A 57,671-nucleotide genomic window follows, 5' to 3' on the forward strand; every position below is an offset into this window, starting at 1 on the left:
GAGCCGCCGTGGGCGCGGCGGCTCCGGGTCGTCGTCGGAGACGGAGATCCCCACGCCGTGGCCCCCCTCATGAGGGTGGGCAACTCCGCCGGTTACCGGCATCGGTCGGTTTCCGTCTGTCGGTCTCTCTCCCCCCGAGCCAAGTCCCCCAACCACGTAGGTACTGTGCGCACTGCGCGCGCTACGTGCGGCGACTTGTCGCACGCAGCAGCATGCTCGGACGAAGCGTTCCCTACAGGCGCGTCTCGCCTAACGACCTCGTGCGTGGTTGGCGGCCGGGCCTCACGGAGGCATGGTTGGGCCATGGCAAGCATGGCCCGCGTGTACGGCGCCGCCACGGCGGCGAGCCGTCAGAGCGGGGACCCACCACTAGCTGATCTTCGCAGCCCGAGTCTGGTGCAGGTCACACACCGATTCACCCCACAGCAGCCTCATTGCTCCTCCTACTTGCAGCACTCGACCTGCCGCACGCGCTGATCGAGGTCTTTTCCGCCTGCGGTCCGGCGGTTGCCAGGCCGCGCGGCGAGTGTGCGTGGTCAGGCACGCCTGCGGAACCAGCCGCGTCCTCTCTCCGGCTCGTTGTCGTTGTCTGGTGCCGGCGGCGGCGCGGAATCGCGGTGCCCCTGCGCACGAGCCGCATTCACCGCCTTCTTCACCGCCCGCGCCTGGGCATGTTGTCCCACACTGTCGTAGAGGTCGGGAGGGGTGTCGAGCATTTCCAGAGTTGCGGGATCGTCGGGCCGCAGCACCCGGGCACGGACCCTGATCTGGCCTACCGCCCAAGAGACAGACGCCATCCGCGCCCTGGCGCGGGCAGCCCGGGACTGCGGGCCACAGAACGGTTCACCTTCCCGGGTGAGCCTGCATACGGCGCGACAACAGATCCGTCTGTGGCACGGGCGGCAGGTCCAACTCGTCGACACCGCGCACCGGCCGCCACGTCTTCTTGGCCCGCGACGGATGCCCGGCCTCGACGGCCGGGTACTCGGCCTGCGGGCAGGACTGCCGCTGGCCGGCATGGGAGACTCTGGTATCAGCGCATTCATAACTCCACGCTTATCGGATCATGCGGGACTGCTGATTGTTCGATCTCTGAACCCACGGCATTCTGAGATCGCTTTTGACGAACGGGGGCGTTTTGGGCAGGAGCGTGCCCGCCGGCCGTCGCGTCCGGCCCATGCCGGCAGTTCTTCACCGAAGGCGGCGGCGCCTCGGATATCGGGGGGTGAGGCTAAGGAAGCGAGTACCTGCAACGGGGGGGGATGCCTGCAACGACTACAGGTTAGGTACAGGGGACGCCATGAGATCAGTCGTGATCAGTCCTGAGGACAGCAACTGCGGCTCCGGCTCCGACGCCGGTGGCGTCGTTGACCGCGTGTGACGACGGCGAGAGCGCGGACGACAAGGGCACGGACGGCGTCCACCGGATCGAACAGATCCGGAAGGGCGGTCGCGAGGAGGGGACCCCTGCCCTCTTGTCCGCAGTGCGGATGCAGGCGGATGCAGGCAGCCATTTCCGGCGATAGCCGACTGCCGAAGGACTGGCACGGTCGTGGATCCGATGTCCACCAGGGCACGGAGGCGGTGAAGTACCGCGGCCCCGATGCCGAGAGGCGGCCCCGATGCCGAGACGGGGTGCGCTGGGCTGGCGGCCATGGCGATGAGGACGCTGGAGAATCAGACTCGGGAGGAACTGCAGGCGGGCAGTGAGGGCCGGTCCATGTTCATCAAGCTGTATTCCTTCGACTTCTCCGAGAACGCGAAGGCGACGGCCAAAGCCATCGCGACCACCGAGCGGAAAGAAGCAAGCGGCCCAGGCCGATTGAAGGCCACCACTGCCGCACAGTACACAGACGCCTGCTCCGAAGAGCTCGGACTCGACGCGTACAGCACCATGGCGGTCATGCGCACCGGAGCAGTCGTGATCACAGTGTGGGGCATAGATCTCAAGAGCAGCGAAGACATACAGTCCGTTGCCAAGAGCCGGGTTGAGCACGTCCTGAAAATCGCTGCGGGGCACAACCCCGACGCCTGAAAAACCGCGCTCCGCGCCGGGAACCGGACTCCGAACGGCGACTTCAGCACCTCCCAGAGCAGACCGTCGCGACAAGCGAACCATCTGCGCACCACCATGGACACAGCAGACCGAAAGGAACATGCCGTGAGGCGAGTGAACACGGGGATCAGCGCGGCACTCACGGTTCTAGGTTCTGTCCGGCGGATCATGTGACTTTCTGGCCGGTCGCTCGTTGGTTCGGTCATGAGTCGGGGGGATCTGACGCATCGCGAGTGGTCGTTCCTGGAGCCGCATCTGCCTCCCCTGGGTGGCCGGGGCGGCCGGTGGAACGACCACCGCACCGTGATCAACGGGATCCTGTTCCGGATCCGGACCGGTGTCCCGTGGCGTGACGTGCCGGAACGCTACGGCTCATGGAAAACCGTCTACGAACGGCATCGGCGCTGGTCGGCGGACGGCACTTGGGAAGGGATCCTGCAGTCGGTCCAGGCCGATGCAGACCTGGCGGGGCGGATCGACTGGTCGATGGTCGGCGTCGGCTCGACGTCCTGCCGGGCCCATCAGCACGCGGCCGGCGCACGCAAGGCCAGGCCGCGGGTCCCGAAAAAGGTCGACGCCCCGGCACCACCGCCGAGACGAGGGACTTGGACGGTCCCGGGGCGGCCTGACCTGCAAAATTCACCTCGCCGGCGAAGGCGGCTGCCGCCCCACGGCTCTCCTGCTTACGCCGGGCCAGTGGGGCGATGCCCCGCAGATGGTCGAGGTCCTGGACCGGATCCGGGTCCCCCGGCCGCTGGGCGGACGACCCCGAACCCGGCCGGATCACGTCAGCGGCGACAAGGCGTACAGCTCCCGCCGAAACCGCCGCGACCTGCGAAGACGCCACATCCGGCACACGGTCCCGGAGCCGAAGGACCAGCGGGCCAACCGGCGGCGCAGAGGCAGAGAGGGCGGCAGGCCCGCCGGCTTCGACCGCGACCGCTACCGGCGCCGCAACGAGGTCGAGCGGACCATCAACCGGCTCAAGACCCTTCCGGCGAACGCCCTCGTCCACACGTACTGGCGCTGCATCAACAAGTACAACAACATCCGGTATGCGATAGCGGACAACCTCGACACTGGCAGCGGTCACAGGGCGGGGTTCATCTACAGCGGCTACGTGAAGACTTGAGACTGGACTCTCTGACCGATCCGGACGGGACGTCCGGCGACGGCGAGCTGACGTCCCTGTCGCCCTCCCCGCCGCAGACGCGACAGCACTCGCGGGCAACGAGGCCAAGCAGACCGGCAGCATCGAGAACGGCTTCGACGATGGCGCCTGGTACCGCATTCCGAACGGTGCCGAGCACCTTGCCGGAGTGCAGTGGCTGAGTACCGGCGAGAGGGGCTAGCGGTTCCAATACATCGTGCCGGACCTGCCCGCACCGGCCTCCGACAAGGGCTGACCTCCGCACGCGGAGGCGAACCATCATCAGCAGTTTGGGAACGAGGGGAAGTCACTTCATGGCTCGATGCAAGGCATGCCCTGAAAGGAAGGGCCAGTGCCGCCCGTGCAAGGGCACGGGGAAAGTGTATGCATGGTCAGGTCCATGCAAGTGCGACAAATGCGGAGGCGAGGGTGTCTGCTGCGGATGCAACGGCTCGGGCTACACATCCGACTGGTAGGCCGAGCCAGACGGATGTGTCGAGCCTGCCCGGCCAACAGGCACGACCGACCCTCGGTACACGCACCAAGGGCCGCACCCTGTGCGGTACGGCCCCGCCCCGTACGCCTGCCGCAAGCAGCTCCTCGGCAAAAGCGCCTCCTGCGCGCCGACCTCACCCAACTCACCGCACGCTACGCGAAAGCCGCCGAGCAACTCGTCCACGCCAAGGCAGCGGTCCGCCTCGCCCGCGTCGGCCCCATGGTCCGTCTCGCGACGACTGGCAGAGCGTCACGGCGGACGCCCAGTGATCCCAGCAAGGAGTGCACCAGACGCCGTCCCAGTGGTCAGGTTCAGGCTTCGGCGCTCACACGAGGGAAGCATTGATCCTTATCAGCGTCGATCGTTTGGGACGCCCCATTCAGGCGGCGCCTCGCTCAGGAAGCGGATGACATACTCCCCGCTTACTTCGTTCCGGCCACCGGAAGCACGTACTCACCGGCGAGACGCGCCAAGTGCAGCGGGAGAGGCCGGGCAAGCGGCGGGTAGTCGTCGTGGTAACGCAGCTGGTGCGCGAGCGTCGCCCACTCCGCCGGCCGGTCGGGCGAGTCACCCGCACGCCCCGAGTCCGTCAGTGCCTTCTCCGACAGACAGCCGAGCACGGTGATCTCCAGTTGCCCGGGGTTCCAGGCGGTCTTCCCGGGCGCTGTCCGGCCCTGCGCCGTGGGCACCAGCTTCATGAGCCCCTTCGGTAGTTTCGCCACCGTGTGCGGCTTCGAGGCCGTACTCGCGAAGACACGGCTCTCCGTATCCGCCGTCCCCCACACACCCTCGGCGAAGCCGACCCCGTCCTCGGTGTCGTGGGCGTACCACTCCGCCACTTCACCCCGGGCGTTGGCGTCCCGTACGAGCAGCACCCGCAGGTCGTGGCCGTAGAGCGTGTGCCGCTGGGCGGGTTCGGCCCCGAAGCCGAGCGTGTCGCGGTCCAGTGCACCGTTGCGCAGGCCAGGCCAGCACTGGCGCAGATTGCCGGCGTCCGCCAGCAGCAGCGTCGGGCGGTCGCGGAGCTGGAAGAGCAGTGCCCGGATCTGCCGCTCGGTCTCCCGCTGCCTGTCCTGCTCCACGCCCGGGCGCGCAGCGGACCGGGATCCTCCCGGGGCTGCCGAGTCATCAACGAGCTTCCCCGTGTCGATCTCCTTCCCGCCGCCCGCCGCCGGTTCCCGTACCTGGGAGAGCAGCAGCAACAGCTTCGGATACGGCACCCATTCGGCTCGTTCTGCGTCCCACCCCTCGATGACGCCCGGTCCGTCCCCGGGGCGCAGCCGCACCGCCACCAGCCGGTGGACGGGGCATCGCGTGGGCCCCTTCCTGGTGTGGCGTACGAGCCAGAGCGCCGCATATTGAAGGTCGCCCGGAATGCCTGCTCCCACCCGATGGGCGGGCGGGCTGATCGCGCCCAGCTGCCGGAAGGCGTCCAGCCAGGTCCACCTGACCCGGTGTTCCAGAGCGCTGTCGGTGTCGTCGGGCGAGTTCACGAACTGGGTCAGCCGTCCCTGCCGTGCCCAGGCGATGCGCAGCGCGTGCTTGGGGTCGGAGTCCGGGACGGCGGCGAAGCGCTCCTTGCCGGCGATCTCCGTGATCACGACTCCGGCCCCGCCGAGGAGCGGGTCCGCCCGATCCGCCACGAGCCCGCAGCGCCCTTCGACGGCCTCGGCCAGCCGGACGGCCCTGAGGCGCCCGCGGGCTCGGGTGGTCGGCAGGGCGTCGGCCAAAGGTCCCGCGGGCCGGGCCCGGACGCGGATGTCGACCCCCTCGGACTGCCACTGCCAGGTCTCCCCGTCGGCCGAGGGCACTTGCTGCCCGGCGGGAAGACCAATGAGCTTGGGCAGCTCGGCGAGCAGCGCCGCACGGGTTTCCGGGGACTGCCAGAAGACGTCGATCTCCAGGAGGCGGCCGTTCAGTGCGCGTGTCAGCGCCGCCCGCCGTTGCAGAGCCAGCTGGGCGTCGCGGACGCCCGGGACCCGTCCGGCGCCGGAACGGGGCAGCAGGGAGGGTGTGTTGCTCCGGGAGACGCGCGTGAGGTCGGGGACCCGGATCAGCAGGGGGCGCAGCCCTTCCTCGACCCAGGCGTCCAGATCCGCCCGCTCCCGTGGCATCAGCCCGGGTCCGACCTCGTGCGGGCCGATCGACGGGTGGTAGACAATGCCGGCGGCCACGTCCCCGGAACCGTTGATCCAGCGTTCGGGGTCGGAGAAGAGCGCTTCGGGTCGGGGGTAGTTGCGCACGATGTCCAGCTCGGGCACGAGCGGTGCGGGGCTGTGTCGGCGCCAGGCCAGTTCCTTCGACCGCCGGTCGTAGCCCAGCGTGTTCACCATCAGCCGGTGGCCCCGGTCCGGCCCTTCCGGCCAGGGCAGTGGTGCGTCGAGCAGGACGGTCGTACCGCCGAGCTGGTGGGGGCGTACGTCCAGTTGGGTGGCCCACCGGCGTACGTGGGTGGACACATGGACGCGGAAACGCGGGGCGAACGGCACGGTGTGGACGGTGATGGTGAGGCAAGCGGAGTAGTACCAGGTCTGCCCGCGGCGCTCGTAGCGCTGAGGCGGCCAGGAGACGAGTCGCGCGCCGTCACCCGAGCTCTCGACTCGGAAGTGGAGTGTGCTGCCGCCCGTGCGGAACGTCCGGGCGGCCAGCCGGAAGGCGATCCACTCGGGCAGCAGGCTGTAGAGCCGCGCGGCGGGTTCGGCGGTTCCGCCCGCCGAGAGCACGCTCTCGGCAAGGTCGACCGGTTCCGTCTCCCAGTGGGGCAGACGTACCGTCTCGGCCGGATCCTCGGAGCGGAGCCTCTCCTCGAGATCGGCTCCCTCCGAGTCTTCCTCCCGGTGCATGGCCGCCGCCCACGCTCCTACCACCGGGGCCAGCACGTCCGGCGGGACGGCTTCCCGCGCGTAGAGCCACGGCAGACGGCCATCCGTCCCGGCGTTGCGGCCGGTCGCGATGACGCCTGGCGCCATCGCCTGCAGCAGGGAGTTGAGCCTGCGCACGGGGAGCCGGTGGGGGCGCACGGAGTTCTTGTCCGCCTCGGCATGCATCCCGGTGAGCTCGGCGTGCAGGTCCTCGCCGAGCCGCAGCACTTTCATCTCCTCCCGCCAGGGTCCCTGGAGCGGGTCGGGTTCGTAGGCCGCGACGCGAATGTGGTGGTACACGGAATTACCTCCTGGGACAGGGGTTCGGCGCTTACGGGTGGGCGGGTACGGCGGCGAGCAGGCGGGTGAGCATGCCTCGCAGTGGCGCGTACAGGGCGCGGACGATGAACTGCTCCTCCGCGGTCGTCGTGCCGCCGTCGAAATACGGGTCCAGGACGGCGAGGACGCTGTGCAGCAGACTGGATTCGGGGGTGTCGGGCCGCGCCGGTACGGCGCCGCGGTTGGGGGCGAAGGCGGCGTCGACGAAGACCACCCGGGCCGGTACGCCACCGCGTACCAGTCGCCCGATCACCTGCCACAACAGGACCAGCATGTCCCACGTGACCTGTTCCCGTACATCGTCGTCGAGACGGCTCCACGCCATGGAACGGGCGAGTACCTGGTACCAGTACGAACGGGCGAGGCGGCGGAACTCTTCGGCTCCTTCCTCGACGGTGGGTTTTCCCTGTACCAGGGTGGCGAAGTCACCGCCGGTGACGGCGCGGACGACCCAGTCGTTGACGGCGTTGACGGCCAGGTGGAGGTCCTCCGGGTGCGGATGGGGCCGTGCCAGGAAGTAGACCGTGCCGATGGCCGCCTCGTCGTCCTCGTTGAGGATGTTGTGGCCACGTTCCAGCGCGAGCAGGGGTGCCACCAGGATGTCCGCCTCGAGGTCCTTCAGGTGCTCGACGTCGCCCCGGCGCAGTGATCGGGCGTGGTAGGCGGACGGTGCCTCGTCCTCCGCGGTGATCTCCTCGTCGTCCGACACCAGGCACAGCACCTTGTTGCGCCAGCGGACGTTGAGGTTGTGCAGTGTGTCGGCCACCACACGTGCCTCGGTATAGCTGCCGACGAGCAGAAGGATCTGGTCGCGCCCTGGAGGAAGAGAGAGCAACTCCTGCTGGAGCGGACCACCTTCAGTGACCTCGTACTCGTCTCCGCCCTCACCTAGATGGCACGCGATGCGGCGCAACTTCTCCGGGCGGTCGTCCGGATGGGTTCCCGACATGCGCAGTTTCTCGTCACCGTCGTCGATGAACTCGAAGCGCATAGAGCTCTCGTTGGCAATGCGTTCGGTCACCTCGGCAGGCGGTTCGATGACCACACCGACCGGAACGCAGACGTGGTAACGGCTGGACGCGCCCGCCCAGCTGCTGCCCGACATGAGCAGCAAGTGGGCACCGGGCCTACCGTCGACGGAGGTGAGATCGGGGATGGCGCGCAGCAGCTCACGCCCGACGCCGCTGCACCGGAAGAAGGTCAGTTCGCCACTGCGGACTCCGCCCTTGTCCTCACCCGGGACCCGGAACTGGAAGCCGAGCACATTGCCCATCGGGGCCTCGGGCACCATCGGGCCGTAGTCGAGCGGCCGACGGTACATCGTGTTGAAGCCCAGGCTGAGGGCGGCCTCGACGCGGGGCCACATGGCGTTGATCATGGCGAGCCGTGGTTCCAGGGCGCTGAGCAATAGTGTGAACTCGAAGCGCTCCGCGAGTTGCTTCCGCCATTCCTCGGGAGTCTTGGGCGGAGGCTTGGGCTTCCTGCGGCGTCCGCGCTTCTTCTCCTGTTCCTCCTCCTCGCGCCGCCACTCGTCGTACGCCTCTTGGTACTTCCGCTGCCGGGCAGCCATGTACTTCGGGTCGATGGCGAAGGCCTCGTCCATGACCTCGGTGAGGCGGCGCCGGGTGTTCTCCGGGTTTCCGGTGTGGAGCAGTTCGTTGAGGAGGGCGGTCAGTCGGCTGAAGTCCTCCTCCGTCCTGCGGTGACGGTCACCGAAGGGGTTGTCCCGGAACGCGTCGAGCAGTTTCCCGAGAGCCTCGCGGGGGGCGTGATGAGGGTGGTCCGGACCGCTGTCGTCGGGGAGTTCGTAGCGTTCGTCGAGGAGCCCCAACTGGAGCGTCCAGGCGCTGAAGTAGCCCGTCCGCACCCACTTGCGCAGCTCGTACCCGGCGACGAGCATCGCGTACAGCCGGTCGGTGGCCGCGCCCGCGGTGTTGAGGGCGGCGGCGAAGGTCTCGACGTCCCGTTCGGAGAGCTGCGTGCGTCCGCTGGCCGCGAGTTCCCGGATCTTGTGCCGGCTCAGCTGGTCGATGAGGCCCTTGTCCTCGTCGCTGGCGAGGACCACGGCGGGTGCGAAAGTCCGGTCGAGCTGCATCTGGACCCGGTCGGCCTCGTCGATGATCACGAGGTCACTACGACGGCAGGCGAGTTCGAGGAAGCGGATGCGCTCGCCGTTCTGAGGGCGGGGCGGCGAGGAGTCGATCAGCCCGGCCGGCGTGGCCACCCAGATCAGAGCGCCGACCAGGGTCCGAGCTCCGTGGTGACGGGGACAGGCGGACCAGTACGGGCAGCTCGTCACCCTCTTCTGCCACGCGGAGTGCCGTCCGTCGCTCGGGGCACGCCGCAGGGCCGAGGGGGGTCGGAGCCGGGAGCAGGGTGCCTCACCGTAGGCTAGTGGTTCGGTCGTCGACGTGGCGCCCTGCCGTTTGACGTTGAGCAGGCAGGACGTGCCGAGGTAGGCGAAGGCGGGGTCGTCGTGGGCGAGCAGTCGGTGCTCGCCCCGGCCCGCCAGCCGACGGTGCAACCGCTGGGCGTGCCGCTCACGGCCCGAGGAGCCGAGCACGGGTGCGGCGGCGCCGTCGGTGTAGAGGTCGTAGAGCCTGACGAGCTTCAGCACCTCCGCGACATCGGTAACGACGATGGTGGTGCGCTTGCCCAGCTTGGCGAGATGGACGGCGATGATGTCACGCAGTGTGCTCTTGCCGGCGCCGACGATGCCGAGCAGGTGCTGGATGCCGTCGACCGTGAAGGCGAAGTCCTCGTCCTTCCTCGCCTTGTGGAAGGTTCCGTTCTCCTTGATGGACAGGTCGAACGACCGTAGCCGCTCCAGCCACCGTGGTGCCCGGCCCTTGCCGGAGCGAGCGTGCTGGGCGTCCATCTCCGCCGCCGTGCGCTCCAGGCTCTCCCTGGTGAAGCTCAAGGGCTCGCCGCGGCCGACCGGTTCCAGGTCCATGTCGTGGGCGACGAGGGGGATGCCGGGGACCGGCGGCAGGTCGACGACGGCCATGGTGCGACTGACGGGGAAGGCGTGCGGGCCCTGACCCGCGACCGGCAGGCGCCTGCCCGCCAGCGGCGGTGCGGCACGCAGCAGTTGTTCGTAGACGGAGAAGCGGTCGCCGGCGACGGAGAGGTCGCGGCGAGCAACGGGTGTCTCGGTGTCCGGTACGTCGTAGGCGCGCACCCTGGGGTCGAACCTCTGGTAGGTGTCCAGCGCCTCGAGCCAGGTACGGCTCCGGCGCAGCGTCCACAGCGAATACCTGGCGATACGCAGGGTCTTCGCCGCATCGGATGGCAGCGGTGCCCGGTGCGCCTCGGCGAACCCGTACCCGCTGAACAGCACCCAGGCGCTGCCCGCGGGGCTGCCCGGCATCATCTTCTGCTGGAGGTACAGGCCGAGTTCGACCTGGCAGAGGGCTTCCAGCGCGGGCTGGGGCACGGAGGACCCCAGAAAGGCTTTGAGCGCGTTGAACACGTCGGTCAAGGGCGGAGTGATGCTACGCATCGTCCTTCTCCTCTCGCCGGGCCTGTCCCAGGTCGGGCACGAGGTCCATGGGGGTGGTGAGCACCAGCCGGTCTCGCAGGAGCGCGGGAAGGGCGTCGGTGAAGGCCTGCCGGTAGCCGTCCCGTCCGGCGAGCGCGTCGGGGACCACGACGAGGGTGCGGTCCGCGAGGGGTGTGTTGTCGGTGAGATGGGCTGCGAGGAGCGCCGGCTGCAGGCGGTCGTACACCTGGATGTCCACGATGCGGGGGCCGGTATCTCTGAGCCGGTAGGAGGGCAGAAGACCGGGCAGGGTCTCGTACGCGACTCCGGCGCGCTCCAGTGCCTCCCGGGCGGCTTCGTCGGTGCGGTGCGGCAGTACGAGGTACCACCGCAGCGAGCGCTGTAGGATCCACGCCTGGTCCGGCTCACGGATGAGCTGCGGAGGGGCGTCGCGCGGGCAGTCCTCCCCCTCGCACCAGACTTCCGCGCCGGTGCCGGACGGTCCGGGTACGGGCACGGCACCGTCCCGGGGCAGCGCGGGGAGCCTGCACCAGGAGCAGTACAGGAAGCCTCCGTCGACGAGCAGGAACTCGGGCAACGGACCGTAGAGGTTCTTGACCCGGCTCCAGACCGCCCTGTTCCAACCCGGTACGAAGCGGTCCTGCTGGTGGACGACCGGGTGACGCGCCAGGAACGCCCTGCACTGCCGGTAGCGCTCCTCCGTTCCACTCCGCGCGTGCAGGTCTCCGAGGAACTCGCGGGCGTGGCCCGCCACGCCTCCGTCCGGTCCGTGCGAGGCCACCTCGAGACACGACCGGGTCGGCATCCGGCCGACCCGGTGCACCAGCGTGGTGCCCGGCGAGACCAGGGAGGAGGGGACCGCGAAGAGTGGGTCGTCGGACGGCCTGGTCCGGCACCATTCCCACAGTTCCGGAAGACTCCTCGGTGGCGCCTCCCCCGCGTTGAGGCAGCGCAGCACCGTGTGATCCAGCGCCCGCTGGGCGAGGCCGGGATAGGGCAGGGTGAAGGAGCGGAGCCCTTGGACCTCGGAGAGAGCCGCCACCATGCGGGCGAGTTCGCCGAAGAGGTCGCTGCCCACGCCCTCGGGCGCCTCGCCGGCGTCCGGCCGATCTGCGCGGGCGGCCGACCCCGCCCTCATGCCGCGGCCTTGCTGACGGACGACGCCGTGCACCAGCGGGCCACTTCGCAGCGCTCGCAGGAGCGTCCGGGCCGGGCCGCGTACTGGTCGTCCCCGTGCCAGTCGGCCACCATCGCCCGCAGTACCTTCTCGGCGGTAACCCGACTGGCCGGGGCGAAGGGATCGATGATCTCCAGGTCGGCGCCGCCGGGGCGCAGCACCTCCAGCTCGACCCGCGCGCGGAACGGATCACCGCCCAGGTCACCGCGGGCGATCAGCACGACGGCCAGGGCCAACTGCGGATAGCGCTCCAGCAGGGGGCGGTCGGACCGCCGATCGGTGACGGAGGTCTTGGTCTCGCGCCACACCCATGACCCGGCATCCCGGTAGAGCAGGTCGGGCGCGGCCAGGACCACCACGTCGGCGGCTGTGTCGTGCCGCACCACCCGGGGCTCGGTCCGCACATCCGTACCGTCCCCGACGTACCGCAGCGGACAGACCGCGGCGTGCCGCCGCAACAGCAGGGTGCCGAGTGCGCGTTCGTGTGCGGGCAGGTCGAATCCCTCCGGTACCCACTCCTCGGGGACCTCGACCGTGCAGGGCCGAGGCGATCCGTGGGCGTGCCGTTCGGCGAGGTAGGCGTGTAGCGCCCGGCCGCGCTCGGCCGTCACCTCGCGTTCGACGGAATCCGCCGTGGGCAGGTGCAGCCGGCGCATATGGTCACGCGCCGGGCAGGCTCGGTAGGCCCGCCCGTTGGTGACCGACCAGGTGCGGCGGGGCCGGTCGTGCGCCTCGATGCCCAGCAGTCCGGGCGCTGTGCGCAGGGCCGGGCACACCGACAGGTAGGGGCATCCGCCACAGGCGGACCCCGGGCGGTATTCCCGTCCATCCAGTACGCCGGCCAGGGCGGCGGGGCCGTGTTCGCGGTACCGGGCGCGCGCCTCTTCCCGGCTTCCCGCGAAGAGTTCCCGCGTACGGCCGTCGAAGAGCGCGAACTCCACGATCCGTACGTGCTCCGGCGGTGGTCCGGGGGCGCCCTCGGCCAGCACCAGGGCGACGGCCGCGGTGAACCCGTCGGGCGGCAGGTCCCGCAGGCGGTGCACGGGCAGACGAAGCTCGCGGTAGGCACCGTCGGGGGAGGCCAGACAGCGGCCCCACACGGTGAGGCGGTACTCCTGGGCGTCGCGCGGGTCGGGACCGGACGGCCGGTAGCGGTACGTCCACGGCTCGGGCACCTCGTGCAGGGGGCGTTCCGGGTCGAGGGGGAAGGCCGCCTCGTACACCTTCACGCCGTGCTCCGACCAGGTCCGCAGACCGTCGTGCAGGGGACCGTTACGTGTCCGGGGCGGGCGGCCGGCAGGCCCCGAACGGATGTCGCAGGCAGCCATGAAGGGGCCCAGAGCGAAGTGCTCCAAGCGCTCACGGCGGCGCGGTACGGGGTCGGTGGTGTGGTAACCGCGGGTCTTGAGAGCGTCAGCGGCGGGGCATCGGAATTCTCCCCCCTTGAACATTCCGGCGGATACCGTGATGACTTCGGAGGTGCGGGTCACCCCGTCGGGAGGCAGCCATGGCTGCGACATTTCATGCTCCATTTCCGTACGGAGGAAAGGTGGATGGCCATGAGGGAGATCGAGGAGATCGGCGATGTGGAGAAGCGCTACGAAGTGCTGGACATGGTCGGCGACGGCGGCCAGGGCGACCTTTTCCTCGGGCGTGACCGCAGCAGCGGGCAGAAGGTGGCGTTGAAGCTTCAGAAGGCCCGGGACCTCGGACCCGAGAGCGATTTCCACTGGGCCGGCGATGAACTCCTCAAAGAGGGATCACGCATGATGATGCTGACGGGAATCCAGGCGATTCCCGAAGTCATCGCCACGGGAACACACCGGCGACGCCGGTGCCTGGTCATGGAATTTGTCGAAGGGCACCAACTACAGAAGGTCCTGTCGGCGGCCCTGCCCGTCAAGGATCCTGGGACCGTTGCGGCCGTCATCGGCCAGCTGTGCGAAATTCTGGCAGAAGTCCACGACCGGAATCTGGTGCACTGCGATCTCAAGCCCGAGAACGTCATCGTGCAGCCGGACGGCCGTCTCCGGCTCATTGACATGGGCCACGCGGTCGTGACGGATCAGGAGACGGAATGCGCACGCGGCACGCGCGGCTGGGCCTCCCCCGAGCAGTCCGACGCGTGCCCGTCAGGTCTGACGCGGCAAGCGGACATCTACGCACTCGGCTGCATCCTGCTGGAGATGACCGTGATGCGGCTGCCCTACGGCGGACAGGACGAGCGGGCGGAAGAGGGCACCCCGGTGCTGCCGGCCGACCGGCTCGCCAAACTACCCCCGGAGTTCGCCTCCCTGGCGCTGTGGATGGTCCAGTGGAAGGCGGCGGAGCGCCCCGCGGATGTCCGTGACGTGTTCGATCGGCTCCGCTGCTACCTACCCCAGCTCGACTCGCAACGGCCATCGAAGCCCCTGCGCCCGGACCCGACCGAGTACTATCGAACGCATCCGCCCCGGCTTTGACGGTGAGCCGACGGCCGCCGACCGGACGGGTCACCTCAGCCCTTCCAGCCGCTCTCGAACCTCCCGCACCCCCTCACCGTCCATCAGCTCACGTAGCACGATGACTCTCTCCAGCTCCCGCACCGCCCCGTCGGTGTCGCCGGCGGACACCAGGACATCAGCGAAGAGCATCCGTACCTTCTCCTCGTTGGGCCAGTTCTCCTGTTCGCGGAAGATGTCGGAGGCCTGCCGGTACAGGGTGATGGCCTCGTCCCGTTCGGAACGGGCCAGGTGCACCTTGGCCAGGGTGAACAGCACATCGGCCAGGCCGCTGCGCTCCGTCGTGCGCTCCACCACGCCCAGGGCGTCGGCGCACCGGCGGAGCGCCTGCTCGTGCTCGCCCCGGTCGAGGTCGATCGCGCCGAGGGCGTTCAGAACAGCCGCCTCTCCGACCCGGTCGGACACCTCCCGGCACAACTCCAGTGCGCGGCCGAGCGCTTCCTCCGCTCCCGTCCGGTCGCCCTGCTTGCGCAGGGTGAGTCCGAGCCGGTGCAGCGTACGGGCCAGACTCAGCCGGCCTTCCGCGCTGCGGTCCTCCTCGCTGAGCCGGACGGCCCTGAACAGTTTGCCCGCCGCCAAGTCGTACTCACCGAGCCGCCAGTGGGTCCCTGCCAGCGACCGGCAGACCATGGCGCGATCGACCGGGCTGGCGACGGTTTCCGCCGCCGCGGCGGCGTACCGGAGGTTCTGCCGCGCATGATCGAGCAGGCGACGGCGCCACTGGTAGATGACCAGGGCCATCGGAAGCAGCCACACGTACCGGTCGATACGCCGATTGATCGCCAAGTGAATGCCTCGCTGGACGGTGGCGTACTCCTCGTCCAGGAACGCCATCGCCTCCGCGAGGTCCGCGGGGTCGGTGACCCTGACCGCTCCGGGCTCGCCGGTGGGCAGGGTGCGTTCGCGGTCGAGCACCCGGTCGCAGGCGCGGACGTTGTGCAGCTGGTGTTCCAGCACCTGTCGTACGGTCGCCCGCTCGATCTCCGCGTTCTCTCCGTCCGGCACCGGCCGCACGTGCCGAAGGGCGAAGGCCCGCACGAGGTCGTGCAGCCCGTAGCGGTCGCCGTGATGTTCCACCAGGTTCGCCGCCACGAGGTCCACCAGGGCCCGGTCGGTACGCGTCCCTTCGTCCACTGCCCGTCCCAGATCCATCACCGCCTCCCAGGAAGCGCTGGGCCCGGGGTGGACGGCAAGCTGCCACAGCAGCAGCCGGGCTTCCTCATTCAGCACGCGCACGGAGCAGTTGAGCGCGGCGCGGACCGACAGTGCGTGCTCGGGCAGGTCCAGAGTGTCCAGCTTCGCCCGCTCCAGCTCCTTCTCCATCTCCCGCACCAGGGCAGGGAGGGTGTGCAGCGGACGCGCACCGACCCCCAGGAGCCTGGCCACCACCACGAGGGCCAACGGCAGCCGACCGCAGAGGTGGACCAGCCTGCTGAAGGGCACGGCGTGCTTGGCACGGTCCTCGGCCGACACTTTCTCCTGGAGCACCTCCAGCGCGTCCGCCTCGTGCAGCGGCTCCATCTTGCGGAACAGCACCTTTCTCTCGGACTGCAGCCGCAAGAGGTCGTTACGACTGGTGACGATCACGGCGCAGGTACCGTCTCCGGGAAGCAGCGGCAGCACCTGCTGGGCGCTGAGCGCGTCGTCAAGGACGATGAGCACCGACCGGTGGGCCAGCGCCGACCGCAGCGCGTTGCTCTTGCTCTCCGTTCCTGTCACCGTGCTGTAGGGCGGCAGCGCGGCCAGAAAGCCGTCCAGGATCTCGTCCGGTTCGGCGGGCCGCACGTCCCCGTCGGCGAATCCGTTCAGTTCGCCGCACAGCACCCCGTCGGGAAACCGCTCCCGCAGCCGACCGGCAAGGTTCTCGGCCACCGTGGTCTTCCCGACGCCCGCCATGCCGCTGATCAGGACCAGCGCCAGATTGCCGGCGTCCTGTTCCTCGCACACGGCCCCGAAGAGGTCGCCGATCAGCTCGTCCTGCCCGATCGGCTTACGCCTGCCACCGGGCAACTGGTCGGGAACGGGGGGCAGGAGCGCCCCGCCCGGCCGGCGGCCCTCTCCCCGGACCTGGTCGATGGCGCTCTGTACATCGACATCCGCCTTTCCGTTGCGCTTCTCCCACTTCTTGATGAGCCGCTCACGTTGGGACTCCGGCAGGTCTGCGTGGGCGAGCAGGTAGAACCGGAAGATCTGGGGCAGTTCCGGCGCGCGCTCGAACCATTTCTCCGTCTCCTCGCGCAGCCATTTGACCTCCCAGGACTTGTGGGCTGCGTCCAGCCGCGCGTACACGGCGGCCATCAACTCGGCCCGTAGCTCCTCCCGACGCAAGTGGAAGCCGGTCTCGGACAGTCCGTGCAGCAGTTCGTCCTCGCCGTCCCACTCCTCCAAGGCCGTGCCGAGCAGCTCGAACTGCGCCTTGCAGGGCAGTCCCTCGGCCTGCTTCACCTTTTCGCGAAAACGGAGCAGGTCGACGTCTCCCACCGGCACGCGGAGCGTGCAGTAACCCGACTTGCCGCTATGGGGCACGAGTTCCCGGCCCAGCCGCTTCCGCAGGTCGGCGACGACGCGGTCAACCAGATCGCCGACGTCCTCGACGCCCTCCCAGAGGACTTCGGCTATGTCCTTCCTCTTACATCGGCAGTCTGGCGAGGTCACCAGGAGCGCGAACAGGGCCGCCACCTTCGACCCTTCGACCACCCTCCTGCCGCCGTCCCCTTCGGCTCGCACCGGGCCCAGCACGTACCCCTCCATCGCCCTCCCCCTCACCGCGCCGCAGTCAGTGGTCCGACCCCTCGCCGGCGCTCCTTCATCTGTGCGCCGTGCTGTGCCACTTCACACGCGCTTGCTTCTTCACGCCCCCCGGGGACTCAGTTATCCCTCAGTTTTCGCTCTGCGGCCCCGCTTCACCCCCGGGCAGGATGGCACCAGCCGCTCGCAGAAGCACGAAACGGCGGCTTAGTCATCCATCGACTCATCCGAGAGGAACCGCCAACCCGATGAACAGTCGTCAGCGCAACCGCCGGGCAGCCCGTCTGCGCAAGTCCCCCGACTGGCCGCCGAGCCGCCGCCGGCGGGCGGCCGTCCGGACCGAGGACACCACCCCGGCGACCCTGCCCACCGAGGCGCCGGACGCCTCTTCCTCCGAGACCGCCTGAGCGCAACAGTTCGTGGGTGCCCGTTCTGAACGGGCACCCACCCGCCTCGCGAATTCCGTCACCGGCGAGCTCGCGGCCTGGCTGCCGCGCTTGTTCCACGCTCGTGGCCAAAGGCGGCGTTACCTGGTCGAGAAGACCACTACCGCATGCTCACGCATCAAAGTGAGGCTGGTGGGACTCGTCTCCGCTTGACGCGGATATGAGGCGGTACGTCCCCACCACAGGGACCCACCTCGTCCAGCATCTCGGTATCTCCAGCACCTCCGGACTCAGATTCCCGCAGTCCAAAGAGAGGATATTTCCTGATGTATCCACCGCACAGCAGTGCGTTCACCTCGGTGAGGCGGCACTTCGACGATCCCCGGACCAGTGACGCGGTCTTCGTGCTCGTCCCCCCGGACGCCGACGAGGCTGACCCGGTCCGGCTGACCGCCGCCGAGACGCACGAGGCCTTGTACGGCCCCGACTCCGACCCGCAGTTCGCCACCGCGGTCTGGAAGGAGGTCATCCGCACGGCGCAGAGCGACCTGACTCCAGACAGCAAGGGGAAACTCCTGGCGATCTGGCTGGCCCTGCCCCGGTTGACCGGGACAGTCCACCGGGTCTGCACGCGCCTGCGGGCCGACCGGTCGGACGTGGAGGCCGAGATGGTCCTGGCTCTCCTGGAGAAACTGGCGGATCGGGACGGCGCGAGCCGTCTCACCGACTCCTCCCTGCTGCACGCGGCGCGCGCCAAGGCGTGGCATCTCGCCCGGGAAGGGCTGCGGGAGCTTCCCTCCACCCAGATCGAACGCATCACTGAGGAGCACGCTCTCACTGCGTCCGGCGAGGAGGCGGACGCTCCGGCGGCGGAGAGCCTGGACGTACGGGTCGACCGTCCGGACGGCCCGGACGGGCTGTGCGCACCGCTGCGTTTCCGGGTGCGCCCGGAGCATCTGCGCCGACAGGGAATCTTCATCGACACCGACGACGGGTCGCAGGACCGCTCGGCGGGTCACAGCCCCGGGAAGAGGCGACGGCCCGGGCGCCGCGCGGACACCCGGCCGGTCCGCCCTGCGGGGAGGCGAGGGTGAAGGACCCGGCAGAGGGCCGCCTCAGTTTCACGGAGATGTTCGACCTGCCCGTCGCAGTGGACCTGCGCACGGCGGCCCGAGCACTCGGAATCGGCTCGACGACCGCGTACCGGCTGATCCGCGAGCACGAGTTCCCCTGCCCCGTCCTGCGCATCGGACGTAGGTACAGGATTCCGACCAGCGAGCTGATGCGCGCCCTGGGGATCGAGGACCGCCCGCTGTACAGCGTGGACCCGGAAGAGGACACGGACGTTCCGAGCGGCGGCTTCTGACGGTAACCACCGTGCGGCTCCGTGGCATCGGACACGGAGCCGCACGGCCCTGCCTCCTACGACGGGCCGTTCGCCGCCGAGGTGCGCCGCACGGTTCTCCACGGCTGCTCGGCAATCGGAGGGTGAAAGAATGCCCTCCTTCTTCGCCGAGCGGTTCGACGGCCGACAGCCCGCGCGCGTCGGCTAGTTCGTGACCCGCCGGCGATCACCGACCCGAGCTACGGCGAGCGCGCCCGTCAACCCTGAACCTGCCGCTGAGCCGTCGACGCACGCTTCGGCACCCGCGTCATGATCGCCGCGCTCGGCTGGGGCGCGGATCTGAACAACCCGGCGGCCCAGCCCTACGCACCGCATGCCACGACCGCCCTCGAGGGGATGACCCCGAAAGTCCTCGTCGTCGTGGGCACGAAGGACTGCCACCTACCCAATCTTCTCCGACCGGCAGGACTGGGGAAGCGACGCCTACGCGGCGTCTCCCGCGCCGAAAACCAGGTTGGACGACTTCGACGACGCGAAGCACGGGCTGGTCGGCATCCCGGCCTTCGACGCTGCCGAGGCCACCGACGAGGACCCCGACCGTGTCACCGCCGCACGGGCCATCGTCCGGGCGCACCTGCGCTCCCGAGTTGTGCCCGCAGGAACCGGACTGGTACCGGACCGGGCCACCGCGGTCCGCGCACCAACTCCCACGCCCCGTGTCGCTGACCCGCAGACGCTCCCTGCAATCGGATCCAAAGTCCGCCACGAGAGCCCGTATCCATTCCTCCGTCACCTCGTCCCCCCTCCAAGCTGTGGACGTGGACGGTGGATACCGCAGACACGGCTTGTTGGAGGCGAGAGGACCGGCTCAATGCGCACGGGGGCGCGCGAGGGGCGCGGACAGCACGTTCCGTGACCGCTGGGAAAGCAGGGGTGGTGTTGGTTGGGGAGAGACCGCCGTAGCCAATGTGGACTTTTCCTGCCGCCCAAACGGGCTGGCGCGTGGGACGCCGTTCCCGCGCCACGCCGACCCACTGCCCCGTCTCGCGAAAGCATAGGAATCCACCCGCTGAACGAACGGGTCAGTCCCCCGGCGGACTGCCAGGAGCCAGCACCGCTCCCAGAACCTCATTCCGTCCCGTACCCACGACGTCGAATGTCAGGAAACGGGGACCAGACCGACAGACGCTTGGCAATAGCCAGTACATCGATGTTGTCCTGCGCGACTTCCTCGACGAACGGGCCGGCAATGGATGCGAGTGGTGGGACAGCACTGGCGCTGACACCGTTGAGCCGCAAGAAGACACGCATAGCGAGCCAGGCGGTGCGCTTGTTCCCGTCGATCAGCGCGTGATTGCGAGCGACGGAGTGCAGCAGTGCCGCGCCCTTCTCATGCAGCGTGGGATAAAGCTCGGCCCCGAACACGTTAGTCCGGGCCGTTCGATCGCTGACACCAAAAGTCCCATGGCCCCCCGACCCGGAGTCCTTGCCCTGCGTCGACGGCCCCGGTCTGCGGCCCAGGGCCGGAGAGGTCCGAGGTTGAGGCTTCCGATATTCGAGCGTCATCCGAGCGTCAAAAATTCTCCATTGCGCATCACCACGTCACCGCGAGACCCACACCGACCCTTGAACCTGCAGCTCAGAGCGTTCTGCACAAGCGAACCTCAGTCGACGCATTCCGCGGGCAAAAACAGGTCGAGCTAACCACCTGAAATGCAAACAGCAGGTCAGATGCCCTTAGCAGCGGGCTCAAAAATCGCCACGCACTCCACATGATGCGTCATAGGAAACAAATCAAACGCCCGAAGCGTCCGCACCCGATACCCCCCGTCCCGGAAATACGCGATGTCCCGGGCCAGTGCGGCCGGATCGCAGGCCACGTAGGCGATCTTCCGGGCGCCCAGCGACGACAGGTGTTCCACCGTCTTCTTGCCGGCGCCCGCGCGGGGCGGGTCCAGGACGATGAGGTCGACCTCGGAGATGCCCGTGCGCGGGAGGACCGCCTCGACCTTGCCCTGCTCGATACGGACCCGCTCGAACCCGGCGAGATTATGCCGGGCGTCCTCCACCGCGCGCTTGCCCGACTCGATGCCGAGCACCGCCCCCTGATCGCCGATGCGGTCCGCGAGGGCGCCCGCGAAGAGGCCGACGCCGCAGTACAGGTCGAGCGCCATGTCGCCCTTGCGCGGCAGCAGACCCTGCATGACCGCCTTGACGAGCGTGTCGGCCGCCTTCGGGTGGACCTGCCAGAAACCGCCGCTGCCGACCCGGTACGTACGGCCGTCGGCGCGCTCGCGGACGAACGCGCGGCCGTGGACGCGGTGGATGCCGCCGTCCTGTTCGGCGACCCGCATCACGGAGACCGGCTTGTCCAGTTCGACGAGCGGCAGGCGGGCGCCCGGCCGCGGCTCCAGGATCACCATGCGGTCCTGCGAACCGGTCGCCGCGATCGCGTCGACGGCGGCCATCCCGGCCCAGTCGCGCTCCTCGATGCCGAGTTCGGTGACGCCCTCCGCGGCGATCATGCAGCGCTCGATCGGCTCGACCTCGTGCGAGCGGTGGCGGCGCAGACCGGCGTTGCCGTCCGCGTCGACCGCGTACTGCACGCGCGTACGCCAGGCCGGAACCTCGCCGGCGGGCAGCTTGTCGCCCTCGGCGGGCATCACGGTGCCGTCCCAGCCGGCCTCCTCGGGCGTGAGGCCCGCGAGTCGCTGGAGCTGCTCGGTGATGACCTCGCCCTTCAGGCGGCGCTGCGCACCCGGCTTGGCGTGCTGCCAGTCGCAGCCGCCGCAGCGGCCCGGGCCGGCGTACGGGCAGGGTGCCTCGACGCGGTCCTTGGACGCGTCCACGATCCGTACGGCGTCGGCGCGCAGGAACCGCGCGCCCTCCTCGCCCTCCGTGACGCGGGCCACGACCCGCTCACCGGGGAGCGCGTGCCGGACGAAGAGGACCTGGCCCTCGTCCGTACGGGCGATGCAGTGCCCGCCGTGCGCGACGGGCCCGATCTCGACCTCGTACTCGTCCCCCACCAGCGACTTCTTCGGTTCTGCCTGCATGGTGGGGTGACTCCAGATGCGATGGGGGGTACGGCCGGACAACAGCCGACCAGTCTACGTGCTTCCGGCACCCGCCGATCGCACCAGCCGACTTGCCCAGGTCATCCCCGGTTCACCCCAGCAGGCCGCCGCCCGGGCGAACCCGCCCCGCCCCTCACTCCTTCGCGCTCGGCTCCTTCGGCCGGTCGTGGGCCGGGCCCCGGCGGACCGCGCCCGGGGCGCTCCAGTCCTGGCGCCTGCGGGCGCGTACCTTCGCGGCCTCGGAGGATTCGAGCTGGTAGGGCACGGAGGTGACCATCACGCCGGGGGTGAACAGGAGGCGGCCCTTGAGGCGCAGGGCGCTCTGGTTGTGCAGCAGGTGTTCGTACCAGTGGCCGACGACGTACTCGGGGATGATCACGGAGACCGCGTCGCGCGGCGACTCCTTGCGCAGGCCCTTGACGTACTCGATGACGGGCCGGGTGATCTCGCGGTAGGGCGAGTCGAGGACCTTCAGCGGTACGTCGATGCCGCGCCGCTCCCATTCGTCGCGCAGGTTCTTGGTCTCGGCCGGGTCGACGTTGACGCTGAGCGCTTCGAGGGTGTCGGAGCGCAGCAGTTTGGCGTAGGCGAGGGCGCGCAGCGCGGGGCGGTGGATCTTGGAGACCAGGACGACGGAGTGGACGCGTGAGGGGCGGACGCTGTCGTCGTTGGGGCCCTCGGGGGCGGCGAGTTCCTCGGCGACGCGGTCGTAGTGCTTACGGATCGCGGTCATCGTCGCGTAGAAGATCACCATGCCGAGCAGGGCGACCCAGGCGCCGTGGGTGAACTTGGTGACGAGGACGACGACGAGGACGAGGCCGGTGAAGAAGGCGCCGAAGGCGTTGATCGCGCGGGAGCGGACCATGTGGCGGCGTGTGTTCTGGTCGGTCTCGGTGGCCAGGTGGCGGTTCCAGTGGCGGACCATGCCGGTCTGGCTGAGCGTGAAGGAGACGAAGACGCCGACGATGTAGAGCTGGATGAGGTGCGTCGAGTCGGCCCCGTAGATGATGACGAGCATGCTCGCGGCGCCGGCCAGGAGCACGATGCCGTTGGAGAAGGCGAGGCGGTCGCCGCGGGTGTGGAGCTGGCGCGGCAGGTAGCGGTCCTGGGCGAGGATCGAGCCGAGCAGCGGGAAGCCGTTGTACGCGGTGTTCGCGGCCAGGAACAGGACGAGCGCGGTGGCGGCGGCCAGCACGACGAACAGGAAGCTGCCCTTGCCGAACACGGCCTCGCCGACCTGGGAGATCACCGGGTTCTGGACGTAGCCGGAGCCGACCGCGACGCCGTGGTGGATCAGGTCGGTGGCGGGGTTCTCGGCCATGCGCACCTTGGTGACCATCGCCAGGGCGATGATGCCGCAGAACATGGTGACGGCGAGCAGGCCCATCGCCGCGAGGGTGGTGGCGGCGTTCTTCGACTTCGGCTTGCGGAAGGCGGGGACGCCGTTGGAGATGGCCTCGACGCCGGTGAGGGCCGCACAGCCGGAGGAGAAGGCGCGCAGCAGCAGGAAGACGAGGGCGAAGCCCGCGAGCCCCTGGTGCTCGGCCTTGATGTGGTACTCGGCCGTCGGCGCCCGCATGGTGTCGCCGAGGACCAGGCCGCGGAAGGCGCCCCACGCGATCATGATGAAGACGCCGGCGACGAACACGTAGGTCGGGATCGCGAAGAGCTTCCCGGACTCCTTGACGCCGCGCAGGTTCATCACGGTGAGCAGGATGATGACGGCGACCGCGCACGCCACCTTGTGCTGCACCACGAAGGGCACGGCCGAGCCGAGGTTCTCGATGCCGGAGGCGATCGACACGGCGACGGTGAGGATGTAGTCGACGAGCAGGGCGCTGGCCACCGTGAGCCCGGCCCGGGGACCGAGGTTGGTGTTCGCCACCTCGTAGTCGCCGCCGCCGCTCGGGTAGGCGTGCACGTTCTGGCGGTAGGAGGCGACCACCGTGAACATCAGCACCACGACCGCGACCGCGATCCAGGGGCTGAAGTGGTAGGCCGACACGCCCGCGATGGACAGGACCAGCAGCACTTCGCCGGGCGCGTACGCCACGGACGAGAGCGGGTCGGACGCGAAGACGGGCAGGGCGATGCGCTTCGGCAGGAGCGTTTCACCCAGCCGGTCGCTGCGCAACGCCCGCCCGATCAGAATCCGTTTGGGCACGTCGGTCAGTTTGGACACAACAGGGGATCGTAAGGGCTCGAACAGGAAGCCGCCCACCCACCGCCCCTGTTCGTCTCAGCATCTGCTCTCCGAGTGAAAACAGGGGGCGCTCCGGCTGCGGATTCCGTGGTCCCGGAGGCCCGCGTGTCTATATGACAAATCCCCGCACCCTGACCGCCTTGGAGACCCCATGCACCTGAGCCCGGAGCTCATCGGCGCCACCGTCGGACTGGTCGGCCTCGGAATCCTGACCCTGGCGAGTGTTCGCAGCATCACACGGCGCTGAGCCCCCACCTCCGCACCCTCACCCTCTGCTCTCCCGACCGCGCCGGGAAACAGCGCGGCCTCCTCTCCCGCCCGCTCCGGGAAACAGCGCGGCCTCCTCTCCCGCCCGCTCCGGGAAACAGCGCGGCCTCCTCTCCCGCCCGCTCCGGGAAACAGCGCGGCGCGCCGGGAAAAGCGCGGGCGGAACCGCACAGGGGTGCCGCCGGGTGACCGCGCGTGTGTAGCTTGGACGGCGGTCTGAGACCCTGGTGCCTGAGCCGTAACCATTGACATCCGGAAGGACGGTCGTGCACATCGTCATCATGGGCTGCGGAAGAGTAGGTTCCGCTCTTGCCCAGACCCTGGAGCAACAGGGGCACACGGTCGCCGTGATCGACCATGACCCCACCGCCTTCCGTCGGCTGGGCTCCGGGTTCGGCGGCCGTCGGGTCACCGGAGTCGGCTTCGACCAGGACACCCTGCGCGAGGCGGGTATCGAGGAGGCGGGCGCGTTCGCCGCCGTCTCCAGCGGTGACAACTCGAACATCATCGCCGCCCGGGTGGCCCGCGAGATGTTCGGCATCGAGAACGTCGCGGCGCGTATCTACGACCCCCGCCGCGCCGAGGTCTACCAGCGCCTCGGCATCCCGACCGTCGCCACCGTCCGCTGGACGGCCGACCAGATGCTGCGCCGGCTGCTGCCCTCGGGCGCCGAGCCGCTGTGGCGCGACCCCACCGGCGGTGTGCAGCTCGCCGAGGTGCACACCTCCCCCGCCTGGGTGGGCCACAAGATCAGCCGGCTCCAGGAGGAGACCGGCGTGCGCGTCGGGTTCCTCACCCGGCTGGGCGAGGCGATCCTGCCGACCTCGCAGACGGTCCTGCAGGAGGGCGACCTGGTGCACGTCATGATGCGCACCGACGAGGTGGACAAGGTCGAGGCGGCGTTCGCCAAGGGCCCTGAGGAAGAGGCGGGTCACTGATGAGGGTCGCCATTGCCGGTGCCGGCGCCGTAGGCCGCTCGATCGCGGGCGAACTGCTGGAGAACGGCCACGAGATCCTGCTGATCGACAAGGCTCCGACCGCCATCTCGGTCGAGCGCGTCCCGCAGGCCGAGTGGCTGCTCGCCGACGCCTGCGAGATCACCTCCCTGGACGAGGCCGCGCTCCAGCGCTGCAACGTGGTCATCGCGGCCACCGGTGACGACAAGGTCAACCTGGTCGTCTCCCTGCTCGCGAAGACCGAGTACGGGGTCCCCCGGGTCGTCGCCCGGGTGAACAACCCCAAGAACGAGTGGCTCTTCAACGAGTCCTGGGGCGTGGACGTCGCCGTCTCCACCCCGCGTCTGATGTCGGCCCTCGTCGAGGAGGCCGTCAGCGTCGGTGACCTGGTGCGGCTGCTCCGCTTCAGCCACGGCGACGCCAACCTCGTCGAGCTGACCCTGCCGCCGGAGTCCGCCCTGGCCGGCACGACCGTCGGTGACGTCCAGTGGCCGGAGGACACCTCCCTGGTGACCATCATCCGCGGCACCCGGGTCCTGACGCCGTCCCGCGAGGACTCGCTGGAGGCGGGCGACGAACTCCTCTTCGTGGCCGCCCAGGCCCGCGAGGAGCAGTTGGAGGACCTGCTGTCCGTGCGCCGCAAGGACGCCTCGCGCTAGCGGATCGCTGCTCTACGACGTTGGGGGCGCCCGGAGATTCTCCGGGTGCACCCAACGTCGTAGAGGTACCAGTGGCCCGGGGCTCGCCGTCCGTCGGGCGTTCCTCAGGGAAGGCGGCCGGGAGCGGCGGGGTGCGGCTCAGGCCTCGCGTCGGTGGCGGGCCGGGGCGGGCGTCTCGCCGCGCTCCTCCGCGAGGGCGGCCTTGCGCTCCTTCTCGGCCTTCTCCTCGGCCTCCATCTCCGCGAACACGTCGATGGGCGGCGGCGCCTTGGCCAGGAAGACCCAGGTCAGCCAGACGGCGAGCAGGAACGGCGGGATCTTGAGGGCGATGAGCACCCAGCCGAACTGGGTGGTGTCGCCCCACCAGTAGAGCGGGAAGAGCACCGCGCACTTGGCGAGCAGGATCAGACCCCAGGCCCAACTGGCCTTCCCGTACGCCTTCTTGCGGCCGGGGTTGCGGGTGCGCCAGGAGAGGTTCTCCTTGAAGACCGGGCCGAGGATCAGGCCGATCAGCGGGACGCCGGCCAGGGTCGTGACGATGTAGGCGACGGCGAGGCCGAGCGTGTAGAGCATGCCCGGCAGGTAGAAGTCCTTGGCGTTGCCGGTCATCATCGCGAAGACGACACCGAAGGCGACGCCGAAGACGCCGCTGAAGGCGTGCTTGACGGTGTCGCGCCGCACCAGGCGGACCACCACGAGCAGCAGGGACACGGCGAGGGCGGCGATCGCCGACCAGTGCAGGTCCTTGTTGATCGTGAAGATGGTGACGAACAGCAGGCCGGGCACCACCGTCTCGACCATGCCGCGCACGCCGCCGAAGGCCTCGAAGAGTGCGGCCTCCGTCACCGCCCTCGAATCCTGCTGGGGGTCTTCGGTCGGCTTGTCGAGCGACGTCACCGGCTACTCCCGTCCGAGCGGTCTGAGTTCGTACTTCGGATTGAACAGCACCCTACGGCCCCGGCTCATCGAGATGCGGCCGGATGCGATGAGCTTGCGCCCGGGCTCGATGCCGACGATGGAACGGCGGCCGAGCCAGACCACGTCCAGGGCGGCCGAGCCGTCGAACAGCTCGGCCTCCAGCGCCGGGACACCGGCCCGCGGCCGCAGAGTGACCGTGCGCAAGGTACCAGTAACCGTGACGATCTGCCGGTCGTGGCAGTCGCCGATACGGGTGCAGCCCGCGGTCGCGGTGTCCTCCCGCAGCTCCTCGGACTCCAGGTCCTCCTGGGTCGAGGAGAGCCGGTCCATCATGCGCCGGAACCGGCCCGCCGGCTTTTCGGAACGAGGAACAGCACTCATACCGAAAGCGTACCGGTGAGCGTTGACACCTACGTACCCACGGCTGCCCGGGCCGAACCGGAGCAGCGGGCAGCCCCGGAACCGGTCGGGGACGTCACGTTCCGTACGCGCGCGCGGGTCATCGCTCGAACCGGTATCCCCTTCCCGGCTCGGTGAGGAGGTGCTTGGGGTGCGCGGGGTCGGCCTCCAGCTTGCGGCGCAGCTGGGCCAGGTAGACCCGCAGGTAGTTCGTCTCCGTGCCGTAGGACGGCCCCCACACCTCCTGGAGCAGTTGTCTCTGGCCGACGAGCCGGCCTCTGTGGCGGACCAGGGCCTCCAGGAGGCGCCATTCCGTGGGGGTGAGGCGGATGTCCCGCCCGTCGCGGTGCACCTTTTTGGCGGCCAGGTCGACGGTGAAGGCGGCGGTCTCCACGATCACGTCGGCCACACCGCCCCCCGCCGCCTCCCTCCCGTCTCCGGTCGCCCCCACGCCGCCCCCGGTCGCCTCCACCCCACCCCTGCCGGCTTCCGCGCGGCGCGCGGTGGCACCGAGCCGGGCGAGCAGCTCGTCCATGCCGAAGGGCTTGGTGATGTAGGCGTCGGCCCCCGCCTCCAGCACCTCGGCCTTCTCCTCGGCGGAGTGCCGGGCGGAGAGCGCCAGGATCGGCACTCCGGTCCAGCCGCGCAGCCCCCGGATCACCTCGGCCCCGTCCATGTCGGGCAGGGCGAGGTCGAGGACGATGACGTCGGGGCGCCGGGCCGCTGCGAGCTGGAGCGCGCCGGCGCCGTCGGACGTGGCGTCGACCTCGTATCTGCGGGCCTTCAGGTTGATCACGAGGGCTCGGCTGATCTGTGGCTCGTCGTCCACCACGAGGACCCGGGTCATGAGACCTGCCTTTCCGCGCTTGCCGCCGGGGATACCGAGTGAGGGACCCGGGAGGAAAGGTGACCGCCTTCCGGGGGGCGCCACCATCCTGCCCGGGGTCCCTCACTGGTTCATCGCACGAGCCCCCCGTTTCGGTTCACGCGGGATTGTCGCCGTGTGTCAGCGTCTCCCAGGCGACGAACAGGTTGTTGCTGCCGGCCGGCCGGTTCTGCCGGGTGAGTGCCTCGGTGTTGGTCATCGCGATGCCCAGGCGGTTGTGCAGGGCGTTGTAGCCGACCTCGGTGACGGGGCCGAGCCCGAGGCTCAGCGAACCGCCGCACAGCCAGCTCGGGACGGCCGCGCCCAGTTGGTACTTGGACTGGAAGCCGAGCGCCTGGCGCAGCCGCTCCCCCACGTCGGTGCCGTACAGGTCCTGGCCCTGGATGCGGCTGGTCTCGGCGATGTGGGAGATGGCGGAGACGCCGTATCCGGTGTGCGTGAAGTCGCGGCAGGTCTCCTGGGTGAGCCCGGTGACGAAGGTGGACTGCCCCTGCCAGTAGTTGACGATCTTCGCGGTGGTGTCGAGGTTCTGGCTGGGCACCGTCTTGGGCACCGACCCGTCGGTGGACAGGTACACGTAGGCCGCCGTGCGCGTCCGGAACTTCGCCATGGCCTTGTCGTACGACGTCTTGTCGTCCAGGAAGACGGAGATGCCGACGGCGGCCTCCATCATCGACAGCTCCCAGTTCCCGTTGGAGTTGGAGCCGTTGATGATCTCGGGCAGGTAGACGGTGCGCAGCATGGTCGCGAAGCGGCCGGAGTTGGCCCAGGAGCCGGTGTATGTGTACTTGATGATCTCGGCGGCCTTGGGCCAGGAGGAGCCGGCCCAGCCGGTCTGGAGGGGGGCGTTGCTGTTGGTGTGGTCCTTGATCACGGCGGACCAGGCGTCCATCAGCTCGATGGCCTTCCTGGCGTACCGCTCGTCGCGGGTGACGTACCAGGCGAGGGCGTCGGTGTACGCGGCGATGGCGTCCTCGCGCTCGTCCGTGCAGCCGTAGTTGGGGTTGGAGTACGAGCCGCACTCGACGGTGGCACGGGGTGCGGGGGTGCGCGTGAGGGAGGCGTACCTGCTCCCCATCATCTGGTCGTAGGCGCCCTTCCAGGGCTGGACGCCGGCCAGCACCTGGGTGCGGGCGAAGTCCAACTGGCCCTTGGAGACGGTGACTCCGGGGTGGACGAAGGTGGCGGGGGCCGCCTCGGCGGGGTGTGCGCCGGGGCCGGAGAGAAGCGTGCCGACCAGGGCCGCGGTCGCGGCCGCCGCGGTGAGGAGGAGCGCGGGACGCCGTCGGTGGCGCCGGGGTGTGGGGGTGTCGGACATGCAGAGCCATCCGTTCTTGTATGTGAACGACGCATGGAGTGCTGAACATGTGCGCTGGCCGGTGACCATAGGTACGGACCAGACTTCCGTCAAGGCCTGAAGAAAGACCCGCTGCTCAACTGCCGTTCAGATACGAGAACTTGAGGGGCCCGCTCAGAAGTGGCGCGAGGACCCCGGACACAGGAAAGGGCCGTATCCCGCCGGGGATACGGCCCGCCTGATGACTGTCTAGCGAACCTCGGTGATCTCCGGTCCGCGCTGGAGCTGACCCATGCCGCCGGAGAAACGGGACCCGCTCTGCTCCTCCTGCTGGACCCCTTCGGGGACCATCTGCGCGTCGTTCGGCAGCTTCAGGACGATCGGGTCACGGGGGGCCATCGGGCCCTCGCCGCGGACGACGACCGTGTCCCGGAAGATCTGCTCCAGCAGGCCGGCGGCCTGCGGCTGCACCGCCCCCTGCCCGGAGATCACTCCGCGCAGGAACCAGCGGGGACCGTCGACCCCGACGAAGCGCACGACCTGGAAACCGCCGGTGCCGTCCGGGAGCTGCACGGGCACCTGGGCCCGCAGCTCCCAGCCCAGCGGGCCCTCGACCTCGTCGATGACACCGCCCTGCTGGGTGATCCCGGAGGCGATCTCCTCGCGCACCTCGCCCCAGATGCCCTCGCGCTTGGGAGCGGCGAAGGCCTGGAGCTGCACGGCGCTGTCCTTCAGGACGACGGTCGCGGCGACGATCGCGTCTCCGGCGACCTCCACCCGCAGTTCCATGCCGTCGACTCCGGGCACGAAAAGGCCGCCCAGGTCGACGCGGCCCTCGGCGGGGTCACGGACCTCGGCGCTGTCCCAGGGGCCATCGGGGCGCGGCTCGGGTTCGAGGCGCACGCGCGCGCGGTCCTCGTTCTCGTCCGCCTCAGTGTCGACGCCGTCGACGACCTGCTCGGCCTCGCCCGCCGCGTCCTCGGCGGCACTGCCCTTCTTGCGACGTCCGAACACGTCACTGTCCTTCCCGGTCGGATACGACCGAAGCGTATCGATTCCCACCCGTTGTGCTGTCCACGACGGCATGGCCGCCGGTGGACCCGAAGCCCCCTGCGGCCCGCGCCGAGCCGGGAAGCTCCGCGACCTCCCGGAAGCGAACCTTCTCGACCTGCTGGACGACCAGTTGAGCAATCCGGTCGAAGCGCTCGAACCGCACCGACTCGTACGGGTCGAGATTCACCACGATCACCTTGATCTCCCCACGGTACCCGGCATCAACCGTCCCCGGGGCATTCACGAGGGCGACGCCGCAGCGGGCGGCGAGGCCGGAGCGCGGGTGCACGAAGGCCGCGTAGCCCTCGGGCAGCGCGATGGACACGCCCGTCGGCAGCACGGCCCGCTCACCGGGCTTCAGCTCGTGGCTCTCGGTGGTCCTGAGGTCGGCTCCGGCGTCGCCGGGGAGCGCGTACTCGGGGAGCGGGACGTCCGGGTCGACGCGGCGGATCTGCACGTCGAGTTCGGGACGGGGGTCACGGGTCACGGGTTCACCTCGAAGGCACGGGCTCGCCGGATCTGGTCCGGGTCGTTCATGGCGGCCCGGATCTCCTCCGGGCGTCCGTTGTCGATGAAGTGGTCGACCTTCACCTCGACGAACAGGGCGTCGGCGCGGACGGCCACGGGTCCCTCGGGACCGCCGATGCGACCGGTGGCGGTGCAGTAGATCTTCCGGCCGGCCACCGCGGTGACCTCGGCCTCCAGATACAGCACCGTGTCCACGGGGACGGGACGGAGGAAGTCGGTCTCCAGGCGGCCGGTCACGGCGATCGTCCGCAGCAGCCAGTTCAGCGAACCGAGCGTCTCGTCCAGCGCGGTGGCGAGGACGCCGCCGTGCGCGAGACCGGGGGCACCCTGGTGGACGGGCCGCACGGTGAACTCCGCCGTGACGCGGACGCCGTCACCCGCGCGGGCGTCGAGGTGGAGCCCGTGGGGCTGTCCCCCACCGCATCCGAAACAGTGTTCGTAGTGTGCTCCGAGGGGCTCACCGGGAGCGGGCGCGTCGGGGTGCCGCACCGGCGCGACGGCGTCGGCGGGAGGCGTCAGAGCTGCGGAAGTACCACTCACAGGCGCAGACCTTACCCGCGCGTCCACCAAGTCTTCGCACCGTGCCAAGCTTGGCTTCATGCAGCTCTCCGCATCCCCGTACGAAGAACGCCTCACCGCGCCCCGGTCGTGGTGGGCGATCAGCTTCCTGGTCGGGCTCGCGCTGGCCCTGGTCTTCCTCCCGTTCGGCACGCTGCCGATGCTGGGGGCCCTGGTCGGCGGCACCGCCGTGGCGGCGGTCGCGGCCAGCGCGTACGGCTCGATCCGCATCCGCGTGGTCGGGGACGCCTTGATCGCCGGCGACGCGAGGATTCCGGTCGCGGCCCTCGGTGACGCCGAGGTGCTGGACCGGGAGGAGGCGCGCGCCTGGCGCACGTACAAGGCCGACACGCGCGCCTTCATGCTGCTGCGCTCGTACATCCCGACGGCTCTGCGCGTCGAGGTCACCGACCCGGCGGACCCGACGCCGTACCTGTATCTGTCGACCCGGGAGCCGGAGCGCCTGATCGCGGCGCTGGAGACGGCGCGCGCCTCGGTCTAGGCGCGCACGCGCCCGCACCCGGCACGCGTCACAGAGCCCGCACGGGCCGAAAGCCCGCACGGGCCGCACTGCGCTCACGCGCCACACGAATGATCACCAGGGTGTTCGGCGGGGCCTGTTCGGGACGTCCGAATGCCGGGCAGGCCCCCGGGGACGTTCGCCACGTCCGCTCGTCAGCGCCCCAGCTCCTTGGGGATCTCCCCGATACGCAGCGGGTCGGCCGGCTCCTCCAGCGGAGGCAGCTCCGGCAGCGCCTCCCACGGCACCTGCATCTTGCGCAGGTCCTTGCGGATGTGGTTGGCCAGCCGTCTGGTGTCCCGGCGGTTCATCACCGCCCCGACCGCGGCGCCGACCATGAAGGGCATCAGGTTGGGCAGGTCGCGGACCGTCCGCTTCATGATCTGCTGGCGCAGCTCGCGCTTCATCTGACCGCCGAGCGCGGCGTTGATCGTCACGGGCTTGGTCACGTCGATCCCGCGCTCGCCCGACCAGGAGTTCAGGTAGGCAGTGCTGCGCTGCTTGAGGTTGCCGGGCGGCCTGACGCCGTAGACCTCGTGCAGCTCGGCGATCAGTTTGAGTTCGATCGCGGCGACGCCGGTGATCTCGGCGGCCAGCTCCGTGGGCATGGCGGGCGGCACCGGCAGCATGGCGGCGGCGCCGACTCCGGCACCGACGGTGGAGGTCGCGGCGGCGGCGCCCGCCACGAGCTTGTCCGCGAGCTGTTCGGGGCCGAGGCCCGGGAACTGCTTGCGCAGGGTCGCGAGGTCCCGTACGGGAACGCGCGGGGCGAGATCGATGATCCGGTCGGCGAGATACGCCAGGCCCGCCCTGGCCCGGCTGCCGCTCTTCTGGACGCCCTTCCTGACCCCGTCCCGGACCGCGGCCACACGTCGCCTCGCGGCGGGTGCGGGGGTGTCCGGGGAGGCCGTCAGGCCGCCTGTGGCGTCCGCCCGGTCGAGCGAGGCTGATCCCTGTTCGGAAGAGCCCCGCTCGTCGTCACGCACGCCTTCAGGGCCCTCAGGGGACCCTTCGTCCGCTGCCCTGGGGAAGCGGCGCTTCCAAGGAGGGGTCGAGCCTGTCACGGCCGACCCTGCCTCAGTCGCAGTCGCGGCAGATCGGCTGGCCGTTCTTCTCGCGGGCCAGCTGACTGCGGTGGTGCACCAGGAAGCAGCTCATGCAGGTGAACTCGTCCTGCTGCTTGGGCAGCACCCGGACGGCCAGCTCCTCGTTCGAGAGGTCCGCTCCGGGAAGCTCCAGGCCTTCTGCGGCCTCGAACTCGTCTACATCGACGGACGACGTGGACTTGTCGTTCCGGCGAGCCTTCAGTTCTTCAAGGCTGTCCGAGTCGACGTCGTCGTCGGTCTTGCGTGGGGTGTCGTAATCCGTTGCCATGTCAGCTCTCCCCCTCTGGGTGTCTGCGGTGTCTCGACGCACGTAACGCGTGAGAGGCCGGACTTGTGCCCGACCTGAGGCGGAGATTTTGCCTCACATCAAGGTCTGTTACTCAATCGACACCCAACCGGACTCCCCATGAGTGATCGGCTTGGATGGCGATGCGGACCGTACACGGTCCGAAGGCCGCACATCAAAGGCGTCCCACCGTGTACTTCCCGTGATCGGGACCCCCGAAAACCCGGATTTTCCCGGCTTTCCGGCAGCTTGCATGATCACGGAGAGTGGATGGAAACCTCTGCGCCCTTGTGATCGATCACACACGGGCCGCCCGGTCGGGCAACCAGAAAATTCCGCGCAAAGCGAACATCAACGCGTGTCGGCGACATGGTCTCAGACAGGAAGGGTGACGCGCATCACGAGGCCACCCCCTTCTCGGGGCCGGGCGACGATATGGCCGCCGTGCGCCCGGGCCACCGACCGGGCGATCGACAGGCCGAGGCCCACGCCCTTGTCGCTGCCCGTGCGCTCGGTGCGCAGCCGCCGGAAAGGCTCGAAAAGATTGTCGACCTCGTACGCGGGAACGACCGGTCCCGTGTTCGACACGACCAGGACCGCCTGACCGTGTTCCGCCTCGGTGGTGACCTCGACCCAGCCGTCCTCCGGCACGTTGTACCGGACGGCGTTCTGGACGAGGTTGAGGGCGATCCGCTCCAGGAGCACTCCATTGCCCTGGACGATCACCGGGTGCCGCTCACCGCGGATCTTCACGCCCTTGGCGGCCGCCTCGGCGTGCACCTGGTCCACGGCCTGGGTGGCGACCTCGGCGAGGTCCACCGGCTTGCGCTCGACGATCTGGTTGTCGCTGCGGGCGAGCAGCAGCAGGCCCTCGACGAGCTGCTCGCTGCGTTCGTTCGTGGCGAGCAGTGTCTTGCCGAGCTGCTGGAGTTCCACGGGCGCGCCCGGATCGGAGAGGTGCACCTCCAGGAGGGTGCGGTTGATCGCGAGCGGGGTGCGCAGTTCGTGCGAGGCGTTGCCGACGAAGCGCTGCTGGGCGGTGAACGCGCGTTGCAGCCGCTCCAGCATGTCGTCGAAGGTGTCGGCCAGCTCCTTCAACTCGTCGTCCGGGCCGTCCAGTTCGATCCGCCGGGACAGATCGGAACCGGCCACCGCGCGCGCGGTGCGGGTGATCCGGCCGAGCGGTGACAGGACGCGGCCGGCCATGGCGTAGCCGAACGCGAAGGCGATGACGGCGAGGCCGAGCAGGGCCAGCAGGGAGCGGCTGAGCAGGTTGTCCAGCGCGTGCTGGCGCTGTTCGTTGACGCAGGTGTTCATCGCGCTGTTGAACACGTCGGGCGAGGCTTGGTCGGGCAGGTTGCAGATGGTGCTGGTGACCTTGCCCTCGGTGATCTTGAACGGCAGCTCGCTGCCGACGTTCAGCGCCTGCGCCGCGAGCAGGTAGATGATCGACAGCAGCAGGATGCCGGCGATCAGGAACATGCCGCCGTAGAGCAGCGTGAGCCGTATGCGGATGGTCGGGCGCAGCCAGGGGAACGGCGGCTCGGGACGGGGGTCCCAGGTGGGCTTGGGGGGCGCCGTGGGGGGCGCGGGTGTGCTGGCCACGGCGGATCAGATCCGGTAGCCGGAGCCGGGCACGGTGACGATCACGGCGGGCTCGCCGAGCTTGCGGCGCAGCGTCATGACGGTCACCCGGACGACGTTGGTGAACGGGTCCGTGTTCTCGTCCCAGGCCTTCTCCAGAAGCTGCTCGGCGGAGACGACGGCGCCCTCGCTGCGCAGCAGCACCTCCAGGACGGCGAACTCCTTGGGCGCGAGCTGGACCTCCTTGCCGTCGCGGAAGACCTCGCGGCGGTTGGGGTCGAGCTTGATCCCGGCGCGCTCCAGGACGGGCGGCAGCGGCACGCTCGTACGGCGGCCGAGGGCACGCACGCGTGCCGTCAGCTCGCTGAAGGCGAAGGGCTTGGGGAGGTAGTCGTCGGCGCCGATCTCCAGGCCCTCGACGCGGTCGCTGACGTCTCCGGACGCGGTCAGCATCAGCACGCGGGTGGGCATGCCCAGCTCGACGATGCGGCGGCAGACGTCGTCGCCGTGCACGAGGGGGAGGTCGCGGTCGAGGACGACCACGTCGTAGTCGTTGACCCCGATGCGCTCCAGGGCGGCGGCGCCGTCGTACACGACGTCGACGGCCATGGCCTCCCGGCGCAGTCCGGTGGCCACCGCATCGGCGAGCAGCTGCTCGTCCTCGACGACGAGTACGCGCACGGCGCTTGTCCTTCCTCTGTCCACCGGCGCGGCGCGTGTTCGGGCACCCCGCGGGCAGGTCTGTCACGGATGAGGGCTCCATCCTGCCCTTTTCGGCCATAAACCGGCTGTAAGGCAGGTGGCGGCGCCGAAGTGCCGGTCCGTGGGCCGGGAATGCCAGATTTTCTCGCCGGGTTGAGGTTTCCACGGAAGAGAGCGGGGGGAGGACGGCTTTACACCCCGCGATCACGCTCTGCACGTGGCAAGCCACCTTGTGGTACGTCCAACCGCTTCCGCAGAGCGGGCGTGGGTGTCCGGCACCGTCGCCGCCCAGCCCGGGCTGCGCTGGGCGGCACCCATTCGGAGACGTGATCGCCCCTTCCGATCGGCACACCCCCGTGCCACCCGACCCACGACCCAGGACGAGGGGGCGCAGCATGGACGCATTCACCGCAGGACTTCTGCAGCGCATAAGGGCGACCGAGACCGACCTGACGCGTGCCCGCGAAACAGGCGACGACTTCCTCGCCGAGGTCGAGCAGGCCGAGCTGGACGACCTGCACCGCCTGGCCGCCGAGCACGGTGTGGAGGTCGGCGCGACGCGCGTCTGATCAGTACGTATGTGACGGAGCGGGGCCCCGGTATCGATCCAGTACCGGGGTCCCGCTCGGTTTTCCGGGGCCCGTCGGGCCGGTTTCCGGGACCTGTTCGTACGGCACCGTCGGGCCAGTGTCCGGGACCTGTTCGTACGGGACCGTCGGGCCGGTGTCCGGGCCGGTCAGTCGTGCCAGGCCCCGAAGTCCTCCAGGAGCCGCTGGAGGGGCTCGAAGACGCCCGGTGAGGCCGCCACGGCCAGCTCGCCTCCGGGGCGCTCTCCGGGGCGTCCACCGGTCACCGCGCCCGCCTCACGGGCGATCAGGTCCCCCGCCGCGAGGTCCCAGGGGTGGAGGCCGCGCTCGTAGTAGCCGTCGAGACGGCCGGCCGCGACGTCGCACAGGTCGACCGCCGCCGAACCGGACCGGCGCACGTCGCGCACCAGCGGGATGAGCCGCTGCACCACGTCGGCCTGGTGGATCTTGACGTCGGTCACGTAGTTGAAGCCGGTCGCGACGAGGGCCTGGTCGAGGGCGGGCGACGGACGGCAGGTCAGACGGCGCTCACCGACCCAGGCGCCGGTGGCGCGGGCGCCCCGGCCGCGTACCGCGTGGTACGTCTCGCCGCGCATCGGGGCCGCGACCACGCCGACGACGGTCTCGCCGTCCTGTTCGGCGGCGATGGACACGGCCCAGGTCGGCAGTCCGTAGAGGTAGTTGACCGTGCCGTCGAGCGGGTCCACGATCCAGCGGATGCCGCTGGTGCCCTCGGTGGCGGAGCCCTCCTCGCCGAGGAAGCCGTCCTTCGGCCGGTGCTCGGCGATCAGACTGGTGATCAGCTTCTCGGCGGCGATGTCCATCTCGGTGACGACGTCGATCGGGCTGGACTTCGTGGCGGCGACCGTCAGGTCCGCGGGGCGGCCGTCCCGCAGCAGCGCGCCGGCGCGGCGGGCCGCCTCGTGCGCGAGCTGGAGCAGTTCGGTGTGCAGGGGCGCGGTCACGGGGCTCCTCATGCGTAGGGGCTGTCGGCGCCCGCGGCGGCGGGCTTGGGCGTGCGGGCGGGACAGCAGCCCACCGGACACAGGTCGTGGCTCGCACCCAGGGCGCCCAGGGCACACGGTGTCACCCCGCGGCCGCTCTCGGCCGCGGCGCGCTCCAGCACCAGGTCACGAACCGCCGCGGCGAACCGCGGGTCGGACCCGACGGTGGCCGAACGCCGGATGGGCAGCCCCAGCTCCGCCGCCTTGGCGCGCGCCTCGGTGTCCAGGTCGTACAGGACCTCCATGTGGTCCGACACGAACCCGATCGGCACCATCACGGCGGCCGGGACTCCGGCGCCGTGCAGCTCCTCCAGGTGGTCGCAGATGTCCGGCTCCAGCCAGGGGATGTGCGGGGCGCCGGAGCGGGACTGGTAGACGAGCCGCCAGGGGTGGTCGACGCCCGTCTCCTCGCGCACCTTCGCCACGATCAGCCGCGCCACGTCCAGGTGCTGGCGGACGTACGCGCCGCCCTCGCCCTGTCCCTCGACGGGACCGGAGGTGTCGGCCGCGGCGGTCGGGATGGAGTGCGTGGTGAACGCCAGGTGCGCGTCCGCGCGGACCTCCTCGGGCAGCTCGGCCAGCGACCTTAGGACGCCCTCGGTCATCGGCTCCACGAAGCCGGGGTGGTTGAAGTAGTGGCGCAGCTTGTCGATCCCCGGCAGCTCAAGCCCCTCGTCGGCCAGGACGGCGAGCGCGCCGGCCAGGTCCTCGCGGTACTGCCGGCAGCCCGAGTACGAGGCGTACGCGCTGGTGGCCAGGACGAGGATCCGGCGCCGGCCGTCGGTGACCATCTCCCGCAGCGTGTCGGTCAGGTAGGGCGCCCAGTTCCGGTTGCCCCAGTAGACCGGCAGGTCCAGACCGTGGTCGGCGAAGTCCTTGCGCAGCGCGTCGAGCAGGGCGCGGTTCTGGTCGTTGATGGGGCTGATCCCGTCGAACAGGAAGTAGTGCCGGCCCACCTCCTTGAGCCGCTCCTTGGGGATACCCCTGCCCCGCGTCACGTTCTCCAGGAACGGAACCACGTCGTCCGGCCCTTCGGGGCCGCCGAACGAGAGCAGCAACAGGGCGTCGTAGGGGGTGGCATCGAGCACGTCTGGCATGCCTCCGATCCTGCCACCCGGCACTGACATGCGAGAAACGGCGGTGAGTTCCGGGGCGTGGCGGCGAGTTCGGCTCCGGCGCGTCGCGGTGTGTTCAGCGGGGCGTGCCAGGCGGGTGCGAGGCCCGCGACGGAGACGCGTTCCGGGGGTGCGTTCCAGGGTGTCCTGAGCCGTAAGCTGTATCGGCCAGCTTCACGCCTTACCGGAGTTCGGCCGCCCGTGGTGACCGGGAGGGCCGAGCCGAGCCGACGGAGACCCCCGTGCCCAGCCCGTACCGCGCCCTGTTCGCCGCCCCCGGCTCCAAGGGCTTCTCCGCCGCGGGTTTTCTCGGGCGGATGCCGCTGTCCATGATGGGCATCGGCGTGGTCACGATGATCTCGCAGCTCACCGGGCGGTACGGGCTCGCCGGCGCGCTCTCGGCGACCATGGCGCTGGCCGCCGCCGCGCTCGGCCCGCAGGTCTCCCGGATGGTCGACCGGCACGGGCAGCGGCGCGTACTGCGGCCCGTCACGCTGTTCGCGCTCACCGCCGCGGCCGGGCTGCTCCTCACCGCCCGTTTCGCGTGGCCGGACTGGGTGCTGTTCGTGTGCGCGGCCGGCATCGGCTGTGTCCCGAGCATCGGCGCGATGGTCCGGGCCCGCTGGGCGGCCCTCTATGGAGGCACCCCGCAGTTGCACACCGCGTACTCCCTGGAGTCCGTGGTGGACGAGGTCTGCTTCATCTTCGGGCCGATCATCTCCATCGGGCTGTCCACGGTGTGGTTCCCGGAGGCGGGCCCGCTGCTCGCCGCCTGCTTCCTCGCGGCCGGCGTCTTCTGGCTGACCTCTCAGCGCGCCACCGAGCCCGCGCCGCATCCGCGTGAGCAGCACAGCGGCGGTTCCGCCCTGCGCTCGGCCGGACTCCAGGTACTGGTGGCCACGTTCGTGGCGACCGGCACGATCTTCGGAGCCGTCGACGTGGTCACCGTGGCCTTCGCCGAGGAGCGGGGTCACAAGGCGGCGGCGAGCATCGTCCTCGCGATCTACGCGGCGGGTTCCTGCCTCGCCGGAGCCGTCTTCGGACTCGTGCGCGTCAAGGGGGCGCCGGAACGCAGGTGGCTGCTGGGCATATGCACGATGGCCGTGAGTATGATCCCCCTCCTACTGGTCGGAAACTTGCCGTTCCTGGCCGTGGCGCTGTTCGTTGCGGGTCTCTCCATCGCTCCCACGATGATCACCACGATGTCCCTCATCGAACAGCACGTACCTCGCGCCAAACTGACCGAAGGCATGACCTGGGTGAGCACGGGACTCGCGGTCGGGGTCGCGCTCGGCTCCTCCGTGGCCGGCTGGGTGATCGACGCCGCCGGTGCGAAGTCCGGGTACGTGGTTCCGGCCGTGTCCGGGGCCGTCGCTGTCGCGGTGGGTTTCCTCGGGTATCGCCGGCTCAGCAGGCCGGTTCCGGCGCGGGGAGGGTCTCATGAGCACCACAGTGAGCGGGAAGAGCGGCACGTGGCGTAATTGGGCGGGGAACGTCACCGCCCGTCCCATACGGGAGGTCACCCCCGCCTCGGCCGACGAGGTATCCGCCGCCGTGCGCGCGGCGGCCGAGGACGGCCTGACGGTGAAGGCCGTCGGCACCGGACACTCGTTCACCGCCGCCGCCGCGACGGACGGTGTGTTGATCCGCCCTCAACTGTTGACCGGGATTCGCCGGATCGACCGTGAGGCCATGACCGTCACGGTGGAGGCCGGCACCCCGCTCAAGAGGCTCAACCTGGCGCTCGCGCGGGAGGGGCTGTCGCTCACGAACATGGGCGACATCATGGAGCAGACGGTCTCGGGCGCCACGAGCACCGGAACGCACGGCACCGGACGGGACTCGGCCTCGATCGCCGCGCAGATCAGGGGCCTTGAGCTGGTGACGGCGGACGGTTCGCTGCTGACCTGCTCCGAGAAGGAGAACCCGGAGGTGTTCGCGGCGGCCCGGATAGGCATCGGCGCCCTGGGGATCGTCACCGCGATCACCTTCGCCGTGGAGCCCGTCTTCCTGCTCACCGCCCGCGAGGAGCCGATGACCTTCGACCGGGTCACCGCGGACTTCGACGCGCTGTTCACGGAGAACGAGCACTTCGAGTTCTACTGGTTCCCGCACACCGGTAACTGCAACACCAAGCGCAACAACCGCAGCGCCGGCCCCGAGAAGCCGGTGGGGGCGGTCAGCGGCTGGATCGAGGACGAGTTCCTCTCCAACGGCCTCTTCCAGGCGGTCAACCTGCTCGGCCGCGCCGTGCCCGCCACCATCCCGTCGATCGCCCGGATCTCCAGCCGCGCGCTGTCCGCGCGGACCTACACGGACATCCCGTACAAGGTCTTCACCTCGCCGCGCCGCGTGCGGTTCGTGGAGATGGAGTACGCGGTTCCGCGCGAGGCCCTGGTCGAGACGCTGCGCGAACTGAAGGCGATGGTCGAGCGCTCGGCGCTGCGGGTCAGCTTCCCCGTCGAGGTGCGCACCGCGCCCGCCGACGACATCACCCTCTCCACCGCGTCCGGCCGGGACAGCGCCTACATCGCCGTCCACATGTTCCGGGGCACCCCGTACCAGGCGTACTTCACCGCCGCCGAGCGGATCTTCACCGCTCACGAGGGGCGGCCCCACTGGGGCAAGGTGCACACGCGGGACGCGGAGTACCTCTCCGGGGTCTATCCGCGCTTCGGCGAGTTCACGGCGTTGCGGGATCGGCTCGATCCGGACCGGCGCTTTGCGAATGACTACTCGCGGAGGGTGCTGGGGTCGTAGCGGTCGTACTGGGTGCCGGGGCGGGGGTTTCGTTCCCGGTCCCGGACTCCGAGGACGCGCCGTCGTCGGGCATCGGCCGGGAGGTCGTACCGCCGCCGCTTCCCGGTGCGCGCGACGCGCCGCCGTCGTCGCCGGTGGACGGTTCGGGATTCCGGGGAGACTCGGGGACCGAGGACGGCGAGGGTGTCGTGCCGGAGCCGGAACCGCCCGAACCCGAGCCGGAGCCGTGCCCCTTGAAGGCGTCCCCGACGGTGGTGCTGGTGCCGTCGCCGCTGAAACTCCGGCCCGAGACCAGCTCGTACGTGGTGATGCCGGTCATCGTGACGCCGAAGACCAGGGCGGTGGCGATCAGCGGCCGCTTCCAGCTTCTGACCTTGGCGCGGTAGACGGTGCCCTCGGTGAACTCACCTGGGACACCGGCGGTCGCGCCCGCCGGCACCCGCACGGGCCTCGGCGTCTTCGCCCGCTGCTTCGGCTGCACCGTGACCTCGCGCAACTGCTCCCCGGTGCGCCTGAAGAAGTGCTGGAAGATCGTTCCGCCGCTGGTGGCGATGACGCTGACGACGCCCGCGCCCAGGATCGTCCCGTAGACGCCGAAGTAGGAGGCGAGTTTCGCGGCGATCACCGCGGCGACCGCGCTTCCCGCCACCTGAGGGACGCTCAGGTCCAGCCTTTTCTTCCTCGGTTCCCCGTCGGCACCCGGCTCCTGGCCGCCGACACCCGGATTCTCACGCATTCCCGGACCTTGCCTGCCTTTCCCGTACTTGATCGACTGATCGCACGAGAAAGGGACGTACAGGCGAAACGATTAGTTCCGTTTCTGGCGATTCCGTGAAGTGCGCCACGTTCTCTGGCCATGGATTCGCCGTCAGGAGCGGCCAACTGGCACCTCCCGCTCGAAGTTGGGCGGCGCGCCGATCCACGCGGGTGGCCCGAATGGAGTACTGTTGCGAGCCCTGGGTCCGGACTCCCGCCAGGGTGTCCGGGGCCTTGCAGGACCGCCGGGAGGGGGCTCGTTGCACAGGGTGATGAAGTTCGTCACTTAGCGTTGCGAATAGGTAACCGTGCCATAACGGCGATCCCGGGCCCGTGCCCGACACGCCGGGCAACTCGGCAAGGTTGTGGCAGGCTGCACCCGGGCAGGCCACACTCGACTAGCGGAAGCAGCGACGCACGTGACGTCGGCAGGCACCACCCGGGAGGTCCCCATGCCCGAACTGCGTGTCGTGGCCGTCTCTAACGACGGCACACGGCTGGTGCTGAAGGCTGCGGACAGCACGGAGTACACGCTTCCGATTGACGAGCGTCTGCGCGCCGCGGTACGCGGTGACCGTCCCCGCCTCGGCCAGATCGAGATCGAGGTGGAGAGCCATCTCCGCCCCCGAGACATCCAGGCGCGTATACGCGCCGGCGCCTCCGCCGAGGAGGTGGCCCAGCTCGCCGGAATCCCCGTCGACCGCGTCCGCCGGTTCGAGGGACCCGTCCTGGCCGAGCGCGCCTTCATGGCCGAGCGCGCCCGGAAGACCCCCGTGCGCCGGCCCGGCGAGAACGTCGGACCCCAGCTCGGCGAGGCCGTCCAGGAGCGCCTGACGATCCGGGGCGCCGAGAAGGACACCGTCCAGTGGGACTCCTGGCGCCGTGACGACGGCACCTGGGAAGTCATGCTGGTCTACCGGGTCGCGGGCGAGCCGCACGCGGCGAGCTGGACGTACGACCCGCCCCGGCGGCTCGTCCAGGCCGTCGACGACGAGGCGCGCTCGCTGATCGGCGAGTCCGAGGACCTCGCGGCGCCCGAGCCGAGCTTCCCGTTCGTGCCTCGGATCGCCCGGCTCCCCCGGGACCGCCCGCTGGACCGCGCCCTGGACCGGCAGATGGAGCGCCCGAGCCTGCCCGCGGCGCCCCCGGAGCCGGCCGAGGAGACCGGCGAACGGGACTCGCTCACCAGCCTCCTGGAGGCGGTGCCCAGCTTCCGCGGCGACATGGTGGTGCCCGAGCGGCCCGCCGCGACCACGGCCCAGCGTCCGGTCACGGAGGAGCCCGACACCGAGCCCGAGGAGGAGGAGCCGCCGGCTCCCGCCGCCTCCGCCGGTGCCGGTTCCGCCTACGCGGACGTCCTGATGCCTCGATCCGTCGGCAGCCACCGCGACCGGCTGGTCGGCTCGACCGACCGCCAGGCCGAGGCCGACGGGGTCCGCCCGGGCCGCAGAGCGGCCGTCCCGAGCTGGGACGAGATCGTCTTCGGCACACGGCGGAAGAAGCAGGACTAGTCGGATGGACCTGGACGGGGCCCGCACCGGTGTGGTGCGGGCCCCGTTCTCGTGCGCCGGGTCGTCCGCCACGCCCACGCACGTCAGGTGGCCACGCGCCGGAACCTCGCACGTCAGGTGGTGCGCCGGAACCTGGTGCGCGAGGCCTTCGCGCGCCGGAAGGCCCGGAGTCCCGTGGGCGCGGCGGGTCCGGGTGCACCGACGACGGCCCTTGGGGCGGGTCCGGGGCCACCGGGCCGCGCCGTTACTGCGGGTCGGGGCCCACCGCGACCGGGCGGTCCTCGTCCTGGGACCACTCCGACCACGAACCCACGTACAGCGTGGCCGGGATCCCGGCCACGGCGAGTGCCAGCACCTGGTGCGCGCCGGAGACACCGGAGCCGCAGTAGACGCCGACCTCGGAGGCGGGCGTCGCGCCCAGCGACTTGAAGCGGTCGGCGAGTTCGGCGGCGGGCCGGAACCGGCCGTCCTCCGCCACGTTCTCCGTTGTCGGCGCGGAGACCGCGCCGGGGATGTGCCCGCCGACCCGGTCGATCGGCTCGACCTCGCCCCGGTACCGCTCCCCCGCGCGGGCGTCCAGCAGCAGCCCCGAGCGGGCGAGCGCGGCGGCTCCGTCCGCGTCGAGCAACGGCCGGGCGCCGGGCGCCGGTACGAACGTTCCGTGCGCCGGGGCGGGGACCTCAGAGGACACCGGTCCGGTCCAGGCGGCGAAGCCGCCGTCAAGCACGCGTACCGACGGATGACCCGAATAGCCCAGCAGCCACCAGGCGCGCGCGGCGGCCCAGCCCTGCCCGCCGTCGTACACGACCACATCACGGTCCGCGGACACCCCGGCGGCCCGCATGGCCGCGCCGAAGACCTCCGGGTCGGGCAGCGGATGACGGCCCCCGGCACCGGCCGGACCAGCGAGTTCGGAATCCAGGTCGACGAAGACGGCACCCGGGATGTGCGCCTCCTCGTACGCGGAGCGCAGGTTGGGGCCGCCCAACTGCCAGCGGACGTCGAGGAGAACCGGAGGGTTCGGCCCCGCGAGATCGCTCGCGAGTTCGGATGCGGTGATGATGGCGTTCATGGCCACCATCCTCGCGCACGGGGTGGCCGTGTTGTCCAGGTCCGGCTACTGTGCTCCGCCGGGCAGGTCCGGTCACCGCGTGTACGGGATCGGGCACATGCTGTACAACCGATGGACATCACGCGGCAATCGCCCCGAAACGGCGGGGCGACGGCAGTTCGGGCATCCTCCGGCCGTGTGCCGCCGAACGGCGGCGCGGCCGGGACGCACGGCACGGGCTGTGGTGCGACCATCGGGCACGGGGCGTGCGGGTACGCGACGGAGTACGCGTACGCGGGCTCGTAGGCGGAAGGTGACCGGCCACCGCGAGGGGCCGAGAAGAGAGTGACGATGACCGAGGCACGGGGGTCAGCCGGCCTGAACCGCAGCACGCACGCTCGGCACGCGCCCGGCGCACCCTGCTGGGTGAGCCTGATGGTGCACGAGATGGCCGCGACCCAAGAGTTCTACGGAGAGTTGTTCGGCTGGGAGTTCCAGCCGGGGCCGCAGCAACTGGGCCCCTACGCGCGGGCCCTGCTCGACGGCCACGAGGTGGCCGGCATCGGCCAGTTGCCGCCCGACCGCCATCTGCCCATCGCCTGGACGCCCTACTTCGCCTCGCTGGACGCGGACCGGACGGCCGCGACGGTACGGCAGAGCGGCGGCACCGTGGGCGTGGGCCCGCTCGACGCGGACGAGGCCGGGCGCCTCGCGATCGCCTCCGACCCGTCGGGCGCGGTGTTCGGCATCTGGCAGGTCGCGGCCCATCTGGGCACGGCGATCACCGGGGTGGCCGGCACCCCGGCGTGGAACGAACTGGTGACGCGGGACAGCGACAGCGTGGTCAAGTTCTACCAGGGGGTCTTCGGCTACGAGCTGGAGCCGACCGTCTCGGCCGACTTCGACTACGTGACGCTGCACATCGACGGCAGGCCGGTGGCCGGCATCCACGGGGTGGGCAACGCCCTTCCCCGGGACCGTGGTCCGCACTGGCTGACGTACTTCGAGGCCGCCGACGTCGACGAGACCGTGCGCCGTGTCAGGGAACTCGGCGGGCATCTCCTCAAGCCGGCCCACGACTCCCCGCACGGGCGGGTGGCCACGGTGGCGGACCCCGAGGGGGCGATGTTCTCGTTGATCCACGCGGTCGATCATGCCGGGACTTGATGGATCAATGTCTGCCGTCATGTGATCCATGCGGTCAACGTCCGGCGTTTCAGGCCTGGGAGATCGGGAGGACGTCCGGTGACAGGGCACTCGCGTGGGCCGTGGCGGCGGTCATACGACGGCGGTGGTGCCGGCGGCACAGGACCTCGTAGCCGATGTCGTCCGGCTGGTTGACGTCACCGACGACGACCTGGGCGCCCTCGACGACCATCGCGCCACCTATGGTGCGGGCGTTGTGCGTGGCCCGGGCTCCGCACCAGCACAGGGCCTCGACCTGGAGGACCTCGACCCGGTCGGCGAGTTCGACCAGTCGCTGGGAGCCGGGGAAGAGCTTGGAGCGGAAGTCGGTGGTGATCCCGAAGGCGAACACGTCGACGTCGAGGTCGTCCACCACCCGCGCCAGTTGGTCGATCTGACCCGGCGCCAGGAACTGCGCCTCGTCCGCGATCACGTAGTCCGCCCGGCCGCCCTGGGAGAGGTGGTCGACCACATAGGCGTACAGGTCCTGGTCGTCAGCCACCTCGACCGCGTCGGTGACCAGGCCGAGACGCGAGGACAGCTTGCCCTCGCCCGCGCGGTCGTCACGCGTGAAGATCATGCCCTGGAGGCCCCGCGCCGAGCGGTTGTGCTCGATCTGGAGAGCCAGCGTGGACTTCCCGCAGTCCATCGTTCCGGAGAAGAACACCAGCTCGGGCATGGGGAGTCGAGCACCTTTCGGCAGCGGGGGCGAGGGAATGAGCGGCGACGGGGCGGGCGTCAGGAACGGACTTGGAGCAGCGGGACCAACTGCTCGGCGGGGGTCATCGAGCCGTGGTTGCCGACCATGGACGACTCCTTGGGCTCCCGCTCGGACGCGATGATCAGGACGTCGTCCCGGGCGGCCGCGATGACGTCGCCCAGGCGGTCGTAGACCCGGTCGTCCACGTGGGGGCCGAACCAGCCGGCCGCGATCGCCTCGTCCCGTGAGGCGATCCAGAACTGCTCGCCGAGAACCTCGCGCCAGCAGGTCAGCACGTCCGCCTGGGCGCCCGGGACCGCGTAGACGTGCCGGGCGCGGCCCTCGCCGCCCAGCAGGGCCACGCCGGCGCGCAGCTCCCAGTCCTCGTCGAAGTCGATGCGGTGCTGCTCGTCGAACGGGATGTCGATCATGCCGTGGTCGGCGGTGACGTACAGCGCCGAGCGCGGCGGAAGCTGCTCGGCGAGCCGCTGTACGAGCCGGTCGACGTACATCAACTGGCCGCGCCAGGGGTCGGAGTCGAGGCCGAAGCGGTGGCCCTTGCCGTCGACCTCAGCGTAGTACGTATAGACCAAGGAGCGGTCGCCCGCGGCCAGTTGCCCGGCGGCGAGGTCCACGCGGTCCTCGCCGGAGAGCCGTCCGTGGAACGTGCCGCCGCTCAGCGCGATCTTGGTTAGCGGGGTGTTCTGGAAGGTGGGCGAGGAGACCTGGGCGGTGTGCACGCCCGCCGCGTCGGCGAGCTGGAAGATCGTGGGGTGGGGCTGCCAGGCGCGCGGGTCGGTCCACGGGTTCCAGCGGAGCTGGTTCATCAGCTCGCCGGTGGCCGGGTCGCGCACGGTGTAGCCGGGCAGACCGTGCGCGCCCGGGGGCAGGCCGGTGCCGACGGAGGCGAGGGATGTCGCGGTGGTGGCCGGGTAGCCCGCGGTGATCGGACGCCCCGTGCCGCCGCGCGAGGAGGCGAGGAGCGAGGTGAGGAAGGGGGCCTCGTCCGGGTGGGCCCGCAGTTGCTCCCAGCCGAGACCGTCGATGAGGAACACGCAGTTCCGGTCGGCCGGAGCCAGCTCCGGTATGGCGGCGGTCATGCCGGGTACTGCCATGCCCGCGGCGAGCGTGGGCAGCAGGTCGGCCAGGGATCCGGCGCCGTACTCGGGGACGGGCGCGGAGTCGACGGCGAGCGGTTCCGGGTGGTCCCAGGTGGGCAGCGCCATCAGCGGCTGACGTCCGCGGTCGCTTCGGAGAGGGACTGCGCGAAGGCGAGGGCCTGCTGCACGGTCTCGGGGCCGTCTCCGGCCTCGCTGACGCGCAGGCTCAGGTCGTCGGCCGTCGAGCTGCCCGTGTAGCCGTGGTCCGCCTCGCAGTCGGGGTCGCCGCAGGCGGCGGGCTCCAGGTCGATACGGCTGACGGCTCCCCAGCCGATGGTCAGGACGACCTCGCGGGGCAGGGTGCCCGGGGTGTACGACTCGGGGTTCGCGACGACGCGGCTGAGGACGACGGACGAGATCCGGCCGATCTTGACGGACTCGGTCGAGGTGGTCGCGTAGGGGGTGGGAGACGTGGTGTCGGCGTTCTGCTCGTCGGTGTGGCTCACGATGAAGCGGTTGCCGGTGAGGACGAGCACGGTGACGTGCCGGCGCACCTCGTTCGCGTCGAACGTCGTCTCCTGATGGACCAGGTACGACCGGATGGTGTCGCCGCCGATCGCGGCCTCCACCGCCTCGGCCACGAGGGCCGGGTAGTAGCCGCTGCGCTCGATCGCCGCTCGCAGCCCCTGGGTCGTCGTACTGGTCTTGGCCATGACGTCCATCCTACGGGGGCCCACTGACTGCGAGGCACCGCTCGCGTGGGTCTGTCGTGGACGGATCACCGGGGATCCGGCACGCCGAGCCGCCCGGCCGCGCCTGTCCGGGGGCGGCGGCGCCCGGCCGGGTGTGTGCCCGACGGGCGGCTCGCGCGGTCAGACGACGGGCAGGGTCCGGGGGCCGAGATCGTCCCGGATCGGGGCGCGGGCGAGGCGCACGGTGGCGCCCAGGACGCTCGCGCCGGTCGGGGCGACGACCACCGGCTCCAGGGCGACGGCGACGACCTCCGGGTGGTCGTCGACCAGCCGGGACACCCGCAGCATGAGCTGTTCGAGGGCCGCCGTGTCGACCGGTGCGGAGCCGCGCCAGCCGAACAGGAGTGGTGCCGTCCGGATCGACCGGACCAGGGAGGTGGCGTCCCGGTCGGTGACCGGGATCAGCCGGTGCGCCGTGTCCCCGAGCAGCTCGGAGGCGGCTCCGGCGAGCCCGAAGGAGAGCACCGCACCGGCGGCCGGGTCGATGACGGCGCGGACCACCGTGTCGACGCCCCGGGGCGCCATCGCCTGCACGACCGGCCGCAGCACCGCCGGCGCGCCGAACAGCTCGGTCAACTCCGTGTACGCGCGGCGCAGTTGCTCCTCGTCGGCCAGGTCGAGCCGTACGCCGCCCAGGTCGGCCCGGTGGCGCAGGTGCGGCGCGGTGGTCTTGAGGGCCACCGGGTAGCCGATGGCGCGCGCGGCGGCGACCGCGTCGTCCGGGGTGGGGGCGGGCAGGACGCGGTGCACGTCGATGCCGTACCGCCCGAGCAGTTCGACGGTGTCGTCACCGTCGAGGGTCAGGCCCTCCCCGCGCGCGAGGAGCCCGTCGATCAGCTCGGCCGCGCCCTTCTCGTCGATGTCCTCGTACTCGGGGACCTTGCCGGGCTCGGTGGCGTCGAGCCGCCACTGGGCGTACTTGACGGCCTCGGCGAGGGCCCGGACGGCCCGCTCGGCGGCGGGGTAGGCGGGGATGAGCCGGGAGTCCGGCGGGGGCTCGGAGCCGGCCTCGGCGGGCGGCTCTCCGTCGGCGGGGTGGAAGCGCCGGCCCGCTCCGGAGGCGGCGCCGGCGGGCGGGGCGGCGGGCTGGGGCGCGGTGCTGGCGGCGGCCGACAGGGCCTCCGCGAGGCCGCCCAGCTCGACGTGGACGACGAGCACGGGCTTGGCGGGGGCGGCCAGGGCGGAGGAGCGGAGCGCCTCGGCGAGGGCGGCGTCGGCGGTCGGGGTCTCCCCCACGGCGGGGATGGCCGTCACGACCACGGCGTCGCAGCCGTCGTCGGCGAGGGCGTCCGAGAGCGCCCGGTGGAAGTCGGCCGGCGAGGCGCCCGTGGTCAGGTCCTTCGGCGGCAGCGGCCGGAGCCCCTCGGCGAGACAGGCGTCGTAGGTCAGCAGTCCCAGGGACTCGGAGTTGCCGACGATCGCCACCCGGGGTCCCCTGGGGAGCGGCTGGCGGGCCAGCAGCAGTCCGGCGTCGACCAGTTCGGTGATCGTGTCCACCCGGATCACCCCGGCCTGGCGCAGCAGGGCGGAGACGGTGGCGTGCGGCAGCCGAGTGGCCCGTACCGCGTGTCCCTGGGGGGCGGCTCCGCCGTGCCGTGCTCCCTGGACGACGACCAGTGGCTTGGCGGCGGCGGTGCGGCGGGCGAGGCGGGTGAACTTGCGCGGGTTGCCGATGGATTCGAGGTACATCAGGGCGACGTCGGTGTCCGGGTCTTCGAACCAGTACTGGAGGACGTCGTTGCCCGACACGTCCGCCCGGTTGCCGGAGGAGATGAAGGTGGACACGCCGGTGACGCCCGTGACGCCGCCGCCGCGCCGGTGCAGCCGGGAGAGCAGGGCGATGCCGATGGCGCCGGACTGCGCGAACAGCCCGATCCGGCCGGGGCGCGGCATCTCCGGGGCGAGCGAGGCGTTGAGCCGCACCTCGGGGGAGGTGTTGATGACCCCGAAGGCGTTCGGCCCGATGATGCGCATGCCGTACGTGCGGGCGTGCCGGACGAGTTCGCGCTGGCGCTCGCGCCCCTCGGGCCCGCTCTCGGCGTACCCGGCGGAGACCACGACGAGGCCCTGCACGCCGTGCTCGCCGCACTCCGTGACGACCTCGGGGACCTGCTCGGCGGGGACGGCGACGACCGCGAGGTCGACGGGCTCCTCGATGTCGCGGACGGAGCGGTGGGCGGGGACGCCGGCGAGTTCCTTCTCCTCCAGGGCCCTGTTCACCGCGTACAGGCGGCCGGTGAAGCCGGCCTCGCGGAGGTTGTCGAGGACACTGCGGCCGACCCCTCCGGGGGTGCGTCCCGCGCCGATGACGGCGACCGAGCCGGGCGCCAGGAGGCGCTGCACGGAGCGGGCCTCGGCGCGCTGCTCCCGGGCCCGCTGTACGGCGAGCGAGCGGTCGGTGGGTTCGAGGTCGAACTCCAGGCGTACGACGCCGTCCTCGAAGCTGCGCTTCTGGGTGTAGCCGGCGTCCGTGAACACCTTGATCATCTTGTTGTTCGCGGGCAGGACCTCGGCGGCGAAGCGGCGGATTCCGCGCTCGCGGGCCACCGCCGCGATGTGTTCGAGCAGGGCCGAGGCCACGCCGCGGCCCTGGTGGGCGTCCTGCACGAGGAAGGCGACCTCCGCCTCGTCGGCGGGCGCGGACGCGGGCAGGCCCCGGGCGTCGATCCGGTCGTAGCGCACGGTCGCGATGAACTCGCCGCCCACCGTGGCGGCGAGGCCCACCCGGTCCACGAAGTCGTGGTGCGTGAAGCGGTGGACGTCCTTGGCGGACAGCCGGGGGTAGGGCGCGAAGAAGCGGTAGTACTTCGACTCGTCCGAGACCTGCTCGTAGAAGCTGACGAGGCGCTCGGCGTCGTCGACCGTGATGGGGCGGATGCGCGCGGTGCCGCCGTCGCGCAGCACCACGTCGGCTTCCCAGTGCGCGGGGTACTCGTGCCGGTCCGACGAGGTCTGCATGGGCCCCAGACTACGGCTCGCGTACGACAACGGCGCGAGGCAGTCTGTCGGGTACGCATGTCACCCCGAGGCCGTGGGGATACCGTCCGCGGCCGGGACGCGGGCCGTCCGGGTCCGCTTCCCGATATGGGACACTGGTCTAGACAACCCTGAACACCTGAAGGGCAGCATCACATGGCTGAGCGCCGCGTCAACGTCGGCTGGGCTGAGGGTCTCCACGCCCGTCCCGCCTCCATCTTCGTCCGGGCCACCACGGCCTCCGGCGTCCCCGTGACGATCGCCAAGGCCGACGGCAACCCCGTCAACGCGGCCTCCATGCTGGCGGTCCTGGGCCTGGGTGCCCAGGGCGGCGAGGAGATCGTCCTCGCGTCGGACGCCGAGGGTGCGGACGCCGCCCTCGACCGTCTGGCGAAGCTGGTCGCCGAGGGGCTCGACGAGCTTCCCGAGACCGTCTGAGCCGAGCCCGCGAGGCACTCGGACCTTCACACGGCTGAGCCGCGCCACCCCTCACCGGGAGCGCGGCTCAGCCGTTTCCGTACGCCGCCCCGGGAATTCCCGCGTGCTGCCCGAATTCATGCCGGCACACGCGGGAAACGCGTGGGCGCGCGACGCGAACGAGTCGCGTGAACGAAATGAGCGCGCACCGTGAATTCCGGGCGCGCGAAGAAAGCGGCAGCGGAAACAGCGCTTCGCCGAATAACCCTCTTTGTATACGGCGCCCGTGTTAATGGCGTTGACCCGTCATGTTTACGGGATGTTGCGAAGTCCTCACACGGTCCTGCCGGTCCCCGCCGGCCGGGAAGCGCAGCCGGTGCGCGGACGCCGAGCGCTCGGCGTGCAGGGCCGTGATCGCGCGGGCCCGCTCACCGTCCCCGCGGGCGACCGCGTCCACGATGCCGCCGTGCTCCGCCCAGGACTCCGCGGGGTTGGCCGGCGCCTCCACCGCGTACATCCAGGCGATCTTGTGCCGTAGCTGGGACAGCGTCGACGTCAGCGCGGGGCTGCCGGAGGCCTGGGCGAGCGTCTCGTGGAACCAGCCGCCCAGGGAGCGCAGATCCTCGCTGTTGCCCCGCCTGGAGCGCTCCTGGCCCAGCCTGACCAGCCCGCGGAGCACCTTGAGGTGAGCCTCGGTGCGGCGCTGGGCGGCGCGCGCGGCACCCAGCGGCTCCAGCAGTATGCGCATCTCCAGAAGGTCCGCGGCCTCCTGCTCGGTGGGCTCGGCCACGCACGCGCCCGCGTGCCGCCGGGTGACCACGAAACCCTCGGCCTCCAGGGTGCGCAGGGCCTCGCGCACGGGGACGCGCGAGACGCCGTAGCGCCGCGCGAGCAGTTCCTCGGTGAGCCGGCCGCCACGCTCGTAGACGCCCGCGACGATGTCGTCCCGGATCGCCGTGCATACCGAGTGCGCCGGAATACGCATGACCGGACCTCCGCTTTAATCCCCGCGAAACGCCATCGATTGACGCTTGTTCAGTGACTCTATTGCAGGAAGCCTTAATTTCCGATGGCGGGCCTGAATCCATGGATATTTTTTGGACAGTCGGCCTCCGGAAACGATGATGCCCCGGCTCGGTGAGCCGGGGCATCGAAAACGGTGGAGAAGCCGCGAAGCGGTCGTCAGACGTTCACACCGTGCGAGCGGAGGTAGGCGACCGGGTCCATGTCGGAGCCGTACTCGGCGGTGGTGCGCGCCTCGAAGTGCAGGTGCGGTCCCGTGGTGTTGCCGGTCGACCCGGAGAGGGCGATCTGCTGGCCCGGGGTGACCGTCTGGCCCACGGAGACACCGATGGACGACAGGTGCCCGTACATGGTGTACGTGCCGTCGTGCATCTTGATCACTACTTGATTGCCGTAGGCACCGCCCCAGCCGGCCGCGACGACCGTGCCGGCGCCGACCGAGTGCACCGGGGTGCCCGAGGCCGCGTGGAAGTCGACACCGGTGTGGCTGCCGGAGGACCAGAGGCTGCCGCCGGTCTTGTAGCCGGTGGAGACGTACGAGCCGGAGATCGGCATGACGAAGGTGTTGAGCCGCTTGCGCTCGGCGGCGCGGGCGGCCCGCTCCTTGGTCTCGCGAGCCTTCGCGGCCTGCTCTGCGGCCTTCTTGCGCGCGGCCTGTTCGGCCTTCTCCCGCGCGGCGGCCACCTCGGCGGCGTGCTGCTGGGCGGCGGCCTGCTCGTCGATCTGCTCGGCGACGGAGTCACCGATGGTGACGGCCTGGGTCAGCCCGGTCTGCTCGACGGAGGGGGTCGCGGCGAACGCGGGCGCCGCGAGGGTTCCGAGGACACCGGTGGTGGTGAGGGCCGCGACGCCGACGGCGTTCTTGGTGGTGCGCTGCACGCGGCTCGGACGACGATGCTTCCCGGTGCCACAGGTGAACGCCATAAAGGGGCTGATCCTTTCCTTCCTTCTCGCCTACCGGGTTAGCTGACGGGTTCGGAGCAGGAAGGTCTCCTACGGACCCCCTCCGGGGAGGGCGTCCGATTCACCCCAGGGACTACGTGTGGGTCCCCGGCTCCCCTGGCTCGCGCCATGCGGGGACTCGGCGATGGCTGTCCGGTGCCGCGGGCGCGGCGCACTGCCTGACGAACAGCCGGACAGACGCTAAACGGGGCATCTTTCGAACAACAAACGGATCACGGTTTTTGTAGCGCATCCCACAGCGCAGAAGCCAACCTCCGTACCAATACGGACATCCTGGCGGTGATGTGCGCGCAAAAGAGGGCCCTGGCGACGCTTCGGTCACCAGGGCCCATCTCGGTCACACGGTGCTACTCCGCGGAGACCACGCTGACTTCACCGATGCCCAGGGCCCGCACCGGCTCCTCGATCCGCGCCGCGTCGCCCACCAGGATCGTCACCAGACGGTCCGTCGGGAAGGCGCTGACGGCTGCCGCGGTGGCCTCCACCGTGCCGGTGGCGGCCAGTTGCCGATAGAGCGTCGACTGGTAGTCGTCCGGCAGGTACTGCTCGACCTGGTCGGCGAGCGTGCCCGCGACGGCCGCGGCGGTCTCGAACTTGAGGGGCGCCACGCCCACCAGGTTCTGCACGGCGACATCGCGCTCCGCGTCGGTGAGCCCCTCGGCCGCCAGGGTGCGCAGGACCTTCCACAGGTCGTCCAGCGCCGGCCCGGTGTTCGGGGTGTCGACCGAGCCGCTGATGGCGAGCATCGCGGCACCGGTGCCATCCGGCGCGGACCGCAGGACCTGGCCGAACGCCCGTACGCCGTAGGTGTAGCCCTTCTCCTCGCGCAGGACGCGGTCCAGACGCGAGGTGAGGGTGCCGCCCAGGCAGTAGGTGCCGAGCACCTGGGCCGGCCACACACGGTCGTGCCGGTCGGCGCCGACCCGCCCGATGAGCAACTGGGTCTGCACGGCGCCGGGGCGGTCCACGATGACCACGCGGCCCGTGTCATCGGCGTGCACCGGCGGCACCGGGCGCGGCTCGGCGGACGATCCGGTCCAGGCGCCGAGGGTGTCGCCGAGCAGCTCGTCCACGTCCACGTCGGTGAGGTCGCCGACGATCACGGCGGTGGCCGTCGCGGGACGGACGTGCTTCTCGTAGAAGGACCGCACGGCCGCGGAGTCGATGTTCTGGACGGTCTCCTCGGAACCCTGGCGCGGGCGCGACATGCGTGCCGTCGGCGGGAAGAGCTGCCGGGAGAGTTCCTTGGCCGCGCGGCGGCCCGGGTTGGCCGTCTCGTGCGGGATCTCGTCGAGCCTGTTGCGCACCAGGCGCTCGACCTCGCTGTCCGCGAAGGCCGGCGCGCGCAGGGCGTCCGCGAGCAGCCCGAGCCCCTTGGGAAGCCGCGAGACGGGCACTTCGAGGGAGAGCCGGACACCGGGGTGATCGGCGTGCGCGTCGAGCGTGGCGCCGCAGCGCTCCAGCTCGGCGGCGAAGTCCTCGGCGGAGTGCTTGTCGGTGCCCTCGGAGAAGGCGCGCGCCATGATCGTGGCGACGCCGTCCAGGCCCGCGGGCTCGGCCTCCAGGGGGGCGGCGAGGACGATCTCGACGGCGACGACCTGCTGGCCGGGGCGGTGGCAGCGCAGCACGGTCAGGCCGTTGTCCAGGGTGCCGCGCTCGGGGGCGGGGAACGCCCACGGCTTCGGCTGTCCCGCCTGGGGCTGCGGGTGGAAGTCCATGGTGGCGAGTTCGGTCACTTCGCCGCCTCCTCGTCGGTGTCGTCAGCGGCGTCGGTGTCGTCAGCGGCGTCGGTGGCTTCGGGTGCGGTGGGCTCGTAGACGAGCACCGCGCGGTTGTCGGGGCGCAGGCGGGCCTTGGCGACCTCCTGGACCTCTTCGGCGGTGACCTCCAGGACGCGCTGTACGGCGGTCAGGGCGAGCTGCGGGTCGCCGAACAGGACGGCGTACCGGCACAGTTCGTCCGCGCGGCCGGCGACGGTACCGAGGCGGTCCAGCCACTCGCGCTCCAACTGGGCCTGGGCGCGCTCCATTTCCTCGGCGGTCGGGCCCTCCTCGGCGAACCGGGCCAGCTCCTCGTCGACGGCGGCCTCGATGACCGGGACCTCGACGTCACCGGACGTCTTCACGTCCAGCCATCCCAGGGAGGGCGCTCCGGCGAGCCGCAGCAGGCCGAAGCCGGCGGCGACGGCGGTGCGGTCGCGGCGGACGAGCCGGTTGTAGAGCCGGGAGGACTCGCCGCCGCCGAGGACGGTGAGGGCGAGGTCGGCGGCGTCGCACGCGCGCGTGCCGTCCTCCGGGAGGCGGTAGGCGGCCATCAGGGCGCGCGCCGGGACCTCCTCCTCGACGACCTCGCGGAGCTGCTCGCCGATGACGTCCGGCAGCGAGCCGTCGCGCGGGGCGGGCTTGCCGTCGTGCCCGGGGATGGAGCCGAAGTACTTCTCGACCCAGGCGAGCGTCTGCTCGGGGTCGATGTCGCCGACGACCGACAGGACCGCGTTGTTCGGCGCGTAATAGGTGCGGAAGAACGCGCGGGCGTCCTCCAGGGTGGCCGCGTCCAGGTCCGCCATCGACCCGATCGGCGTGTGGTGGTACGGGTGGCCCTCGGGGTACGCGAGCGAGGTGAGCTTCTCGAACGCGGTGCCGTACGGAACGTTGTCGTAGCGCTGGCGGCGCTCGTTCTTCACGACGTCGCGCTGGTTCTCCATGGACTCCTCGTCCAGCGCGGCGAGCAGCGAGCCCATCCGGTCGGCCTCCAGCCAGAGGGCCAGTTCGAGCTGGTGGGTCGGCATGGTCTCGAAGTAGTTGGTGCGCTCGAAACTCGTGGTGCCGTTCAGCGAGCCGCCCGCGCCCTGGACGAGTTCGAAGTGGCCGTTTCCGTGGACCTGCTTCGAACCCTGGAACATCAGGTGCTCGAAGAGGTGGGCGAGCCCGGTCCGGCCCTTGACCTCGTGGCGCGAGCCGACGTCGTACCAGAGGCACACCGCCGCGACCGGGGTCAGATGGTCCTCGGAGAGCACCACGCGCAGGCCGTTGGCCAGGCGGTGCTCGGTCGCTGTCAGGCCGCCGGAGCCTGCCTCGGCGGTGGCCGTGTGACCCATGGGCATGTACGTCCCTTCGATCGCGGAACTGCGTCATTCCTGTCGGTCCTGCCACTGTATGCAAGCGCGCGGACGCCTGGCGAAGTTCCCGCACCTCGTACGCCGAGAGCGAGACTCACGGCTGCCGCCGCGCGCCCCCTGGGACTCCTCGGGAACGGCCTCCGGGAGCCTGCCGAGAAGGCTCGCGGAAACTCTTGGGGAGGGCGCTACCGACGGGTGGCGGGGCGCTCTGGAAGGACGCCACGGATGGGTCGAGGGGCGCTCGGCGACGGCGCTACGGACGGGTCGAGAGGCGCTCGGCGACGGCGCTACGGACGGGTCGCGGTCCGCGTTGTCAGCGGGGCGGTCCACAATGGTCCGCGTCAGATCCCGTTCATGCCCCGGCAGAGACTGTGAAGGAGCCGCAGCAGCGATGGCCCGCCGCAGCACGAAGACCCCGCCGCCCGACGACTCGTACGAGGAGAAGATCCTCGACATCGACGTCGTGGACGAGATGCAGGGCTCCTTCCTCGAATACGCGTACTCGGTCATCTACTCGCGAGCCCTGCCGGACGCCCGGGACGGCCTCAAGCCGGTGCACCGGCGCATCGTGTACCAGATGAACGAGATGGGCCTGCGCCCCGACCGCGGCTACGTGAAGTGCGCCCGCGTCGTCGGCGAGGTCATGGGCAAGCTCCACCCGCACGGAGACGCGTCGATCTACGACGCCCTGGTGCGGCTCGCGCAGCCCTTCTCGATGCGCCTGCCCTTGGTCGACGGCCACGGCAACTTCGGTTCGCTCGGCAACGACGACCCGCCGGCCGCCATGCGCTACACCGAGTGCCGGCAGGCCGACGCGACGTCACTGATGACCGAGTCCATCGATGAGGACACGGTCGACTTCTCACCCAACTACGACGGCCAAGAGCAGGAGCCGGTAGCCCTCCCGGCCGCCTTCCCGAACCTCCTGGTCAACGGCTCGTCGGGCATCGCCGTCGGCATGGCCACCAACATGCCGCCGCACAACCTCGGCGAGGTCATCGCCGCCGCCCGGCACCTCATCCGCTACCCGGGGGCCGACCTCGAAACGCTGATGAAGCACGTCCCGGGCCCCGACCTGCCCACTGGCGGCCGG

Annotated in this window: 45 protein-coding genes, 2 pseudogenes and 1 riboswitch (1 of these 48 cut by a window edge); of the genes and pseudogenes, 16 read left to right on the forward strand and 31 right to left on the reverse strand. The window is 70.5% G+C overall.

What is annotated here, in order from left to right; translation table 11 throughout:
* Positions 1-1,654: 1,654 nt before the first annotated feature.
* A complete protein-coding gene (locus AB0912_RS04315) occupies positions 1,655-2,035 on the forward strand; it encodes a hypothetical protein (protein WP_366696409.1) in 381 nt (126 codons plus the stop codon).
* Between the two features lie 225 nt (positions 2,036-2,260).
* Positions 2,261-3,044: pseudogene (locus AB0912_RS04320) on the forward strand (IS5 family transposase); the annotation flags it as partial.
* Positions 3,045-4,124: 1,080 nt separating this feature from the next.
* Here the strand turns inward: AB0912_RS04320 and AB0912_RS04325 are convergent.
* From AB0912_RS04325 to AB0912_RS04340, 4 genes are read right to left on the reverse strand one after another with little or no spacing between them, the layout of a single operon-like run.
* Positions 4,125-6,863 carry a DUF3962 domain-containing protein gene (locus AB0912_RS04325; protein ID WP_366696410.1) on the reverse strand — a complete coding sequence of 913 codons (2,739 nt, stop codon included), beginning with the start codon at positions 6,861-6,863 and terminating at the stop codon, positions 4,125-4,127.
* Between the two features lie 31 nt (positions 6,864-6,894).
* The gene (locus AB0912_RS04330) at positions 6,895-10,404 is read right to left on the reverse strand and encodes a hypothetical protein (protein WP_366696411.1); all 3,510 of its coding nucleotides are present in this window, start codon (positions 10,402-10,404) and stop codon (positions 6,895-6,897) included.
* Complete coding sequence (locus AB0912_RS04335) at positions 10,397-11,542, reverse strand: hypothetical protein (protein ID WP_366696412.1); 1,146 nt, start codon at positions 11,540-11,542, stop codon at positions 10,397-10,399. Before AB0912_RS04335 ends, AB0912_RS04330 begins: the two co-directional genes overlap by 8 nt.
* On the reverse strand, positions 11,539-13,101 hold the full coding sequence (locus AB0912_RS04340; RefSeq protein WP_366696413.1) for a PD-(D/E)XK nuclease family protein: 1,563 nt from the start codon (positions 13,099-13,101) through the stop codon (positions 11,539-11,541). Before AB0912_RS04340 ends, AB0912_RS04335 begins: the two co-directional genes overlap by 4 nt.
* Before the next feature lie 39 nt (positions 13,102-13,140).
* Here AB0912_RS04340 and AB0912_RS04345 point away from each other — a divergent pair, with 39 nt between their 5' ends.
* Positions 13,141-14,043: a serine/threonine-protein kinase gene (locus AB0912_RS04345; protein WP_366696414.1), complete on the forward strand. Its 903-nt coding sequence runs from the start codon at positions 13,141-13,143 to the stop codon at positions 14,041-14,043.
* A gap of 30 nt (positions 14,044-14,073) precedes the next feature.
* On the opposite strand, the gene AB0912_RS04350 is transcribed toward AB0912_RS04345, so the two are convergent.
* On the reverse strand, positions 14,074-16,833 hold the full coding sequence (locus tag AB0912_RS04350) for a tetratricopeptide repeat protein (protein WP_366696415.1): 2,760 nt from the start codon (positions 16,831-16,833) through the stop codon (positions 14,074-14,076).
* A 245-nt stretch (positions 16,834-17,078) separates the two neighbouring features.
* On the opposite strand from AB0912_RS04350, the gene AB0912_RS04355 reads away from it, so the two are divergent.
* The 3 genes from AB0912_RS04355 (at position 17,079) to AB0912_RS04365 (ending at position 18,582) form a co-directional block, all read left to right on the forward strand.
* Positions 17,079-17,237: a hypothetical protein gene (locus AB0912_RS04355; protein ID WP_366696416.1), complete on the forward strand. Its 159-nt coding sequence runs from the start codon at positions 17,079-17,081 to the stop codon at positions 17,235-17,237.
* 305 nt (positions 17,238-17,542) lie between these two features.
* Positions 17,543-18,310 carry a hypothetical protein gene (locus tag AB0912_RS04360; protein WP_366696417.1) on the forward strand — a complete coding sequence of 256 codons (768 nt, stop codon included), beginning with the start codon at positions 17,543-17,545 and terminating at the stop codon, positions 18,308-18,310.
* A 35-nt stretch (positions 18,311-18,345) separates the two neighbouring features.
* Positions 18,346-18,582 carry a helix-turn-helix domain-containing protein gene (locus AB0912_RS04365; RefSeq protein ID WP_366696546.1) on the forward strand — a complete coding sequence of 79 codons (237 nt, stop codon included), beginning with the start codon at positions 18,346-18,348 and terminating at the stop codon, positions 18,580-18,582.
* Between the two features lie 1,107 nt (positions 18,583-19,689).
* On the opposite strand, the pseudogene AB0912_RS04370 reads toward AB0912_RS04365, so the two are convergent.
* The 3 genes and pseudogenes from AB0912_RS04370 to AB0912_RS04380 all read right to left on the reverse strand — a co-directional run.
* Positions 19,690-20,027, reverse strand: a pseudogene (locus AB0912_RS04370) (type II toxin-antitoxin system death-on-curing family toxin); the annotation flags it as partial.
* A gap of 261 nt (positions 20,028-20,288) precedes the next feature.
* Positions 20,289-21,617, reverse strand: coding sequence for a class I SAM-dependent RNA methyltransferase (locus AB0912_RS04375; RefSeq protein WP_366696418.1), 1,329 nt, complete (start codon positions 21,615-21,617; stop codon positions 20,289-20,291).
* 154 nt (positions 21,618-21,771) lie between these two features.
* A complete protein-coding gene (locus AB0912_RS04380; protein ID WP_366696419.1) occupies positions 21,772-23,820 on the reverse strand; it encodes an APC family permease in 2,049 nt (682 codons plus the stop codon).
* 554 nt (positions 23,821-24,374) lie between these two features.
* Between AB0912_RS04380 and AB0912_RS04385 the strand changes: the two genes are divergently transcribed.
* Positions 24,375-25,046 (forward strand): TrkA family potassium uptake protein, encoded by a 672-nt coding sequence (locus AB0912_RS04385; RefSeq protein ID WP_366696420.1) that lies wholly within the window; start codon positions 24,375-24,377, stop codon positions 25,044-25,046.
* Positions 25,046-25,723 (forward strand): TrkA family potassium uptake protein, encoded by a 678-nt coding sequence (locus AB0912_RS04390; RefSeq protein WP_366696421.1) that lies wholly within the window; start codon positions 25,046-25,048, stop codon positions 25,721-25,723. Before AB0912_RS04385 ends, AB0912_RS04390 begins: the two co-directional genes overlap by 1 nt.
* A 138-nt stretch (positions 25,724-25,861) precedes the next feature.
* Here AB0912_RS04390 and AB0912_RS04395 read toward each other — a convergent pair whose 3' ends face one another.
* The 7 genes from AB0912_RS04395 to AB0912_RS04425 form a co-directional block, all read right to left on the reverse strand.
* Positions 25,862-26,620 carry a DUF3159 domain-containing protein gene (locus AB0912_RS04395; protein WP_366696422.1) on the reverse strand — a complete coding sequence of 253 codons (759 nt, stop codon included), beginning with the start codon at positions 26,618-26,620 and terminating at the stop codon, positions 25,862-25,864.
* 3 nt (positions 26,621-26,623) lie between these two features.
* Positions 26,624-27,022: an OB-fold nucleic acid binding domain-containing protein gene (locus AB0912_RS04400; protein WP_366696423.1), complete on the reverse strand. Its 399-nt coding sequence runs from the start codon at positions 27,020-27,022 to the stop codon at positions 26,624-26,626.
* Between the two features lie 118 nt (positions 27,023-27,140).
* On the reverse strand, positions 27,141-27,887 hold the full coding sequence (locus AB0912_RS04405; RefSeq protein WP_366696424.1) for a response regulator: 747 nt from the start codon (positions 27,885-27,887) through the stop codon (positions 27,141-27,143).
* Between the two features lie 136 nt (positions 27,888-28,023).
* Positions 28,024-29,244 carry an alginate lyase family protein gene (locus AB0912_RS04410; protein WP_366696425.1) on the reverse strand — a complete coding sequence of 407 codons (1,221 nt, stop codon included), beginning with the start codon at positions 29,242-29,244 and terminating at the stop codon, positions 28,024-28,026.
* A 228-nt stretch (positions 29,245-29,472) separates the two neighbouring features.
* Positions 29,473-30,237 carry a DUF3710 domain-containing protein gene (locus AB0912_RS04415; protein ID WP_366696426.1) on the reverse strand — a complete coding sequence of 255 codons (765 nt, stop codon included), beginning with the start codon at positions 30,235-30,237 and terminating at the stop codon, positions 29,473-29,475.
* Position 30,238: 1 nt separating this feature from the next.
* A complete protein-coding gene (gene dut, locus AB0912_RS04420) occupies positions 30,239-30,763 on the reverse strand; it encodes a dUTP diphosphatase (protein ID WP_366696427.1) in 525 nt (174 codons plus the stop codon).
* Positions 30,760-31,344, reverse strand: coding sequence for a PaaI family thioesterase (locus AB0912_RS04425; protein ID WP_366696428.1), 585 nt, complete (start codon positions 31,342-31,344; stop codon positions 30,760-30,762). The genes dut and AB0912_RS04425 overlap by 4 nt, the downstream gene beginning before the upstream one ends.
* Positions 31,345-31,402: 58 nt before the next feature.
* Here AB0912_RS04425 and AB0912_RS04430 point away from each other — a divergent pair, with 58 nt between their 5' ends.
* A complete protein-coding gene (locus tag AB0912_RS04430; RefSeq protein WP_366696429.1) occupies positions 31,403-31,864 on the forward strand; it encodes a DUF3093 domain-containing protein in 462 nt (153 codons plus the stop codon).
* 173 nt (positions 31,865-32,037) lie between these two features.
* Here AB0912_RS04430 and AB0912_RS04435 read toward each other — a convergent pair whose 3' ends face one another.
* The 4 genes from AB0912_RS04435 to AB0912_RS04450 form a co-directional block, all read right to left on the reverse strand.
* On the reverse strand, positions 32,038-32,946 hold the full coding sequence (locus tag AB0912_RS04435; RefSeq protein WP_366696430.1) for a hypothetical protein: 909 nt from the start codon (positions 32,944-32,946) through the stop codon (positions 32,038-32,040).
* Positions 32,947-32,959: 13 nt separating this feature from the next.
* Positions 32,960-33,256 (reverse strand): DUF4193 domain-containing protein, encoded by a 297-nt coding sequence (locus AB0912_RS04440; protein WP_003997302.1) that lies wholly within the window; start codon positions 33,254-33,256, stop codon positions 32,960-32,962.
* Positions 33,257-33,649: 393 nt separating this feature from the next.
* A complete protein-coding gene (locus AB0912_RS04445; RefSeq protein ID WP_366696431.1) occupies positions 33,650-34,879 on the reverse strand; it encodes a HAMP domain-containing sensor histidine kinase in 1,230 nt (409 codons plus the stop codon).
* A gap of 6 nt (positions 34,880-34,885) precedes the next feature.
* Entirely contained in the window at positions 34,886-35,539 is a 654-nt protein-coding gene (locus tag AB0912_RS04450) for a response regulator transcription factor (RefSeq protein ID WP_164375176.1), read from the reverse strand.
* A 416-nt stretch (positions 35,540-35,955) separates the two neighbouring features.
* Between AB0912_RS04450 and AB0912_RS04455 the strand changes: the two genes are divergently transcribed.
* On the forward strand, positions 35,956-36,129 hold the full coding sequence (locus tag AB0912_RS04455; RefSeq protein WP_366696432.1) for a hypothetical protein: 174 nt from the start codon (positions 35,956-35,958) through the stop codon (positions 36,127-36,129).
* A gap of 167 nt (positions 36,130-36,296) precedes the next feature.
* Here the strand turns inward: AB0912_RS04455 and AB0912_RS04460 are convergent, their stop codons facing one another.
* Entirely contained in the window at positions 36,297-37,112 is an 816-nt protein-coding gene (locus AB0912_RS04460; protein ID WP_366696433.1) for an inositol monophosphatase family protein, read from the reverse strand.
* Between the two features lie 8 nt (positions 37,113-37,120).
* Positions 37,121-38,248, reverse strand: a complete 1,128-nt coding sequence (locus tag AB0912_RS04465) for a ferrochelatase (RefSeq protein ID WP_366696434.1) — start codon at positions 38,246-38,248, stop codon at positions 37,121-37,123.
* A 260-nt stretch (positions 38,249-38,508) separates the two neighbouring features.
* Between AB0912_RS04465 and AB0912_RS04470 the strand changes: the two genes are divergently transcribed.
* Positions 38,509-39,747, forward strand: coding sequence for an MFS transporter (locus tag AB0912_RS04470; protein WP_366696435.1), 1,239 nt, complete (start codon positions 38,509-38,511; stop codon positions 39,745-39,747).
* Positions 39,707-41,026 (forward strand): D-arabinono-1,4-lactone oxidase, encoded by a 1,320-nt coding sequence (locus AB0912_RS04475; protein WP_366696436.1) that lies wholly within the window; start codon positions 39,707-39,709, stop codon positions 41,024-41,026. Before AB0912_RS04470 ends, AB0912_RS04475 begins: the two co-directional genes overlap by 41 nt.
* Here the strand turns inward: AB0912_RS04475 and AB0912_RS04480 are convergent.
* Positions 40,950-41,762, reverse strand: a complete 813-nt coding sequence (locus tag AB0912_RS04480) for a hypothetical protein (protein ID WP_366696437.1) — start codon at positions 41,760-41,762, stop codon at positions 40,950-40,952. The two genes, AB0912_RS04475 and AB0912_RS04480, sit on opposite strands and share 77 nt — an antisense overlap.
* Positions 41,763-42,234: 472 nt before the next feature.
* On the opposite strand from AB0912_RS04480, the gene sepH reads away from it, so the two are divergent.
* A complete protein-coding gene (gene sepH, locus AB0912_RS04485; protein WP_366696438.1) occupies positions 42,235-43,293 on the forward strand; it encodes a septation protein SepH in 1,059 nt (352 codons plus the stop codon).
* 244 nt (positions 43,294-43,537) lie between these two features.
* On the opposite strand, the gene AB0912_RS04490 is transcribed toward sepH, so the two are convergent.
* On the reverse strand, positions 43,538-44,365 hold the full coding sequence (locus tag AB0912_RS04490; RefSeq protein ID WP_366696439.1) for a sulfurtransferase: 828 nt from the start codon (positions 44,363-44,365) through the stop codon (positions 43,538-43,540).
* 330 nt (positions 44,366-44,695) lie between these two features.
* On the opposite strand from AB0912_RS04490, the gene AB0912_RS04495 reads away from it, so the two are divergent.
* Complete coding sequence (locus AB0912_RS04495) at positions 44,696-45,511, forward strand: VOC family protein (RefSeq protein ID WP_366696440.1); 816 nt, start codon at positions 44,696-44,698, stop codon at positions 45,509-45,511.
* Positions 45,512-45,560: 49 nt separating this feature from the next.
* Here AB0912_RS04495 and AB0912_RS04500 read toward each other — a convergent pair whose 3' ends face one another.
* The 4 genes from AB0912_RS04500 to AB0912_RS04515 form a co-directional block, all read right to left on the reverse strand.
* On the reverse strand, positions 45,561-46,208 hold the full coding sequence (locus AB0912_RS04500) for a thymidine kinase (RefSeq protein WP_366696441.1): 648 nt from the start codon (positions 46,206-46,208) through the stop codon (positions 45,561-45,563).
* A 59-nt stretch (positions 46,209-46,267) separates the two neighbouring features.
* Entirely contained in the window at positions 46,268-47,455 is a 1,188-nt protein-coding gene (locus AB0912_RS04505) for a nucleotide pyrophosphatase/phosphodiesterase family protein (RefSeq protein WP_366696442.1), read from the reverse strand.
* A complete protein-coding gene (locus AB0912_RS04510; protein WP_366696443.1) occupies positions 47,455-48,042 on the reverse strand; it encodes a DUF5998 family protein in 588 nt (195 codons plus the stop codon). Before AB0912_RS04510 ends, AB0912_RS04505 begins: the two co-directional genes overlap by 1 nt.
* Before the next feature lie 159 nt (positions 48,043-48,201).
* Positions 48,202-51,039: a GNAT family N-acetyltransferase gene (locus AB0912_RS04515; RefSeq protein WP_366696444.1), complete on the reverse strand. Its 2,838-nt coding sequence runs from the start codon at positions 51,037-51,039 to the stop codon at positions 48,202-48,204.
* Positions 51,040-51,213: 174 nt separating this feature from the next.
* Between AB0912_RS04515 and AB0912_RS04520 the strand changes: the two genes are divergently transcribed.
* Complete coding sequence (locus AB0912_RS04520) at positions 51,214-51,495, forward strand: HPr family phosphocarrier protein (RefSeq protein ID WP_081219834.1); 282 nt, start codon at positions 51,214-51,216, stop codon at positions 51,493-51,495.
* A gap of 268 nt (positions 51,496-51,763) precedes the next feature.
* Here the strand turns inward: AB0912_RS04520 and AB0912_RS04525 are convergent, their stop codons facing one another.
* The 4 genes from AB0912_RS04525 to AB0912_RS04540 all read right to left on the reverse strand — a co-directional run bounded on the left by AB0912_RS04525 (position 51,764) and on the right by AB0912_RS04540 (position 56,557).
* The gene (locus tag AB0912_RS04525; RefSeq protein ID WP_366696445.1) at positions 51,764-52,459 is read right to left on the reverse strand and encodes a GntR family transcriptional regulator; all 696 of its coding nucleotides are present in this window, start codon (positions 52,457-52,459) and stop codon (positions 51,764-51,766) included.
* A gap of 197 nt (positions 52,460-52,656) precedes the next feature.
* Positions 52,657-53,421 (reverse strand): M23 family metallopeptidase, encoded by a 765-nt coding sequence (locus AB0912_RS04530; protein ID WP_366696446.1) that lies wholly within the window; start codon positions 53,419-53,421, stop codon positions 52,657-52,659.
* A 13-nt stretch (positions 53,422-53,434) separates the two neighbouring features.
* Positions 53,435-53,594: riboswitch (cyclic di-AMP (ydaO/yuaA leader) on the reverse strand.
* Positions 53,595-53,807: 213 nt separating this feature from the next.
* Entirely contained in the window at positions 53,808-55,196 is a 1,389-nt protein-coding gene (locus tag AB0912_RS04535; protein WP_366696447.1) for a pitrilysin family protein, read from the reverse strand.
* Positions 55,193-56,557: a pitrilysin family protein gene (locus AB0912_RS04540; protein WP_366696547.1), complete on the reverse strand. Its 1,365-nt coding sequence runs from the start codon at positions 56,555-56,557 to the stop codon at positions 55,193-55,195. The genes AB0912_RS04535 and AB0912_RS04540 overlap by 4 nt, the downstream gene beginning before the upstream one ends.
* A gap of 412 nt (positions 56,558-56,969) precedes the next feature.
* Between AB0912_RS04540 and AB0912_RS04545 the strand changes: the two genes are divergently transcribed.
* Positions 56,970-57,671, forward strand: partial view of a DNA topoisomerase IV subunit A gene (locus AB0912_RS04545; RefSeq protein WP_366696448.1) — the 5' portion only. Its footprint extends 1,758 nt past the window's final position; 702 of the gene's 2,460 nt are visible here — the first part of the coding sequence; its start codon is at positions 56,970-56,972; its stop codon lies beyond the right edge, outside the window.

Source organism: Streptomyces sp. NPDC007084 (assembly GCF_040703595.1).
Lineage (GTDB): Bacteria > Actinomycetota > Actinomycetes > Streptomycetales > Streptomycetaceae > Streptomyces.

Bases quoted from the DNA above. Each gene is read 5' to 3' on its own strand.
- AB0912_RS04455 (WP_366696432.1), top strand. From the start codon at position 35,956: ATGGACGCATTCACCGCAGGACTTCTGCAGCGCATAAGGGCGACCGAG.
- AB0912_RS04400 (WP_366696423.1), bottom strand. From the start codon at position 27,022: ATGAGTGCTGTTCCTCGTTCCGAAAAGCCGGCGGGCCGGTTCCGGCGC.
- AB0912_RS04330 (WP_366696411.1), bottom strand. From the start codon at position 10,404: ATGCGTAGCATCACTCCGCCCTTGACCGACGTGTTCAACGCGCTCAAA.
- AB0912_RS04520 (WP_081219834.1), top strand. From the start codon at position 51,214: ATGGCTGAGCGCCGCGTCAACGTCGGCTGGGCTGAGGGTCTCCACGCC.
- AB0912_RS04410 (WP_366696425.1), bottom strand. From the start codon at position 29,244: ATGTCCGACACCCCCACACCCCGGCGCCACCGACGGCGTCCCGCGCTC.
- AB0912_RS04525 (WP_366696445.1), bottom strand. From the start codon at position 52,459: ATGCGTATTCCGGCGCACTCGGTATGCACGGCGATCCGGGACGACATC.
- AB0912_RS04475 (WP_366696436.1), top strand. From the start codon at position 39,707: ATGAGCACCACAGTGAGCGGGAAGAGCGGCACGTGGCGTAATTGGGCG.
- AB0912_RS04350 (WP_366696415.1), bottom strand. From the start codon at position 16,833: ATGGAGGGGTACGTGCTGGGCCCGGTGCGAGCCGAAGGGGACGGCGGC.
- AB0912_RS04465 (WP_366696434.1), bottom strand. From the start codon at position 38,248: ATGCCAGACGTGCTCGATGCCACCCCCTACGACGCCCTGTTGCTGCTC.
- AB0912_RS04405 (WP_366696424.1), bottom strand. From the start codon at position 27,887: ATGACCCGGGTCCTCGTGGTGGACGACGAGCCACAGATCAGCCGAGCC.
- AB0912_RS04390 (WP_366696421.1), top strand. From the start codon at position 25,046: ATGAGGGTCGCCATTGCCGGTGCCGGCGCCGTAGGCCGCTCGATCGCG.
- AB0912_RS04430 (WP_366696429.1), top strand. From the start codon at position 31,403: ATGCAGCTCTCCGCATCCCCGTACGAAGAACGCCTCACCGCGCCCCGG.
- AB0912_RS04360 (WP_366696417.1), top strand. From the start codon at position 17,543: ATGTATCCACCGCACAGCAGTGCGTTCACCTCGGTGAGGCGGCACTTC.
- AB0912_RS04365 (WP_366696546.1), top strand. From the start codon at position 18,346: ATGTTCGACCTGCCCGTCGCAGTGGACCTGCGCACGGCGGCCCGAGCA.
- AB0912_RS04340 (WP_366696413.1), bottom strand. From the start codon at position 13,101: ATGTCGCAGCCATGGCTGCCTCCCGACGGGGTGACCCGCACCTCCGAA.
- AB0912_RS04480 (WP_366696437.1), bottom strand. From the start codon at position 41,762: ATGCGTGAGAATCCGGGTGTCGGCGGCCAGGAGCCGGGTGCCGACGGG.
- AB0912_RS04515 (WP_366696444.1), bottom strand. From the start codon at position 51,039: ATGCAGACCTCGTCGGACCGGCACGAGTACCCCGCGCACTGGGAAGCC.
- AB0912_RS04315 (WP_366696409.1), top strand. From the start codon at position 1,655: ATGGCGATGAGGACGCTGGAGAATCAGACTCGGGAGGAACTGCAGGCG.
- AB0912_RS04345 (WP_366696414.1), top strand. From the start codon at position 13,141: ATGAGGGAGATCGAGGAGATCGGCGATGTGGAGAAGCGCTACGAAGTG.
- AB0912_RS04505 (WP_366696442.1), bottom strand. From the start codon at position 47,455: ATGGCGCTGCCCACCTGGGACCACCCGGAACCGCTCGCCGTCGACTCC.
- AB0912_RS04440 (WP_003997302.1), bottom strand. From the start codon at position 33,256: ATGGCAACGGATTACGACACCCCACGCAAGACCGACGACGACGTCGAC.
- AB0912_RS04540 (WP_366696547.1), bottom strand. From the start codon at position 56,557: ATGGGTCACACGGCCACCGCCGAGGCAGGCTCCGGCGGCCTGACAGCG.
- AB0912_RS04495 (WP_366696440.1), top strand. From the start codon at position 44,696: ATGACCGAGGCACGGGGGTCAGCCGGCCTGAACCGCAGCACGCACGCT.
- AB0912_RS04355 (WP_366696416.1), top strand. From the start codon at position 17,079: ATGAACAGTCGTCAGCGCAACCGCCGGGCAGCCCGTCTGCGCAAGTCC.
- AB0912_RS04530 (WP_366696446.1), bottom strand. From the start codon at position 53,421: ATGGCGTTCACCTGTGGCACCGGGAAGCATCGTCGTCCGAGCCGCGTG.
- AB0912_RS04500 (WP_366696441.1), bottom strand. From the start codon at position 46,208: ATGCCCGAGCTGGTGTTCTTCTCCGGAACGATGGACTGCGGGAAGTCC.
- sepH (WP_366696438.1), top strand. From the start codon at position 42,235: ATGCCCGAACTGCGTGTCGTGGCCGTCTCTAACGACGGCACACGGCTG.
- AB0912_RS04335 (WP_366696412.1), bottom strand. From the start codon at position 11,542: ATGAGGGCGGGGTCGGCCGCCCGCGCAGATCGGCCGGACGCCGGCGAG.
- AB0912_RS04510 (WP_366696443.1), bottom strand. From the start codon at position 48,042: ATGGCCAAGACCAGTACGACGACCCAGGGGCTGCGAGCGGCGATCGAG.
- AB0912_RS04375 (WP_366696418.1), bottom strand. From the start codon at position 21,617: ATGCAGGCAGAACCGAAGAAGTCGCTGGTGGGGGACGAGTACGAGGTC.
- AB0912_RS04490 (WP_366696439.1), bottom strand. From the start codon at position 44,365: ATGAACGCCATCATCACCGCATCCGAACTCGCGAGCGATCTCGCGGGG.